Here is a 57,671-nt window from a genome sequence, read left to right on the forward strand (position 1 = left end):
TTCGTTCACAACGCTCGCGTACGCGGCAAAGGGCTGCTACCTGCTCTCCTGGGAACGTTGGTGGCGTAACTGTCCGGAATGCAGATTGAGCCTTCCTGATCTGACGATGCTCAGCGTGCCCTGGTCGACGCGAAAGCTCTCCGGGCGCGGATCGTCTTTGGCCCGGTGCATGTTGGCTTCGACCCAATCGAAACGATCGAAACGCTGATCGAGCGTCAAAGTCCGATACACGATGGGGTACAGACGCCGAAGCTCACCATCCTGCGTGATCCCGGCGCAACAAACGGTTTCCTGGTACTTTGTGCTCGCCTGCGGATAGGCTTTAACCAGAATGCAAACCTGCTCTTTGCGAATCTCCATGATCCTTTCGCACCCGAAGATGTTGCGGCTGGCATCCAGCCCGCTGTCCAATTTCACGCGCAACCACCTGCCGGTGACAGTGAGTCACGTCGCGTTCATAGCAGAGCAAGACCACGCTGTCGCTCAGTGTCGCCGCAAGGTCGTCCAGCAGGTCTGTCTGCCGCGACAGGTGCTCCTCGAACTCGAGGAGAAAACTCCCCATGTCTCCGGTTTCTCGTAAACGGTTCCGGACATCCCGAGGAGAGCCAAGCCGGCGCTCGTGCTGGTAGGCGATACCCACGGTGCTCAGCGCCTCGGCGAGCACGGACTTACTGAATCCCTTTCGGCGAGAGACCGGCAATTCTCGAACATCAAGTAACGTCGTGACGCCAACTTCTTGAAGCGTCATGAGAAAATCGTCGATATTGGCTCCCTCGTAGCCAATGGTGAATAGCCTAGTCACTGCGTTGCCCTCTACTGACTGCCTGAGCGCGTTGATGGTAACCGGAAACGTCGTCGTAATACTGCCGGATACGCTGCTCAGATTTGTCGTCTCCAGTTGAATCGCTCAAGGGGGCACACTCGTCGTAACCCCTCGCCTCGCGGATGTGCCTCAGGCCAGCGGCTTCAGTCGTCGCTCCAACACATCGCCGGACGCCTCGTCCTGTAGCCAGTTCAGCTGCTTGGTCATCAGACGCAGGTTCTCGCGGATGATCCGCAGGCCCTTGGTTTCGACCAAGCTGCAGCCGTCGAGATCCCGCGAAAAGGGGACCGCGAAAAGGGGACGGACATATTTTCCACAATGCTGCCTCGAGGGGCATGGAATGCATTCCATGCCCGCTCCATGCAACCACCTCACCGACACACCGCCTCACACGGCACCCCATCCCCGTCCCGATCCAGCCTGCTCAGTCCACAATCCGTCAGATAATGCCGAGCCTCCGTACAGCTCGTCATCTCACCGCAGGTTCGCTTGCTGCTGCAGGCTGAACTCGGTTCCCGATTCCGCCCAGCAGCATTGCCCAAGGCGCGCGGCGAAATCCCCGGCAGCAGTGACGGGATCAAGCCCGCGTAGAGGTTGGAGTGAGCAACAGCGGACGTCCTTGCCTTTCGGTATTATTGTATATACATTAATGCGATGAACATCACCTTCGATCCCGCCAAGGACCGCTTGAACATCGCCAACCACGGGGTGTCCTTGGCGCTGGCCGCGAGGCTGGAGTGGGATCTGATGGTGTGCCGCGAAGATGATCGGGAGGACTATGGCGAGCTGCGTCTGCAATGCTTTGCCCCGATCGCGGACCAGCTCTATTGCGTGATCTGCATCGAAGATGATGACGACTACCGAATCATCAGTCTGCGAGAGGCCACACCCAGAGAGGTCAGGAACTATGCACGTGATAGACAAGATTGGTAGACGATACCGCATCGCCACAGAGGAGGAGGAGGCCCGCATCCGCGAAGGCATCGCGAAGGACCCCGACACCCATGAGCTGACCGACGAGGAGATGGCCGAGCTGCGCCCGCTGACGGAAATGAAGCGATCCTCGGGCCGCCCGAAAGCCGACTCCACCAAGCAACCGGTCTCCATTCGCCTCTCGCCCGAGGTGGTCGAATACTTCAAGGCCGAAGGCCCTGGATGGCAGACGCGTATCGACGCGGTGCTGTGCGAGCACGTCAAGACGCATCAGTGATGCCGGCCAGGGGGTGCGAAAGGGTCACGCCATCCCCTGCCGCCCCAAGCGCTCCACCGCGATCCCCAGCGCCCGGTCATCGAACAGCCGCCCCTTCCGCTCGGCCGCCTCGGGACCGCCCGGCCAGCGCTGCAAGCCTGCGCGTAGGGCGGGCACGGAGGGTGCGACGCCTTCCCTGGTCACCAGCCAATCCACGGTCGCCAGCAGTTCCATGCCGAGCGGCGATTCGAAGCCGTCGATGAGGGCGGAGGTGAGCTCCAGGGCCTCGGCATACGCCTTGGCCTCGCTCTTGAGGTAGGCGCTCACGCGCTCCTTGCGGGCGTCGAGGGTGCTCAGGTAGTCGGCCGCCGCCCTTGGATTCTCGCGCGCCTGGGCGGCGCTGAGGCCGACCACGGGGTGCAGACGCAGCGGCAGAACGGGTGATAGGTCGGCAGCGGGGCCAGCGCCTTGGGATAGCGCCCCGGCCTCAGACCGTAGCGGTCGGCGCGGGCGAAGAGGTCGCGGATGTCGGGCGCATGTCCCGGGCTGGGCCGGATCTCGTTCATTGATCCACCTGGAGTGGATCCCGGGCGAGGCGAAAGCCGATATCGGCGTAGCGGTAGCCCGGCCGGTTGCTGCCTCGGAGGGCGGAGCGCACCAGATCGGGTTCGGCGTTGAACCAGGAGCTGCCTCGGAGCGACCGGCGGCCGGCGTCGGTTGCGTCGGCACAGCGGTTCTCGGCTCCGCCATAGCGCTTGTCGTAGACCGAGCAGGTCCACTCCCAGACATTCCCGAGCATGTCCGCCAGTCCCCAGTCGTTGGTGCGGAAACGGCCGACCGGGGCGGACCATTCGAAACCGTCGTCGCAGGGGAAGCCCAGCCGCCAGCCGTGCGCCTGGTCGGGGAGGTTGGCGTATCGGCATGCCTTGGCGTCCACGGCATCGCCCCAATAGCGCGCGCCCCGGGTCCCGGCGCGGGCGGCATATTCCCATTCCGCCTCGGTCGGCAGCCGGTAGCCTCCCGCTCCCTGGGCGTTGAGCCAGGCGATGTAGGCCTGGGCGTCGTACCAGCTCACGCAGGCCACCGGATGCCGATTTCGGTCGTATGGGTAGGGGCTCGCATTGCGCCAGTTGGCGTCCGTGCTGGCGCGCCACGAGGTCCAGCGTTTCTCGCGGTCGTAGTCGGCCAGGCAGCCCTGGAGATCGTCCGCGTTGCGCTCCGCGTCCGTCAGGTATCCGGTCGCCTCGACGAATCGCCCGAACTCGCCGGTTGTGACCTCGTATCGGCCCAGGAGGAAGTCCTGGACGCAGATGGGATGCCGGTGCTCGTCCTCGAGACGTCCGGTCTCGTCCGGCGCGCTCCCCATCTGGAAGCATCCGCCCGTGATCTCGAGCATCTCGGGGGCCGGGACCAGGTTCGCGCGTATCCTGAGCCGCTCGCCAGGCGCCAGGTCCACCTGGGTCTCGTAGTCGAAGAAGCCCGGTTTCTCGATTCGGATCCGGCGTCTTCCCGCCTCGGCCGCATGGGGTTCGGGACTCGTGGGGCCGATGAGCCGTCCGTCCAGATACCAGGTGTCTTCGTCGACGTTGGAGCGAACGACGAGCTCGGCCTGGGGTTCGGCCGGCGGCTCGGGATCTGGCAGAGGGCTGAGCGGTTCCTCGTCGGACGCTGGGAAGAAGGCGGCCCACAGAGACCAGCCGCCTGCGACGATGGCTACCGCCAGGATCAGTGCAAGCGGTCCCTTCTTGCGTCTCCGAGTCTCGTGCCGCGGGCGTTCGGCTTCGTCATCCAGGTCGGAACTCGCGGGGCGCCCTCGGGTGGAGCCTTCGCGCTCCTCGAGGGCGCGCAGCGCGGCGTCCAGGAGCGATGGGGACTCCTGTTCGTCCTGGGGCGATTCGGTCCTAGGGATGGAGGCCGGCTGAGGTGGCGGGGGAGGCGGCATTCGGGTCAGCGCCGCCAGTCTGGCCTGCAGGTCCGTCGCATCCCTGGGGCGCTGGTCGGCCTCCAGGCGCAGGCAGTCCATGAGGACGCCGGCCACCCCGGGATCCAGGTCCGGGACCCGTGAGCGCAGATCGGCGAGCGGGGCGCCCGAGCGGCGTGCCTCGGCGGGCGGCGGTGCGAGAGCGCTCAAGGCCGTGTAGAGCGTCGCGCCCAGGGTGTAGCAGTCCGCCGCGGCTGTGACCGGATGCTGGCGCCGGGGGTCGGCCTGCTCCGGGGGCATGAAATGCGGATGGCCGACCCCGGCACCCATGGTGGCGCTGCCGGCGGTGCGGGCCCCTTTGCGTGCAAGGCCGAAATCGAGCAGCTTGACGCGTCCCGGATCGGGCGACTTGGAGATCGGATCCCGTTGCAGAAAGAGGTTGTTGGGCGTGAGGTCCAGGTGCAGGACGGGTCCCTCGGGCTCGGGTCGGCGATGCAGATAGGCCAATCCGTCCAGGGCCGAGAGCAGCAGCGGAAGCGCCTGCTCGGCGGGCAGCCGGCGCTCCAGCACCAGTCCCCCACTGGTCTGCCGGAGCCCGCCCAGGAAATCACCCAAGGTCTGTCCCGCCAGGCGTTCCATCACCAGATAGGCGGTTCGGTTCTCCTCCAGCACGTCATGGGCCTGGACGATGCCTGGGTGGTCGAGGCGCGCCAGCAGCTGGGCCTCTTCCAGGAAGCGCTCTTTCCAGCGGGCGAAGGCATCCGGGTCGAGCGGGAACACGGACAGGCTGTCATGCCCGTCGCGTCTGGCCAGTGGATTGAAGGTGGAGGGAAAGAACTCCTTGATGGCGACCGGCTTGCCGATTCGGGTCTGCCAGCCGGCATAGACCACGCCGAAACCGCCCGGCCGGCCGAGGACGCGGCCGACCCGGTAGAGCCTCTCATCGAGTCCGGTGAAGGGTGCGAGCAGGCTGGCGTCGTGCACGTAGGTGCGCGTGTCGAATCCGCAATGGTTGCAGACCGGGTTCGGGGCAGGGGACTGGAAGCAGTTGGGGCAGTGGCTGGTGCGGTCCATCGAGCCGCTCGCGATGGGTTCGTGGGCCTTCCGGGATGGCATGGACGCCTGGTGGCGATCTTCAGGGTCGATAGGCTGCATCGGTGTCGGCAGACAGGTGGTTCACCCTGTCTGCCGAGACGCGGGCGATCGGATCGATCTCAGGCGGGTTCGGCCTCCAGCTCGACGGAGTCGTCGACCTTGGCGACGCTCGGTTCGGACGCGGACCTTTGCCGGTTCGTTTCGCGCAGACCCTTGGGGTTGGTGAAGCGCTCGTTCAGGGTCTGGATGTAGCTCTCGCAGTCCTGGAAGACCTCGTCGATCGCGGAGCGCGATGTGGCGTTCCAGCCGAATGCGCGACCGAGCAGCAGGGTGGGACGCCAGAAGCGGGTGTTGCTCTCGAAGGCGGCGATCGGATTGCCGGGCGGATCGTGCCGCTCGGCCTGCTTGCGCAGCCAGGGCATGACGCTGAGCGCGGCAAGGCGGCGCACTCCCAAGTGGACCAGGAGCACGAGCATCGCCAGTGCCCCCTCGAGGCCCTGGATGCCCCAGGAGAGGCCCTTCAGCATTTCCAGCCACTGGGCCTCGTAGGCGAATCCATGCCAATGCCCCTGGGTGAGGCTCCAGGCCATGAATCCCGCTCCGGCGGCCAGGAGCAGCACGGCATCGGCCACCAGGGTCCGGCCGCGCCATTTGCGCATGGCCGTGTTGAGCAGCCCGACGGTGTCGCGGCTGAACTCGGTCGCGGTCTTGCGCAGCGAGGCGATGATGCGATAGGCACGCTCGACCTCGACCTGCTCCATGCGCTGATAGATCTCGGCCAGGTCCTCGTCGCGCTTCTTCTCGAAACGCTTGCGCCGGTTCTCGTCGGCGATCAGGGTGTCGGCGTCCGGGCAGTAGATGGTGTAGAAGCGCCCGGCGGTGAGACCCGCCTCGCCCATGGCGCGCAGCCAGGCCGCGACCACGTCCTCCGGATTGTCCTCGCTCGCGGTCGAGTCGAGCTGGTTGAGGATGTAGAGGAACTTGCCCGAGTCGGAGCGGCTGATGGTGTCGCCGACCAGATGCTTGAGGGTGTCGCGCATGGCGCCCGGTTCCGGGTGCCGGGCGTCGAAGAAGACCAGGACCAGATCCGAGAGATCGATCATGTGATTGGTGATGCGCAGCACCGCCGTGCGCTGGGCGTCGGCGTCGAATCCGGGCGAGTCGATCAGGATCTTGCCGCGCAGCCGCTCGTTGGGGCAGGTCTTGAGCTGGAGATAGGCGTCGATCCGGCTGCCCTCGCCGTCGGCCACCTCCTCGATGGACTCGGACATGCGGAAGAAGGGGAAGCGCGGATCCGAATCGAGCGAGACGCCGGGCAGGGTGCGGCTGATCTCCTCGGGGCTGTAGACGATGACGGTGAAGCGGTCGTCGACCGCCTGGTTGCCGGTGCGCTGCAGCTTGTGACCGAGATAGTGGTTGACGAAGGTCGACTTGCCGGCCGAGAAGGTGCCGAGGATGGAGATCAGCGGCCACCAGGGGATGAGGTTGGCGAACGACTGGTTCGACTCCAGAAGGCCCATGCGATATGCGACCCGGTCGATCGCCCTGAAGCTCTGCACGGCATTGAGCAGGACCGGATTTTCCTGCTGCAGATGGGATTCCAGGTCTTGCAGCCTTTTCTGGAGGGCGTCGGACGTGGACGTCATGGATGGGCTCCTCAAGTGTCTAGGGTCGATCCGGCATCGAGCCTGGGGAAGGGCGCGGCGGATGAACCTGGGATGCGGTCAAGATCGCGGGGTTGCGCTCGGCTCGTCGGCGGTGGGGCGGGATGTTACACCGATCACGGCCGGGGACGGTAGTCGAGCGTCCAGCGGCGGAATTTTCGTGACGAAATAGAGTCATGCAAACGGCGAGCGAGGTGGCCTTGGCTTGAATGTGGTCATGCGCTGAATGCATACTGCGCAACTGCGCCGCGGGGCTCGGGCCTGAGCCGTGGAATCTGGCGGCCTGAGATACCTCGAGCGGCGCCAGGCCCGTCTGGTCCATTCGCTCCCGGCCGGCCTCTCTTTGCGCCGTCTGCGATGCCGGCTCGATGTCCTCGTCTTTTCGGTCCGACCGCGATAGGCCTGTCGGGCGTTCGATTCAATAATAAGTAGCGTCTTATTTGGTGTGCGATCCGATGGGAACAAAGATGAATAACGCACCTGCTGCGTACGTGCTCGCCCTCGCCCTGGCGATTGTCCCGAGCCTGGTGCTCGGCGAGGTCGGCGAGACGTTCGTCGTCCAGCAGGCCCAGGGAGCGCCGACGGTGTCCGTGGGCGGAACGGTCGTGCCCTACAAGGAGGTCACGCTGGCGGCCCAGCTGCCCGGACGCGTGACCTATATCGCCGGCCGCGAGGGGGACGATTTCGAGGAGGGCAAGCTGCTGGTCGCCATCGACGACGAGGAACTGCTCGCCAACCGTCGGGCGCTGCTGGCCCAGATGTCGAGCGCCGACGCCCAGCTGCGCAACGCGGGCGTTCAGTACACGCGCGAGATGTACTCTCCCCAGTCGCGGACCTCCACGGGCGGCATGGGGCTGCCCAATCTGTTCGATCAGATGTTCACCCGGCCGATGGAGAATTTCGTCGGCGATCGCGACCGCACCACCGAGCGTTCGGCGGACCTCTTCGCCTCCGGCATCCAGATCCAGGAGGCGCAGAGCGCCATGATGCGCCTGCAGGCCGACCTGCAGGCGCTCGACTCCAAGATCCGCGATGCCCGCAGCATCTCGCCCTTCGCCGGGGTCATCGTCAAGAAGTTCGTCGAGGTGGGCGACACGGTTCAGCCGGGTCAGCCGCTGATCAATTTCGCCGACATCCAATACCTCCAGGTCGAGGTCGACGTCCCGGCGCGTCTGCGTCCCGGTCTGCGCGAGGGCGAGATGATCCAGGCCGAGATCGATCCGGGCGACCGCCGCGTGCCGGTCCGGGTGGCCCAGATCTATCCCATGGCCGATCCTCAGCGCCACACGGTGAAGATCAAGTTCGACCTGCCTCAGGGCCTCTCCGAGCCGGGCATGTACGCCAAGGTGCTGGTTCCGGATTTCAACGCCCCGGTCAAGTCCAATCCGGTGATCCCGAAGAATGCCGTGCGCTACAACGGCAGCCTTCCCGGCGTCTACGTGCTCGACGAGGGCGGTCGGCCGCAGCTGCGTCTGATCCGGGTCGGCGAGGAGCTGAACAACGGCCTCATCACCGTCCTGAGCGGTCTGCGCGCGGGCGAGCGGGTGCTGCTCGATCCGGCTCCGGGTGTGACGGCGGGCTGGTCCAAGGGCGGATCCGCCGACCATTGAGGTCGATGTCGTCGACCAGGCTCTTCAGCAGGTGCCGCCGCGTTGCGATGCTGGCCACGGACAATCTGGATTGGATATGAGTCAAGATCTTAGCGCACAGTCTCCGCAGGACAAGCCGCTGCCGGCGAGGACCGAGCAGTTGGGTATCGCTGGCCGCACGGCCAAGCTCTTCATCCGTTCTCCGCTCTCACCGCTGTTCTACGTCGCCATGCTCATGATGGGGCTGCTGGGACTCCTCCTGACCCCGCGTCAGGAAGATCCCCAGATCTCGGTCCCCATGATCGACATCATGGTCCAGTATCCCGGGGCCTCGGCGCAGCAGGTGGCCAATCTCGCGGTCCAGCCGCTCGAGCGGATCATGAGCGAGATCCCCGGGATCAAGCACGTCTATTCGGTGGCGCAGCGCGGCCACGGTCTGGTGACGGTCGAGTTCGACGTCGGCGAGGAGATGGGGCCCTCGCTGGTCAAGGTGAACGACAAGCTCGACTCCAACATGGACAAGATCCCGCCCGGGGTCATGCCGCCGTTGGTCAAGAGCAAGGGGATCGACGACGTCCCCATCGTCACCCTGACGCTCTGGTCGAAGGATCTGGACCGCGACGGCGCGGCCGACGTCGACGACGCCCAGCTGCGTCTGCTCGCCCAGGACGTGCTCCAGGCGCTGAAGCAGGTCCCGGACACGGGCAACGCCTTCGTCGTCGGCGGCCGCCGCGAGCAGGTCACCATCAATGTTTCGCCCGAACGTCTATCGGGCTATCGCATCAGTCTCGATCAGGTCGCCCAGACCATCGAGAGCGCCAATGCCGAGACCACGGCCGGCGGCGTCGAGGTGAGCGGTTCGCGCTTCTCGGTGACCACGGGCGCCTTCCTGACCGGGGTCGAGGACATCGCGCGTCTGGTGATCGGGACCTACAACGACGTGCCCGTCTATCTCCACGACGTCGCCGACATCCAGCTCGGGCCCGAGCAGGACGCCTCGCAGCTGGTGAGCTATTACACGGGCCCCTCGGCCGAGGCCGAGGGGCGCGCCGACGGCCGCCCGGCGGTGACCATCGCCGTCGCCAAGAAGGAGCTGACCAACGGAGTTACGGTGGCCCAGGCCATCATCGACAAGGTCGAGGAGCTCAAGGGCTCGCGCATCCCGGACAACGTCGCGGTGAGCGTCACCCGCAACTATGGCGAGACGGCCAACGACAAGGTCAACGAACTCATCTTCAAGCTGATCGTCGCCACCGGCTTCGTCTTCGTGCTCGTGCTGGTGGCCTTCCGCGCCCTGCGTCCGGCGATCGTCGTCATGCTGGTCATCCCGGTCGTGCTCTTCATGACGGTCTTCGTCGCCTGGATCTGGGGCATGACCATCGACCGGGTGAGCCTCTTCGCGCTCATCTTCTCGATCGGCATCCTGGTCGACGACGCCATAGTGGTGATCGAGAACATCTATCGGCGCTGGCTGGAGGAGGGACGCACCGACGACGAGACGGCGGTCGACGCCGTGCGCGAGGTCGGCAACCCGACCATCCTGGCCACCTTCACCGTCATCGCGGCCCTGCTGCCGATGGGCTTCGTCAGCGGCATGATGGGCCCCTACATGGCGCCCATCCCCAAGCTCGGGTCGGTGGCCATGTTCATCTCGCTGTTCGCGGCCTTCGTCTTCACGCCCTATCTGGCGATCTCGAAGCTGCTGCGTCCCTCGATGCGCTATCTGAGCGCAGCCGAGAAGCGCGAACACAAGGATGCCGAGCATCTGGAACGCTTCTTCCGGCGCATCCTGACGCCGCTGATGGAGGACGGGCGCAAGCGCAGGATCTTCCGTTTGGCGCTTTGGGGCACCTTCCTCTTCACCTGCTCCTTCTTCTATTTCCATTGGGTGGCGGTCAAGATGATGCCGCTCGACAACAAGCCCGAGTTCTCGGTGGTCGTCGACATGCCGGAGGGGACGGCGCTTCCGGTGACCGCCAACCTGTCCCATCGCATGGCCGAGCGGATCAAGGACATCGACGAGGTCACCGCGATCCAGCTCTACGTGGGCACGGCGCGGCCCTTCGATTTCAACGGCATGGTCCGTCACTACTATCTGCGCTCCGATCCCTGGCAGGCCGAGCTCCAGGTCCAGTTGCGCGACAAGCACGCGCGCAAGCGCAGCAGTCACGAGATCGCGATCGAGGCGCGGCGGATGCTCCAGCCGATCATCGCCGGCACGGGGGCACGGATCGCGGTGGTCGAGATGCCGCCCGGACCGCCGGTCCTGCAGTCGGTGGTGGCCGAGATCTACGGTCCCAGCCCCGAGCTGCGCCGCGCCTTCGCGCGCGACGTGACCGAATTCTTCGCCCAGGCCGAGAGCGCACGCGACGTCGACAACTATATGCGCGATCCCTTCGATTACTGGCGCTTCAACGTCGACACCGAGAAGGCGGTGCGCCGCGGCATCTCGGTCGACACCATCAACCGCAATCTGTCGATGGCGCTCGGCGGCTCGCCGCTGGGCGACATCAAGCAGCAGGCCGGACGCCAGAGCGGCCACGAGCCGATCCAGATCGTGCTGCAGGTGCCGCTGGCCGAGCGCTCCGAGATCCAGCGTCTCGGCGATCTGCCGATCCAGTCGAGCCAGGGCTTCACCGTGCCGCTGAGCGAGCTGGGATCCTTCCAGCGTGCGCGCGAGGAGGCGCTCATCTATCACAAGGATCTGCGCCCGGTCGAGTTCGTGGTCGCCGACGTGGGCGGCCGTCTGGCGGCGCCCGTCTATGCCATGTTCCAGGTCCAGGATCTGATGGCGGAGAAGGACTACGTGGCGCCCGACGGCACCCGGCCCGCGGCCGGGGGCGGTTTCGGCGACGCCTTCTACTGGCTCGGCCCACCGCCCGACAACAGCCGTCTGTCCTGGGAATGGGGCGGCGAATGGACCGTGACCTACGAGACCTTCCGCGACATGGGCGCGGCCTTCGCCGTGGCCCTGGTGCTCATCTACATCCTGGTGGTCTGGGAGTTCGGCAACTTCCGCATCCCGCTGGTCATCATGGCGCCCATCCCCCTGACCCTGCTCGGCATCATCCCCGCCCATGCGGTGATGTTCGCGATGGGGATCGGCGGCGAATTCACCGCGACCTCCATGATCGGCTGGATCGCGCTGGCCGGCATCATCGTGCGCAACTCCATCCTGCTGGTCGACTTCGCGATCCACGAGATCCAGAAGGGTGTCCCGGTGGCCGAGGCCATGATCCGCTCCTGCAAGATCCGGACGCGGCCCATCCTCATCACCGCCCTGGCCCTGGTGGCCGGATCCAGCGTCATCATCACCGATCCCATCTTCCAGGGCATGGCCATCTCGCTGCTGTCCGGCGTGCTGGTCTCGACCATGCTGACCCTGATCGTCATCCCGCTCGGGTGCGTGGCGGCCAAGGAGGATATGTGCATGATCGCGAACGCGGACATGCCGCCCGGGATCGAGATGCCATGCCGGATCGAGGCCAAGGCCGCCCAGGCCGCCAAGGCGGTGAAGACGGGTCGGCTGCCTCGTCTTCTGGGCATGCTGGTCGAGTTCTTCGTGCTCTTCCTCTATGCCGTCCGCGGGATCTTCCTGCTGCTGTTCGAGGCGCTCAAGGGACTGTTGAAGTCCAAGCCCAAATCCAGGCCCGTGCGGATCGATCCCTATGCGCGTCAGCCGGCCTCCGAACCCGGCCCCGAGCCGGAGGCCGCCGCGGAGCCGGCCGCCTCCGAGCGGCCGCCGTCGGTTCCCCTGAGCTCGACCGAGCCCGCGCCGACTGCGGCCGAGACGGGCAGGAAGACGGCGACGACCAAGAAGGCGGCCTCCAGGAAGTCCACGGCCAAGAAGACCGCGACGAAAAAGGCCGCCACCAAGAAGACCGCGTCCGGTTCTTCGGACTCGGCCAAGGCGTCGACGACCACGACGCAGAAGAAGTCCCCGCGCCGTGGTATCCGGCTCAAGGTCGATACGGACACGGATCCCGATCGGGGCTGATGTGGAGACCCGGGGAGCGGCTTCATTGATTCCGAGGACCGCTTGTCAGCGGCGCTTCGGCCTCTTGGCGGGCGGAATCTGTCTCTGGGTCTGGACCCTGGGATGTCTCGCCCAGAGCATCCCGGGCCGGGACGGGTACGGAGACCATGGGGCGACCGCTGATGGATACGGATTCGGTGGCTCCGACTCCGGCTGGTATCCCGCCCCGAGATCCGATGATGCGTCTTCGGCCGGGCCCTATCGGTTTCGTCCCGGGGCGGCGGGGCAGGGGGGCTGGTCGAGTCTTCCCTGGGATTACGATACATCCGGCTCGGGCCCCGTCCAGTCGTTCCCTGGCGGGGCCGGGCGAGCTCAGGGCTATCGCTTTCGCGAGGATCCGGCGTTCGAGGCGCCCGCGCGACTCGGCGATGAAGCCGGTGCCTATCGTTTTCGGCCTCTCACCGAGGGCGAGCGCAGGCGGGCCGACCAGGATCCGGTCTGGCGACCGCTCGAATCCGGTGGACAGGGTAGGCGGCCTGCCGATCTCTTTGAGTCGATGCAGTCCCCGACCCGGAATCCTTATGACCGACCCTACGGCCGACGCCGCTGATCGGGGCGTCGACCTGGCCATGGATGCGGACCGTCCCCGAGTCGAGACTGGCCGATGCTTATGGATTGAGTGGAACCGATCGCAACGATCATGAAAGCATAACCAGGGGAGCGAGGCATCATGAAACTCAACAGATACGTTCAGCTTGCGGCCTTGGTGTCGTCGGTGTTCGCCGCCACCGCCAGCGCTCAGATGGCCGGCACGCAATTCTCGGCCGAGATGGTCAGTCGCGGACCGGACGGTCAGGCCTCGACGGGCAGGATGTACGTGGGCGACGGCCGCATGCGCATGGAGACGAATCAGCAGGGCCGCGAGGTGGTGCGGATCACGGATCAGAATCGTGGTGTCGAGCTGCTGCTCTTTCCCGACCGGAAGGGCTACATGGAGCGCAGCATTCCTTCCGGTCAGTCGTCCTCCCGGCCGTCTTCGGGCACCAGCCCCTGTGAGGGGCTTCAGGACGTGAGCTGCCGCAAGGTCGGCGAGGAGGATGTCGGCGGACGCGCGGCGGTGAAATGGGAGATGTCGATCGAGCGCGAGGGCCGGACCCTGACCGGAACGCAATGGGTCGATGCCGAGCGCGGTCTGCCGCTCAAGTACCAGATGCCCAACGGACAGTCCATGGAGCTCAGGATGCTCGGCGAGGAGACCGTCGACGGCCGTGCCGTCGAGAAATGGGAGATGACGAGCGCCATGCCCAATCAGCAGCCGGTGAAGACCTTCCAGTGGTACGATCCCGAGCTGAAGCTCTCGGTGCGCGAGGAATTCCCGGGCGGCTATGTGCGCGAGCTGGATCATATCCAGGTCGGCCCACAACCGGACGCGCTCTTCGCGATTCCGGACGGCTACAGCCGCATGGAGTCGCCGCCGGCGCAGCGCTGATCCCATCCGGTCGGCTCACAGGACGACAGGTCCCTCCTCGGAAGAATGACATGATCACCATCGTCGGAAGTCTGAAAGGCGGTTCGGGAAAGAGCACGGTCACCTTCAACCTCGCCGTGTGGCTGGCCATGGCGGAGGTCGATGTGATGCTCATCGACGCCGATCCTCAGGCGACCCTCACCGACGTGGCCGAGGTGCGCAAGGAGGAGGGGTTCTCGCCGCAGCTCTCCGTCAGGGACGCCAAGGCCCTGACGGAGGAGACGCTGGGCTCGGCGGACGAGGTCCTGATCGACGTGGGTGCCGCGGACATGGACAGCATGCGTCTGGCGCTGTCGCTGTGCGATCGGGTCGTGATCCCGGTGCCCCCGTCTCAGGCCGATATCTGGTCCACGCAGCGCTACATCCAGTTCGTCTCGGGCATCGAGCGCAGGTCCGGGATCGAGCTCCTGGGCTTCATCAATCGCGGCGACACGCACCATGCCGTGCAGGAGACCAACGAGGCCGCGGCGGCCCTGGTTTCGCTCCCGGGCATCCGCTTCATCAAGCCGCGCCTGGCCCAGCGGACCGTCTTCCGGCGCTCGTTCAGCGAGGGGCTGGCCGTGTTCGAGCTCGAATCGCGCGGCAAGGCGGCCCGGGAGTTCCTGGGGCTGGCGGCCGCGCTCTATCCGCATCTCGTGGGCGATACCGCCTGATTCAGGGCGGGCCTCGGCCCGCGACGGCTGGCAGCGCTTTTTGCGACTGGATGCAATTCTGTTAAGCTCCTAGAACGATTGGATTTATCGGTCGTCGCGGCGCCCAGGCATCGCGGCCATGACAACGCATAGCAGTAAGTTAGGACGCGATTTCCAACATGCCGGACAACGAGCAACCCGCCTCTTCCGCATCGAGCCGGACAGCCGATCCCGGCTCCGCGATCATCGACGCACCCGATGAGAAGATCAACGCCTTCGCGATCGATCGGCTGTCGCAGGCGTTCGAGACCAGCGCCAAGCGCTGGGAACTGATCGTCTATCCATCCCTGTTCGCCTTCATCATTCTGGCGGCATACGGCTTCTATCTGGTCTTCAGTCTGGCGAAGGACGTGCACTACCTGGCGATCAGCGTCGATACCAACATGACGGTCATGGCCAGCAACATGCAGTCGATATCGGACCGCATGTCGCAGATGAGCTCGGATGTCCGCACCATGACGGTCAGCGTCGATTCCATGGCGCGCGACGTGAACGCCCTGGAACCCATGCTGGTCAGCATGCAGGACATGGATCGGGCGATTCAGAACATGACGGTCTCGACCTCATCGATGCGGCAGGACATGGCGGTCATGAACCAGAGCATCAGCCGGCCCATGAATTTCATGAACTGGTTCATGCCCTGGTAGGGCGCATGGCGGGTTCTCCTCATCCGCGACTCGGAGCCCGCTGATGGCGGCAGACATCGAGACCCTCGAGGCCGTGCGTCTGATCGTCGCCATCTCGTCTCGCGCCCTGTTCGATCTGAGCGAATCGCACCGGGTGTTCGAGACCCAGGGGGTCGACGCCTACCGCGAATATCAGGTCGCCCACGAGTCCGACATCCTCTCGCCCGGCGTCGCCTTTCCCCTGGTCAAGAAGCTGATGAGCCTCAACGAGGCGCTGGAGCGGCGCGGCCGCGTCGAGGTCATCCTGCTCTCGCGCAACAGCTCGGATACCGGTCTGCGGGTCCTGACGTCCGCTCACCATCATGGGCTCGACATCAGCCGCGCGGCCTTCACCGGCGGGGCGAGCCCCTATCGCTACGTCTCGGCGTTCGGCGCCCATCTGTTCCTCTCGGCGGATCCGATGGACGTGCGTCTGGCCCTGGACGCCGGCTGCGCGGCCGCGACCGTCCTGCCCTCCTCGGCGCCCTCGGCCGAGGAGGACGACGGTCAGGTACGGATCGCCTTCGACGGCGACGCGGTGCTCTTCTCGGACGAGGCCGAGCGTCTCTTTCGCCAGCAGGGGCTCGACGTCTTCAACGCCAGCGAGTTCGCCGCGGCCCACGAGCCGCTTCCGGGCGGACCCTTCAAGGGCTTCCTGGTGGCCGTGCATCGGCTGCAGGCGCTGTTCCCGCACGTGTCCTCTCCAATCCGTACGGCCCTGGTGACCTCGCGCGGGGCGCCGTCGCACGAGCGGGTGATCCGCACCCTGCGTGCCTGGGGCATCCGGATCGACGAGGCGCTGTTTCTCGGCGGGCTGCGCAAGGCCGAGTTCCTGCGCGCCTTCGACGCGGACATCTTCTTCGACGATCAGGCGGCGCACTGCGAGGCGGCCAGCCTGCATGTGGCAACCGGCCACGTTCCGCACGGGGTCGCTAACGGCTAGGGTTTCGGTCTCCCTTCCGGATGGGTCGGGATCCGGGAAGTGGAAAAACGGATACGGCGATGGTGTAATTCGCCCCATACTGTGACTCCGTCCGTACTTGGATTCGGACGATGCAGCCACCCCACTCTGGAATTCAGGAATCGAGGTTCATCGAGATGCCATTGCCGAAAAGACGGAGTGTTCTGCCATCCTGGATGCATGGATTGACATTGGCGGTCCTGGTGTCCTTCATGGCCTCGGTCGCGGTTCCGGCCCTCGCGGAGCGGGCCGTGCCCGAGGGGTATCGGCTGCAGGCCGGTGATATCGTCGCCGTCTCCGTGTGGCAGGAACCCGGGCTCGAGCAGCTGGTTCTGGTGCGTCCCGACGGCGGTATCTCCTTCCCGCTGGCCGGCGATCTGGAGGCGGCGGGGCTGACCATCGGCGAGCTGACCCAGGCCCTCAAGGACAAGCTCAAGAAATACATCTCGGATCCGGTGGTGACGGTCACCCTGCAGGAGATCCCGGGGAACCGGATCTATATCCTCGGCCGCGTCAACAAGCCGGGCGACTTCCCCTTGGTGACGCGCGATGTCACCGTCATGCAGGCATTGGCCATGGCCGGCGGTCTGACGCCCTTCGCCGACGAGAAGCATATCAAGGTGCTGCGCACGGAGAACGGCACGCAGCGTTCCATCCCCTTCAACTACAAGGATATCCGGCGCGGCAGATCATTGGAGCAGAACATCGCGCTAGAGGCCGGCGACGTCATCGTGGTCCCTTGAGTCAGTGCCTTCGCCACGGACTTCCATGCATTGACGCAGGAGACTCGCCCCCATGGTCTTCATGGATTCTTTGAACGACCGCACGTGCAGCCTCTCTCTCCTGTGTCTGTCACTCGCTCTCGGTAGCTCCCTGGCGCATGCCGAGCAATGGTACGTCGAGCCGCGCGCCATCCTGCAGACCTTTTATGACGACAACGTCCGTCTGACCACGCGAGGCGAGCGGGAGACGGCGGGCGCGACCATCCAGGCGAACGTGAAATCGGGGCGGCGGACCGAGATCAGCGATATCCAGCTCGGGGGGCGGTTGACCTCCAGACGCTATTTCGAGGCATCCGATCTGGATGAGACCGACGCATCCATGAACGCGCTGGCCTCCTATCGTCTCGGTCGCAGCAGCTTCGAGGTCCAGGGCGCCCTGGATTACGACTCGACGCTCACCAGCGAGGTCTCCACCTCCGGATACGTCCAGGCGAACAAGCGCCGCATCCGTCTCTTCGCTCAGCCGACCTGGACCTATATGCTGACGCCGCGCGCGACTCTCGAGCTGAGCGCCAGCTATCAGGACGTGAGCTATGAGGATGTGGATGTCATCCCCCTCTATGACTACGACTACACCACCGCCGGGCTGACCTTCATCTATGCCCTGAGCGAGCGGGCGCAGGCATCCCTGCGGGCGACCTTCGATCGCTACGATGCCAGCGAGACCGATCTCGAGTCCGAGACCAGGGGCATGCTGCTGGGGATGAGCTACCAGCTCTCGGAGACCCTGTCGCTGTCCGCCTTCACGGGCGTCCGAAATTCCACGTCCAGATATGGGACCTGGCTCGGTGTGATCGAGACCGACAGCAGCGGGCCCTTGTTCGAGGTCGAGTTGAAGAAGAGGTTCGAGGTCGGGAGTCTGAGTCTCTCGGCCCAGCGCTCGATGCTGCCGAGCGGCGATGGCCAGTTGCTGGACACGACCTCCTTGTCCCTGTCCTACGACTATCCGCTCGGTCCCAGATGGACCCTGGGTCTGAATGCCGATGCCTATCGGAACCGAAACTCGGACGATGATTCCTCGAGTTCGGATCGCGATTATTTCTCCATCTCGCCGAGACTGGGTCTCAAGCTGACGGAAGAGTTGAATCTCGCGCTCAGCTATCGTTACCGATTGCAGAAATACGACTTCCGCGATGAGGAAGCGGTGTCCAATTCGATCTATCTAAATCTGACCTATGTCTTTCCCCGGCAACTGATCGGGAAGTAGCGAACCTTCCCGGTCTGATTCGGGAGCAATGGGCCGTGGATCAGGCGCCTTCTCGATCAGATCGATCTCGATCCTGCGATTGACCCAGGGTCCGCGCGTCCTCTCCTGTCCGGGATCGACCAGAAGCTGGTCCTCGCCCTTCCCGGCGTGCCGCACCCGATCCGGGTCGAGTCCGGCGGCGATCAGAACGTCCGCGACCTTGGCGGCGCGCAGCTCGGACAGCGACTGATTGATCGTACGGCTTCCCAGGCTGTCGGTATGAGCCGTCACCAGGACCTCCAGGTCATTCCGGTCCTTGGCGAGCGCGGCGAAATCCCGCAGCAGGGATTTCGCTCGCTCGTCGAGTTCCGCGCTGCCGGATCCGAACTGGATGCGGTCGGCGAAATTGGATCGAATGCGGTCGGGTGCGAGGGTCTCCACGTTCAATCCCATGGCGGAGATCGCCTCGGCGATCTCGCTCATGCCGTCTTGATGCGGTTCAGGTTCCGGCTCAGGCTCAGGCTCTGCGACTGCGGTTCGGACGTCGGATAGCGGCCGGGACGCGGCCGCTTCGGTCGTCTCCTGAATCGATGAAGCCGCTTCCGTCGAGCGTTCGGCAGGGAGCTGCGGCGCTGGTGGCCGGGATGGCTCCTCGTTCGTGGTTACGCGGATCGCCTCCGGCTGCTCGGATCGATTCCGCGACGGATTTTCCGCAAGCGGTGCCTGGGCAGGGTCGGGGCGAGCCGGCTCCTCCCTCTGGACCGGTGGCGATGGGGGCTTGGTCGTATCGCCAGGTCCCTCTGATTCGATTGCGGACGAATCCAGATGCTGTGGGGGCGGCTCCTGGTATCCCCTCAGCGCGGACCAGAGGACGAGTGCGAATCCCAGGCAGAGACCGGCGGTGATGGCGACGAGTTCCTTGGTCCGTTTGCGCTTCGGGAGGTGGCCGTATCGGATCAGCTCATCGCGCGTGGAGGCGGACTCCTGCGTGAGATCCATGGGGGGGATCGCGGCCTCGTCTGCGCGGTTCGCGACGCTATGAAAGGAGCGTTCCGGCTTGGCGTTGATGTCGGCGAATCCGCTTGCATCGGGTCGTCTGGGCGGTTGGGGTTCCTCGCTTCGAGGTGGTTCGATCCGGGGCGAGTCGGCCGCGCTCGGGTCTCGGTGCCTGTCGATCCTTGGGGCCGGCGCTTGGCGCTCGCCTTCAGGTTCCTGGTCCGCTGTCGGATCCGGCTCGTTGGCCTTCTGGTCCTGTGGGCCGGCCGTCTCTGCGGCGATGACCCCGACGGATCGGATGAATTCCTGGATGGCCTCTTCGGTCAGTGGGACGCGATCCTCGGCATCGACGGCGAACAGGAGGTTGGATGCGTCCGACTTGATCAGATTGTCGATGGCCTGGCCGGTGACGAGATGCTCGCCGGCGCCGTATGAGAAGACGAGGGCGGTCTCGCAGATCAGATTGATGATGCGCGGGATGCCCTTGCTGTAATGAAAGGCCGCGTGACAGGCATCCGCCGTGAAGATCTCCTTGCTGCCGCCGGCGGTCTCGAGACGGTGCCTGATGTAGCGGTAGGTCTCCTCGGACGTGAGCCGGCCGAGATGATAGGATGCCGAGACGCGCTGAACGAACTGCTCCAGCTCGGGGCGTCTCAGTTGCTGTCTGAGCTGTGGCTGCCCCAGGAGCAGCAGCTGAAGCACCAGATCCTTGTCGGCGTTGATGTTGGATAGAAGGCGGATCTCCTCGAGTCGTTCCAGACCCAGATTCTGCGCCTCGTCGATGATGAGCAGCGTCTTCTTCCCTTTGGCGTACTGGCTCAGAAGGAAATCGACGAACGCCTGATGCTGCTCGAGCTTGCTTCCGGGCGGGACGTTCAGCTCGAAGGCGGCGCAGACCCAGTCCATGATCTGGCCGAGAGATTCGTGCGTATTGGAGATGAGGCCGATGGTCAGATCGTCCTCGAGTCTGTGGAGCAGATAGCGCATCAGGGTCGTCTTGCCGGATCCGACCTCGCCAGTCAGAACGGTGAATCCGGACTGGCTGTAGAGACCGTATTCGACGAGCGTCAGGGCCTCTCGATGGATCTTGCTGAGGTAGAAAAAGCTTGGGTCCGGAAGGAGCGAGAAGGGCTTTTCGTTGAGTCCGAAGAAGGATTCGTACATCTTCCGTTTCCCAGGCGATGATGGGCGTCCATCGTAGAGTTGGTGATGCGAGGTGGCGTCCAGCAGGCGTGCGCGGCAGTGTATCAAACTCCCTTGACTCGGTTGAGCCTCTTTGTCCTCGCCGGGCGTTTCGGGATCGTGAGTCACATGCAGGGGGCGAGATGAAATCAGGCTTCATCCACTCTATACCAGTCTTATCTCCGCTGATTCCGGCGGATGACCATGCTCGCCGCAGAAGGCGTCGGTCGTTCAGGGCCGCTGGTGTGCTGAGAGTGGTCCTTTCGGTCTCCGTGATCGCGCACATATCTCTCTGTCGGGCGGCGGACGTCGAGACCCCTGGCGCGCCGCTCGAGCCCTCTCCGGAGGCGCGGGCCGTATCCGGCAAGACGTCTCCCGAACCCCTGGAGTCGATTCGGGTGGAGGATGCCGCCGCGTCTGCCGCTCGCCCTCTGCCCGAGCCGCCGCAGGGACCGGTACCCTCTCGAACCGCCATTCGGTCGGCCATCGATCGCTATGCCGTTCTGTTTCGGCTGGATCGCAACTTGCTGCATGCGATCGTGAGCGTCGAATCCGCCTACGATCCGCTCGCGGTTTCGTCGAAGGGTGCGGTCGGATTGATGCAGCTGATGCCGGAGACCGCGGCCGATTACGGCGTGACCTCGGTGGACCGTCTGTTCGATGTGCACACCAATCTGGAGGCCGGCGCTCGCCATCTGAAACGTCTGATCGAGAAATACGGCAGCATCGGCAAGGCGGTGATGGCCTATAACGCGGGAGAGGGAGCCGTCGAACGGAGCGAGGGTGTCCTCGACTATCCCGAAACCCAGCTCTATACCTATCAGGTGTTGAGCCGATTTCTGCGGATGAAGGGAATTCCGCTCTATTCCGAGCGTGCGGAGCAGGTTCTGGGGATGAGGATGATGCCGGTCGCGGCCACCGCCGGAGTGGCCGGAATCGGTGGCGCCGCTCGGTCTCCGGTCTCCTTTGCGCCGGCTGCGACGAGCGCGGCCTGGCCCGAGGATGCACCCTGGAGCGAGCCTGCTCGCGAGGCGGCGCGCAAGGACATGCCAACGCGCCTGAAGAGTCGTCTGAGCGCTCCGGGCAACTCGCTGCTCGGCAGTCATCTCCAGGAACTCGCCGAACGCCGCAAGCGTTTCTCCCGTCAGGCCGAACAGCGCTCCAAGGCGCAGAACCCTCGGACACAGACGTTCGCTGATCCCGACCGCGCGCGGTGAGCCCGGGGTCTCTCGGCGCCGTCAGGCTTGAACCTCCAGGCTCGGAGAGGGGCGCTGCAGGAAGTTGCCTTGGACATAGTCCACGCCGGCCGTCCAGAGCACCGTCAAGGCACGCGCATCCTCGACCCCGGTGACGATGCTCTTGACGTTGAATTCCTTGGCCAGGGTCGCGAGTTGCAGCAGGCGCTGCTGCTTCTGGGCATCGTCGGCCAGACTCTGGGCGAAGCTGGGTTTCAGCAGCACGTAATCGAGAGACAGTCCCTGCAGGATCAGCTCCGGGCGCTCGCTGACGCCGAATCGGTTGATGGCGACCCGGCACTTGATCTTCTTGAGGGTATCGACCAGCTTGCCGATGCTGGCCAGGTTCCCGACCACCAGCTCTTCCTGGAACTGGAAGGTCAGCCAGTTGCCCCTGACGTCGAATTCGCGCAGACAGTCGCAGATCCAGAGAACGATGCTCGGATTCCTGAAGGTGTCTTCCGAGAGGTTGAGGAAGAGACTGAGATTGTGTCCCGCCTTGCGCTGCTCGCCGATGGTCCGTATCGCCGAGCGGATCGCCCATTTGTCCACCTCCTCGATCAGTCCGCCACGGATGGCGGGGCCGATGAAGTCCTTGGCCTCGAGCAGGTTCTCCTCCTCGTCGAGCAGGCGGATCAGGACGCTGTAGTTCTCCTGGCTGTCGCCCATCAGGCTGATGATGGGCTGATAGACCAGCTTGAGCTGGTCGTTGCGCAGGGCATACTCGATCTTGCGCGCGATGGTGACGTCGCCGTCCTCGTCCTCCTGCTTGACGCGGGCGGCCAGCGAGGTGGGCGGCTGCTGCCCCGGGACATGATCGCGATCGGTGAAGTCGTGTCCGATGCAGAGACGATGCGCGGCGTTGACGATGTCCTCGGCGGCGGCCGCCCGGTCGCTCACCAGGAAGTAGCCGATCTCGCAATCCGCGGTGGCGTCCCCGTTCTGACGGCGCTGGTTGGGCAGACGCGCGTTCGAGGTGATCTTCTCGGCCAATGCCTTGGCCTCGAACTCGCCCAGCCCGTCGACGAGGAGACCGAAGCCATCGTCGCCGAGCCGCGCGAGGAAGCCCTTGTCCGCGACCAGGGCGTCGAGCGTTTTGGCGAATTCCTCGAAGAGTTCCAGTGCATGGGTCAGTCCCAGGTCGCGCAGCAGATCGACGCTCTTCTTGATGCGGATATAGAAAATGGCGAACGGGCGCTCGACGTTGCGGTCCTGGCCGATGTGGGTCTCGATCTCGGCGAGGAAGCTGATGAGACCGAGCTCGTTTCCGGTGGCGTGAGCGGCATTGGATCCGGTCTGCGCAATCGGTTGCGGGACGTTTGCCTTCAGGATCAGACGCAGGCATGGCTCGTCTTCGTACTCCGCCGGGGCGGCGAGCAGGTGGGCCTCGAACAGGCTCCCGTCCGTTCGCTTGCATGTCAGATCCAACTCGGCGGGGGACGTCGAGGAGGCGTCGCTCGGGCGCAGGATGTCGCGAACCCGTTTCTGCGAGCCGGCATCGATGAGATCGAGGAAGGGCGTCGCCAGCACCTCTTCCTGGGACTCGAAGCCGAAGAGGCGCGGATAGGCCGGGTTGGTTTCGATGTGGAGACCGTCCTGGATGAAGGCGACGCCGGCGCTGGTGACCTCGATGATCTCGAGCGATCGCTGCTCGCAGTCCTTCAATCGGTCGTTGAGAGCCTGCGCCTCCCGGCGTTTGACGAGATCGGAGAATTCGCGCCGGACTGCGAGCTTGAGGCGCTCGCTGTCGCCCCGTTCGACGAGATCGCGGGCCCCGCTGCGACGGGCCTTGGCCGTGAGACCGGCGTGGTTCTCGCCGTCGGTGACCAGGATGAGGGGGATGTCCGCAGTCGATTTGCGGTAGGCCGTGAGCACCTCGTCCAGATTCAGGTCGCGTTCGTCGCTGAAGCAAATGATGATGTCGCAGCCACGCTGCGTGATCGTTTCGCCGAGCCGCTCGGCGTTCGGGATGCTGACGCTCTTGGACGCCAATCCGTCTTCGCGCAGGGTGGCGACGAGCCTCTCGGCTTCGCTGGATTGCGTCGTGATCAGGAGCAGGGTTGCTGTTTTGCTGTGCACTGGCATGCTGGATTTTGGGCGAGACGACTGGAAGTCTTGAGTCGCATTATCCGCGTTAGGATGCGACGAGTGAATGCGAAAGGCAATGCGTTTGCGCGTTTCCCGAGCCGGTGCGAATCGTAGGTTGGAGTCCTCTGCTACGGCTCCCCGTTGCAATCGATGGGCGTCTTGGAGTCCCCGCCGGGGATTTCTCGAACGAGACGCGGCACCAGATATCCTGGTATCCGAGCCCTTAGTCCGTTCAGGATCCGGCGGGCATCTCCATCGCTCACGCCGAAATGCGCCGCACCCTGCACGCGATCCAGCTGATGGATGTAATAGGGTAGGACATTCTGCTCGAAGAGTCGCTCGCTGAGATTCTGCAAGACCTCCGGATCGTCGTTGACTCCCTTCAGGAGCACGCTCTGATTCAGCAGCGTGACGTCCTCGCGATGCAGGCGCTGCAATGCCCCGCAGGTCTCTGTCCCCAGTTCGCGCGGATGGTTGGCATGGATCACCAGCACGGGCCGCATTCGCATCGAGGTTAGTATCCGCACCAGTCGCTCCTCGATCCGCTCCGGCAGCACGACCGGAAGGCGTGTATGAATGCGCAGCCGTTGCAGGTGTGGAATGGCGTCCAGTTGCCTCACGAGCCGCTCGAGCCGGCGATCGTCGAGCATGAGTGGATCGCCTCCGCTGAGAATCGCCTCGGTGAGCGAGGGATCGGCACGGATTCTCGCGATGGCGGCCTCATGACGGGATTCCCGTCCCGCGAGGGATGAATATGGGTAATGGCGCCTGAAACAATAGCGGCAATGGACGGCGCAAGCCCCGGTCGCCATCAGCAGCGCGCGTCCGGCATATTTCTGCAGCAGTCCGTCGCCCAGGTTTGCGGCACCGTCTCCCACCGGGTCCGTCACGAAGCCATCGACCGCGTCGTGCTCGGCCCGGCGCGGCAGGACCTGATGCAGCAGCGGGTCGTTGGGGTCGCCGTGTCGCATGAGTGCGGCGAAGCCACGAGGGACCAGGAGTCTGAATCGGTTCGGTTCGGGATCCAGCTCGGGGATGTCCTCGGGGCTCAGGCCGAGACTGTCCAGGAGTGCCCGAACATCGGTGAATGAAGCCGCGAGCGCGGACTGCCAGGGCGAGTTCTGACAAGTCTCCAAGGTTTGGGATAACATTGCTCGGTTTAGCTTCACAGACAATGAGGATGACATGGCTACCTATAGCACCAATGAATTCAAGGGCGGACTCAAGATCATGCTGGACGGGGATCCGTACACCATCGTCGAGAACGAGTTCGTCAAGCCCGGCAAGGGCCAGGCCTTCAACCGGGTGCGCGTGCGCAATCTCAAGAGCGGACGCGTGGTCGAGAAGACCTTCAAATCGGGAGATACCGTCGAGGCGGCGGACGTCCATGATACGGACATGCAGTATCTCTACAACGACGGCGAAGAATGGCACTTCATGCACCAGGAGACCTTCGAGCAGATGATCGCCAACGCGCCCGCCGTCGGCGAGGCCGCCAAGTGGATCAAGGAGAACGACGTCTGCAAGGTGACGCTCTGGAACGGTTCGCCCCTGTCGGTCGAGCCGCCGAACTTCGTGGTGCTCGAGATCACCGAGACGGATCCGGGCCTCAAGGGCGACACCTCGGGCGGCGGCGGCAAGCCGGCGACCCTGGAGACCGGCGCCGTGGTTCGCGTACCGCTCTTCGTCCAGACCGGCGAACTCATCAAGGTCGACACCCGCACCGGCGAATACGTGTCGCGCGCCAAGGAAGCATGAGGCGCGTCTCCAGCGGGGGCGTTCGTCCGACACCGATTTCCGATCCTCCCAGCCGGTCGCGCGATCTGGCATCCCTGGTAGAGGATTGGCGGCCGGCCGCATCGCTGGAGAGGATCCGGGCCCGGGCCGATCTGCTCGGCCGGGTCCGCGACTTCTTCGCGGCCGCGGGCGTGATGGAGGTGGAGACGCCGATCCTCTCCCGGGCCGCGGTTACGGACCCGGCGCTCGCCAGTCTGAGGACCTCGATCGAGGGGCCCGGCGGCGGGCGCCATCTCTATCTGCACACCTCGCCCGAGTTTCCGATGAAGCGGCTCGTCGCCGCGGGTTCCGGACCCATCTATCAGATCTGCAAGGTCTTTCGGGGCGGCGAGCGCGGACGGCGTCACCATCCCGAGTTCAGTCTGCTGGAATGGTACCGGCCAGGTTGGGACCATTGGCGTCTCATGGACGAGGTCGCGGATCTGGTGCGGACGATCCTGCAGCGTCCCCATATGTCCGAGGAGCGGATCGGCTACCGCGAGCTCTTCATGCGCGAGCTGGATCTGGATCCCTGGTGCGCGGATACCGAGACGCTGCGCCGAGCGGCGCTCGACGTCGGGCTGGCGGATGCCGGGCATCTGGATCTCGATCGGGACGGCTGGCTGGATCTGCTGCTCACCCATCGGCTCGAATCCGGGCTGGGACGTGGCGGCATGACCTTTCTCCACGACTATCCGCCCTCGCAGGCCGCGCTGGCGCGCATCCGTCCGGGAGAGCATCCGGCCGGGGAGCGTTTCGAGCTCTATATCGAGGGCATCGAACTGGCCAATGGCTTCCATGAACTGACCGATGCCGAGGAACAGCGACGGCGATTCATGGCGGATCTCGAGGTGCGGCGTGAACTGGGATTGCCGGAGCCGCCGATCGACGACGCCTTTCTGGCCGCGCTGGCCTCCGGTATGCCGGATTGTGCCGGCGTGGCGCTGGGTCTGGACCGGCTGCTGATGATCGCGGTCGGGGGGGATCACATCGACCAGGTTCTGACCTTTCCCGTGGAGCGTGCCTGAGTTCGGAGGCCGTGAATAGGACTCTGCATGCTTGATGACGGCATCCATGCCGTCGACCCCCGCGTTACGCGGGGAGCTGAAGCCAGGGGATGTACGCGTCCCTGATCAGAATCGGACCTGGGCCTTCCAGGTCAGCGTCGTGCTGCCGTCCGCTGGAATCTGGACCTTCCAGGAGGCCAGGTTGGCGGCCTCCTTGGTATGGGGCTGATTTTCTTCCAGAATCTCCCATTCTCCGGGCAGCGTCTCGACCACCTTGACCTCGACGGGCGTCGGCTTGGCGTTCTTCAGCTCCATCTCGAACTCGGCCTCGTAGGCATAGTCGTAGGCCGAGGAGCCAGAGAGCTTGCGGAATGACGTCTGTTTGCGGCGCGCGGTGACGTCGAAGCTTTCGCCCAGCTTGAGCGAGACGGCCTCGTTCTTCGGCGTGTGATCGATTCCGTCCTCGCCGATGAATTGGGCGTTGCCCCGGCTGTCCTTCGAATAGACCCGGATCACCCCTTTGGGCAGCGGGATCCCCAGCGAGCCGTCGCGGTTGACGAAGGCGAGTCTGGAATCCACCGCGAGCTTGCTCCAGCCGTCACCGCTCCTGGACTGATAGGCGTAGGCCTGGCCCTGGACGATCAGCTCCTTGGTCACCGGAACCCGATTGGCGCTCAGCAGTGCGACCTGCTTGGTCTGCTGGTTGAGGATGTCGGTCTGGCGCGGCAATGTGTATAGATGGTATTCGGCCAGCGACTCCTCCTCGGGCATGGGGGCCGCCGCGGCCATCGCCATGCGGTTTTTCATCAGCGGCACGGGTTGCTCGTCGCGGACCTGATTGATCTCGCCGGCCACCAGTTGGACCTGGGCATGACGAAAGGCGATACCGCTGGCGTTCTCGAGCGTCACCCATCCGCTCAGGTCCATGACATGCCCGTCCTCGCTCAGGTCGGCGACATAGTCCGCCTTCCAGGAGAGGCCGGAGGTCAGATAGGAGAGCTGCAGGGACTGCTCGCCCGCCCTGTCGGTCATCAGGTGTAGGACCAGGGTCGGTTCGTCGCGCAGATCCGCCGGAACCTCGGGAAAGGCGAGATGGCCCACGACCTGGGTCTCGATACGGTCGTCGTAGCGCAGTACGGCGCCGTCGTTGACGGCGAGCAGTGTGGCCGATTCGGTGGTGCGCTCTCCGGCATCGTTGGTGCGCACCACCTCGACGCGTTTGCCGACGAATTTCTTCAGCAGGCTCTGGGGCGTGAGCAGATCGTAGTCGAAGTTCTGCTCCAGCAGGGTCAGACCGACATCGCCGGACACGGGTGTGAGCAGTGCGGTTTCGGGCCGGATCCGTGCCGAGACCTGGCGCCAGGCGAGCCGGTTCTCGCCTTTCTCGAGATCGACGTGCCGCTGGTCCTTGATCAGGGCCAGATCCTGATTGTAGATGGTGACGGCCAGCGCCTGCTGGTCCGACTCCTGGATACGGCGTTCCTGATCCATGGCGATCCCCGTGGAGCTGATGAGGCCGAGGGCCAAGGCCGCGAGCGATATGGCTGCGTGCAATCCAGTGCGGGGCTGGACGGAAGAGACGGGTGGGCGTTCGGTATGCATCATGTCCTCATTGGTCTGTGGAGAGGTCTGTCATGCGAAAGATCTTCGATGCGCATTTCCATATCGTCGACCTGGGTTTTCCGCTCTGGTCCAACGCGGGATTTCTGCCAGAGCCTTTCGGGGTCGGCGACTATCTGGATCGAGTCGCGTCCCTGGGCGTTGCAGGGGGTGCCCTCGTGTCCGGTTCCTTTCAAGGGTTCGACCAGGGCTATCTCCTGGCGGCGCTGGAGCGGCTCGGTCCGGGATTCGTCGGCGTCACCCAGCTTCCGGCGAGCGTCTCCGATCGGGCGATCCAGCGCCTGGATGCCCGGAATGTCCGGGGCTTGCGTTTCAATCTCCGGCGCGGCGGGTCCATGTCCCTGCGGGAGGTCGAGTCGCTGGCGCGCCGTGTCCAGGATCTGGTCGGATGGCATAGCGAAGTCTATGCGGATACGGGCGATCTGTCCGGCCTGGAGCCGCTTTTGCGGCGTCTTCCCGCCGTGAGCATCGATCACCTTGGGCTCTCGAGGCGAGGGCTACCGCGTCTTCTGCGTCTCGTCGAGCATGGCGCGCGGGTCAAGGCGAGCGGTTTCGGCCGGGTCGATTTCGATGTCGGAGAGGCGCTGCAGGCGATCCATCGGGCCGATCCGGGTGCGCTCATGTTCGGGACCGATCTTCCTTCGACGCGGGCGCCCCGTCCCTTCTCGGACGTAGACGTCGGTCTGGTGATCGACGCGCTGGGCGAGGAGGGGGCGGAATTGGCTCTGTGGGAGAATGCCCGCGCCTTCTATCGTCTCGCGTAGCGGGTCCAGTTCGCCATCCATGGCGATCCAGCGAACGGGGGGCGGGTCTGTCAGGCGACCATGCGCCGATAGCTGTGCCAGGTGGCATAGCCGAGCAGGGGGAAGAGCAGGATCATGCCGATGAATCCGGTCAGGATGCCGATTCCGCTGAGGGCGACGATGGACGCGGCCCAGAGCAGCATGCCCGGCCAGTTGAGTGCGAATGTGCGCAGACTGGTGTTGATGGCGGTAATGGGATCGACATCCCGGTCCAGGATCATGGGGATGGCGACGGCACTGGTGGCGAAGACGGTGAACGCCAGCAGCAGACCGATGCCGACGAAGAAGGCCGCGACCACCGGATCGAAGCTCGACGAGAAGAGATTCAGATAGCTCTCGACGCTGGGCGACATGAGGTCGAACTGGATGGCGAACAGCAGGGCCGAAAGTCGGACCCAGGCGGCGGCGATGAGCCCGAGAAAGAGGGCGAAGAGACCGAGGCTGGTGCGTCTTCTCCAGATCAGCCCCAGGCTTTCGCGGATGCTGACCGACTGTCCGGATTCCTGCTGACGGGCCGCCACGTAGAGCCCGGCGGCGAGGAAGGGGCCGAGCAGCATGAGTCCGGTGAGAAAGGCGAGGGCGAACCAGGGCAGGGACCAGATGAGGGCGATGGTGGCCCAGCAGGCCAGGGAGAAGAGGGCGCCATAGAGAAGGCTGTGTCCAGGGGCGCGGACGAATGTCTGGATGGCCTGCCTGAGCCAGTCGAGCGGCTCGGCGATCTCTATCCGCCGCACCGAGGGCGCGGCGTCGACCAGATTCCGGGAGGGGCGGATCGCATGCGTTCTCATAGCCGGATAGCCTCATCTTCGGTGTTTACAGGGATTGGATCCGGTGTCCGAGCCTGGCTCGGTGTCGGTCCATGCGTCCAGCCGACGCTGTCGACCGTGCGCGCTGCAGTGCCGATACGACAGGCGATGCATATGGCATATGGGATATGTCGGATTTGGGGAAGTTCAACCCCTGTGGTGGATTCTCCGGGATCGACCCCCAGTTTCGCCGTGAAACCATCTCGGCTGTCAGCCGCCGGCACGCGCAAAACCGCTGGCGGTTGGTGGCCTTCCAACATGAGGACGAGAGCATGAGCGACGACAAGTGCGTGGATTTTCGGGGAGATGAGATCGAGGTGACCTGGGACGGGCGTCTCTGCATCCATGTGGCCGAGTGCGGCAAGGCGAAGGGCGATCTCTTCGTCGCCGGCCGCGAGCCCTGGTGCAAGCCGGATGCCGCGACCAAGGCGGAGGTGCGCGAGGTGGTCGAGCGATGTCCCAGCGGTGCCCTGACCTACCGTGACAGGTCGGGGGAGCCGGAGGCCGCGCCCGCCGAGAACCGCCTCGTGGTCGCCAGCGACGGTCCCTATTACCTGACCGGGGACCTCGAGATCGAGGGCGCGCCCGACGACATGCCGGGTGTCCGCACTCGGGCCGCGCTCTGTCGCTGCGGTGCCTCCAGGAACAAGCCCTTCTGCGACGGCAGTCACGAGGCGGCGGGATTTCGGGATACGGGCGCGGTCGGCGAGCAGGGGCGTGGGTTCAGGACGGCTGGCGGTCCATTGGCCGTTCGGCCCATCAAGGACGGACCCGTGCAGGCCGAGGGTAAGCTGACCATCCTGGCCGGAACCGGTCGCGTGGCCTGGCAGGGCGATAACGTCTTTTTGTGCCGCTGCGGGGCCTCCAAGAACAAGCCCTTCTGCGACGGCAGTCATAGCGCGGCCGGGTTCAAGAGCGACGACTGATCGGTATCTCTAGCGGTCTGGGCTCCCGATCCATCAGCGTGAGGCGTGCGCAGGGTGTACCATTTCAGCGTCCACCCGCCTTCTGCATCTGGAGAGCCTCATGTATGTGACCGCTTTTCTCTTCGGCCTGGCGTGCTACGTCATCTACAAGGTCTTCATTCGCGCCTTCTATACCGTCAAGCCCGACGAACGCGCCATCATCACCTCGTTCGGGCGCGCCCAGCGCCTCGGCAAGGTTCTGATCGAGGACGATTCGCTGAACGCCGAGGAGCAGGCGCGCTACCACTTTCCTCAACTGCGCACCATCGGCCCCGGCGGGCCCTATTTCAAATGGCCTTGGCAGGAGGTGCACAAGGTGCGGGTGGTCACTCAGGCGATCGATCTGACCTGGGATCCGACCAAGACCCAGACGACCGTCGAGGCCGTGACCAAGGACAATCTCACCACGGGGGTGGGCGGCCAGATCCGCTTCCGGGTCTCCGAGAAGAACCTCTACGCCTATTTCTTCGGCGTCGACAGCCCGCTCGAGCACGTCATGGGGTATTTCATCTCGGTGCTGCGCGAGCGCATCGCCAACTTCGTCGATCCCAAGGGGGCGAGCCTGGTCGCGGATACCGAGACAGCCGACGGCGGCAATGCGCCCGAGCTCTCCGAGGGCGTCTCCATCAACGACCTGCGCAAGAACCTGCCCCTGCTGAACGACTACATGGAGCAGCAGTGCCGCTCGACCTGGGCCCGCTACGGGATCGAGCTGGACGCCGCGCTCATCACCCAGATCGATCCGCCGCCCGAGGTGGACCGCGCGCTCTCGGCCATCAACACCACGCGCAACCAGGTCGCCGCCGACATCAGCACGGCGCGCGCGGATGCCGAGCAGCAGATCACCATGAGCAAGCGCGCGGTGGACATCGCCCGCAACAACGCCCAGGCCGAGGTGGCGCCGCTGAAGGAGTTGGCCGAGACATTGGTGCGAATCAAGTCGAGCGGCGGACCGGACGCCTTGCGCGCCTATGTGCGCAACCTCCGGGTACCCCTGCTGGGCAAGGCCGCGCGCATCATCCAGACCACCTCGGCGTTCCGCTGATCCGACTTCATTCGGGAGGTTGCCATGTTTTTCGATCTGGACAGCTCGGCCGGCTTCGCCGTCGCCTTCGCGATCGGCCTCATCTACATCCCCTTGCTGCTCGTCATCGCCCGGATCCTGGGGCTCTATGCGGTCGTCGCCGAGCGCGAGGCACAGGTCTTCACACTCTTCGGCAAGGTCATCGGCACATTGGACGAGCCCGGGCTGCGGTTTCCGCTCGCCCATTTCGGGCTCAAGGCCCTGCTGGTGCCCTTCTTCGGCAAGCTGTACCGGGTGCCGACCACGCTGAGACAGCATTATCTGCGCGATCAGATGGTCAACTCGGAGGAGGGCACGCCCATGGGCGTGGGCATCTGGTACGAGATGCAGGTGAGCGACCCGGTCTCCTATCTCTTCCGCAACGCCAACCCGGAGTCCTCGCTGCAGGCCAACGTGGCCAGCTCGACCATCTCGACGCTGAGCAACCTGGAGATGGACAAGATGCTCGAGGACCGCCATCAGCTCAGCCGCCGGGTGCGGGCGACGGTCTCGCCGCTCTCGGAGCAGTGGGGCTATCAGCTCGGTTCGGTCTATATCCGCAAGGTTGCCTTCACCGACCGCCAGATGGTCGACAACATCACCGAGAAGGTGGTCAAGCGCCTGGTCCAGGTGACCAGCGCCATGAAGCAGGACGGCGAGAACCGGGTCGGCCTCATCAAGAGCCAGACCGCCTTCAAGGTCTCGCAGAAGATGGCCGAGGCCGCCGCCGCGCGCCCGGCGATCGTCGGCGACGCCCTGAATGCGATCGCCCAGCGGGATCCGGAGGTGCTCGACGCCGTGATGGAGGTGATGGAGACCGAGCAGCTGATCCAGTCCGGGGCCGAGGTCGAGGTGCTGCCGACCGGGTCCGAGATCATGGTGCAGGTCGGTTCCTCTTAGTCGCTTCCTGGTCTCTCGCGGGAGGGCACGGGCTGCGCGCCGCCCCTGTCCTCCGTTCTTCGATCGATCCACTTGTTGAGTTGTCTCGTCTTGCGTCAGATCTGCTTCGATTTCGATGGAACCCTGGTCTACAGCTTCGATGCCGCCTTCAATGCCATGCGGGAGGTGGGGCCGGATTTCGGCCTCGCCGAGCTGACCCGCGAGCAGCTATACGCGCTGCGGGGCCTGCATCTGCGCGAGGTGCTGCGCACGCTGGATATTCCGCTCTATCGCGTGCCTCAGCTCGCCCGGCGCATCCGTCAGGCCATGCGCGCCGAGCTGATGGAGACCCCTCCGGTCGAGGGAATTCCCGAGCTGCTCGCCGAGCTGGCGCGTTGCGGCTATCGGCTCGGTCTGCTCTCGTCCAACGCCCAGTCCAGCCTCGACGACTATGTGGCACGGTACGGTATGCGTGAATTCGCCTTCGTCGTCGGCGGTACGGGTCTGTTCGGCAAGTCCCGGGCCCTGCGGGGCATGATGCGGCGTCAGCGGATCCGGGCGAAGGACCTGATCTATGTCGGCGACGAGCTGCGCGACCTGGAGGCCGCGCGCGATGTGGGGGCCGGATTCGCCGCCGTCTCATGGGGCTACACCTCGCCCGAGGGCCTTGCGGCGGCCGGACCGGACTGTCTGCTGAGGCATCCGGGCGATCTCCTGGCGCAGCTCGAAGTCTGCTGGTCGGACCCCGAGGATTCGGCCCAACCCCAGGATTAACAAGATTTAAGGGAAACCGGCCGCCGAATCTGGAACTGTATCCCCCGAGCCATGGACGAAGGCATCGAACTCGATATAGAGAGCGGCCAGCTCCCAGCCGCCAGCGACTAGCCGATCGAAGGCTGGCGGCTGAATGCTGGAGGCTGGCCGCTCGCCAGACACTGGAGATCGACTTGAACCCGGACGAGACACAGACATCCCAATCCCGCCCCTCGATCGAAAAGGGCTCGGGCGCGGCGCATCTGGCCGAGACCTTCACCGCCCTGCGCGATCAGGTCGGGCAGAGCATCCTGGGCCAGCGCGATCTCATCGACCGGCTACTGATCGCGCTGCTGGCCGACGGCCATCTGCTGGTGGAGGGGGCGCCGGGTCTGGCCAAGACGACCGCCATCAAGCAGCTGGCGCTGGGGCTGGAGGGCGACTTCCACCGCATCCAATTCACCCCGGATCTGCTGCCGGCCGACCTGACCGGGACCGAGATCTATCGGCCCAACGACGGCAGCTTCCGCTTCGATCGCGGCCCCATCTTCCACAATCTGCTGCTGGCCGACGAGGTCAATCGGGCGCCGGCCAAGGTGCAGTCCGCCCTGCTGGAGGCGATGGGCGAACGCCAGGTTACCGTGGGGCGCGAGACCTATGGATTGCCGCCCCTGTTCCTGGTGATGGCGACCCAGAACCCGATCGAGCAGGAGGGCACCTATCCGCTGCCCGAGGCGCAGCTCGACCGCTTCCTGATGCACGTGCGGGTCGAGTATCCGGATCTGGCGACCGAGCGGGCGATCCTGCGTCTGAACCGCGAGGAGGCGCGCCGCGACCGCGCCGAGCCGCCCCGGGTCGAGGTCTCCCAGGCCGACGTCTTCGCCGCGCGCGAGGCGGTGCTGGGGCTCTACATGGCCCCCGAGGTCGAGGACTATCTGGTCCATCTGGTGATGGCGACCCGTACCCCGGGCGCCTATGCCCAGGACCTCGACGGCTGGCTGCGATTCGGCGCCAGTCCGCGCGCCACCATCGCGCTCGACCGCTGCGCGCGCGCCCTGGCCTGGCTCGACGGGCGCGACTATGTGTCGCCCGAGGACGTCCAGCGCCTCGCGCCGGACGTGCTGCGTCACCGCGTGCTCCTCTCCTACGAGGCCGAGGCGGGCGGTCGGACCCCGGACGATTTCATCGCCGCGCTTCTCGCGCGCGTCCCCGCGCCCTGACCGATCGCCACCCATGAGCGCGTTCGGCAGTCATGCACAGGGCGGTTCCGGGGCACCGCAGGGGGTCCGGGTCGGCATCCAGGATCTGATCGCCCTGCGCGGTCAGGCGCGGCGTCTGGATCTGTCTCCGCGCGGGCGGGTGCTCGCCACCCGTAGCGGCGGTCATCTCTCGCGCTTCCGCGGCCGCGGGATGGAGTTCGACGAGTCGCGCCAGTATCAGCCCGGGGACGATCCGCGCAACATGGACTGGCGGGTGACGGCGCGGGCCGGCGTGCCCCATGTGAAGCTGTTCCGCGAGGAGCGCGAGCGGCCAGTGTGGCTCCTGGTCGATCAGGGGCCCGGCATGCGTTTCGGCACCCGCGTCGCCTTCAAGTCGGTGATCGCCGCCCAGGCCGCCGCGCTGCTCGGCTGGGCCGCCTCCGATCGCGGCGATCGGGTGGGCGGTCTGGTGTTCGACGAATCGAGTCGTCTGGAGCGCCGTCCGGCCGCGCGCGGCACCGGGCTCCTGCCCTTGCTCGACCGGCTCGCGGCGGACGCGGACGCCGAGGCGATGGCTTCACCTGGTGGCCATGCCTCGCTCGCGGAGGCCGCCGGACATCTGGTCAGGCTGGTGCGTCCGGGCAGCTTGGTGGTCGTCATCAGCGACTTCGCCGATCTGGACGAGGAAGGCACCCGCTGGGCGACCCAGATCACCGCCGGCAGCGAGCTCATCCTGGTCCATGTCCAGGACGTCATCGAGTCGAGCGTGCCGCCTCCCGGGCGCTATCCGGTGTGGACCGAGCGCGAGCGCGGCGTCCTGGATCTGACCAGTGCCGCCGTGCGGCGCGCCTACGAGGCCCATTTCAACCGGCATCATGAGCTGATGGAGGGGCTCGCGCGGCGCGAGCGGGCACATCTGATCCGGCTCACGACCCCGGATCCGGTCGGTCCGACCCTGGCGCTGGCCCTGGGAACCGGGCGTGCGTCCGCGGCCGGGAGGGGACGGGGATGAATGCCGATCCATTGGCCGGTCTGAGCGACTGGCATCTGCCCGATCCGGTCGGCTGGTGGCCCCTGGCGCCAGGCTGGTGGGCGTTGCTGCTCCTGGTCGTGGCAGCGCTGGCGACGCTTCTGTTCTGGCTGCGGCGTCGGCGCGGGCGTCGCGCGGCACCGCGCGCGGCACTGGCGCGACTGGCCGAGCTGCGGGAGGACCTGACGCGGGATGGCGACACGCGGCGTTTCGTCGCCGAGGTGTCGCGTCTGCTCCGGCGCATGGCCCTGGCGCGTTTCCCGCGCGAGCGGGTCGCCGGGCTCAGCGGTCGGGATTGGCTGCGCTTTCTCGACGCCACCGGCGGCGAGGGCGCCTTCGGCGAGGGTCCCGGGCGCGCCCTGGTCGAGGTGTCCTTCAGCGGTCGCGTCTCGGAGGGTGCCGATCCGGATGCGCTGGTTCGGGCCGCCGAGCGCTGGGTGCGTTTCAACTCGGAGAGGACCTCATGATCCAGCTCGACTGGCCCTGGGTGCTCGCCGCCCTGCCGCTGCCGCTGCTAGCGCGGTTTCTGCCGCGCGCGCCTCAGGATTCGGGTGCCGCCTTGCGCTTGCCCTTCTACCGCCGGCTCGCTCTGGAGACGGCGCAGCGTCCCGGGCGCCCGTCGCCCTGGACGATCGGGATCGCTGCGCTCGCCTGGGCCCTGCTGGTGCTGGCCGCGGCGCGGCCGCAGTGGGTCGGCGAGCCGATCGGGCTGCCGATCGCGGGACGCGATCTGATGCTGGCGGTCGACATCTCGGGCAGCATGGAGCAGGACGACTACGAGGTGAACGGCCGGGCCGTGTCGCGCCTGGCGGCGGTCCAGGCGGTGGCCGCGCGCTTCATCGAGCGCCGGGCCGAGGATCGGCTCGGGCTCATCCTCTTCGGCTCCCAGGCCTATCTGCAGACGCCCATGACCTTCGACGCCGAAACGGTCGCCACCATGCTGCGCGAGGCCGTGGTGGGTCTGGCCGGACGCGAGACGGCGATCGGCGACGCCATCGCCCTGGCGGTCAAGCGCCTGCGCGACCAGCCCGAGGGCAACCGGGTGCTCGTCCTGCTGACCGACGGCGAGAACACGGCCGGCGTGCTCGATCCGGTCGCGGCGGCCAAGCTGGCCGCCCAGGCCGGCGTGCGCATCTATACCATCGGTATCGGCGGCGGCGACATCGGCATCCGCACGCCCTTCGGCATGCGTCTGGTGCGCCAGGGATCGGACTTCGATCCGGCCACGCTCAAGGAGGTCGCCAAGATCGGCGGCGGCCGCTTCTTCGCCGCGACCAATCGCGAGCAGCTCGAATCCATCTATGCCGAGCTCGACCGGCTCGAGCCCAACCAGCGCGACGAGCGGACCTACCGGCCCCAGCGCGCGCTCTTCGTCTGGCCGGCGGCCCTGGCCCTGATGCTGGCGGCGGGGCTCGCCATGAACGCGGTCGTCCGTCGCGCCTGATACCGAGGGAGGTCCTGGTTTTCCGATGTCCGAGTTCCATCTGCTGCGGCCGCTCTGGCTCCTGGCCCTGGTTCCGATCCTGCTCCTCGCCGTTATGGCCTGGCGCCGCCGCATGGGCGAGTCCGTCTGGAAGGGCCTGGTCGACGCCCATCTGCTGCCGCATCTGCTCGTCGGCGGCGCCTCGGGGGAGCGCCGGCGTCTGCCGATCCTGGCCTTCGCCCTGGTCGGGTGCCTGGTGACGCTCGCCCTGGCCGGTCCGGTCTGGGAGCGTCTGCCGCAGCCGGTCTTCACCACCTCGGCCCAGCGGATCGTCCTGCTCGACCTCTCGCCCTCGATGAACGCGGCCGACGTGCCGCCGTCGCGTCTGGCCCGCGCACGCTTCGAGATCCAGGATCTGCTCAAGGCGAGCCGGGAGGGGCAGGTGGGTCTGATCGCCTTCGGTCCGGAGCCCTTCGTGGTGTCTCCGCTGACCGGCGATGCGCGCACCATCGCCGCCCAGGTGCCCCAGCTGAGCTCGGACCTGATCCCGGTGCCCGGGCCGCGTCGGACCGATCTGGCGCTGAAGCTGGCGGGCGAGATGCTCGACCGCGCCAAGTCGGGCGCCGGGGATCTCATCCTGGTGACGGACGGCGTGGGCGCCATGGCCGGATCCCTGGAGCAGGCGCGCGATCTGGCGGCCAAGGGGCGACATCTGTCGGTGCTCGCGGTCGGGACCGCCAAGGGCGCCCCGGTGCCGGATCCGCAGGGCGGCTTCGTCAAGGACGCCGACGGCCGGATTCGCATGGCGGCGCTCGACACCAAGCAGCTGAGCGCGCTGGCGCGTGCCGGCGGGGGGCGTTTCCTGACGGCCAAGGTCGGCGAGGGCGATACGAAGGCGCTCCTCGCGGCTGCGTCTTCATTGACGGAGACGGTCGAGAAGAGCGACCTGGTCGCCGACCGCTGGCGCGAAGAGGGGCCCTGGCTGCTGCTGCTCGTCCTGCCGCTGGCGGCGCTGGCCTTTCGGCGCGGATGGTTGCTGCCGGTGCTTGTTCTTGCCTGCGTTCTGCCGCCGTCGCCCAGTTATGCCTTCGGCTGGTCGGATCTCTGGTCGAGGACCGACCAGCAGGCGGCCCGGCAGCTGGAGGCGGGCGATGCCGCAGGGGCGGCCGAGCGTTTCGCCGATCCCGCCTGGCGCGCCGCGGCGAGCTACAGGGCCGGCCGTTACGATCAGGCCCTGGAGTCGCTGGAAGGTCAGCAAGGTCCCGAGGCGGATTACAATCGGGGCAATGCGCTGGCTCGGCTGGGCCGGCTCGAAGAGGCGGCGGACGCCTATGAAGACACGCTGAAGCAGGTTCCGGATCATGCCGACGCCAAGCACAATCTCGAACTGGTCAGGAATCTGCTGAATCAGCAGGAGGAATCCAAACAGGATTCCGAATCCTCCGAGAACCAGGACTCCGAGTCGTCGGACGTTCAGTCGCAACAGGATCGATCGCAGCAAGGTCAATCCGGTCAAGATTCCCCCGATCGGGATCAGGGAGCGGAGCAGGGGCAGCAAGATAATGCCGGTCAATCCGAGAACCAGGATCCTTCCGGGAAGCGATCCGGATCTCAGGGGCAGGGTTCGGAGACCCAGGGTGAGGGACAGGCGTCCGGCGAACGGCCGCAAGGGTCGGAGGCCGACGGATCCTCCGGCGACGCCGATTCGAGCGAGGAACAGGCGGCCTCCGAAGCGGGCCAGGCGAAACCGCAGGAAGCGGGTGCCGAGCCGGGGGCCGAGGATTTTTCCCAGAAGGCGCTTGGCTCGGCCTCGGGGCAGCCGGATGATGCGGGCCAGCCATCTGATGAGGAGGGCAGGGTCCCGCGTCGGCTGCAGGCCGCCCGATCGGATTCCGAGGCCGAGCGGGATGCGCCGCAGGTCGAGGGCGGTTCGGAGGATCTGACGCCCGAGGAGCGCGAGCGCCAGCAGGCGATGGAGGCCCAGCTGCGCAGCGTCCCGGACGATCCGGCCGGACTGCTGCGTCAGCGTTTCTTGTTACAACATCTTCGTCGAGAGGGGCGTTTACCCTGATGCCGAGAACACCACTCTTACGCGCGGCCCTGGTCGTGCTGCTGGTCTCGATCGGATGCGCCGTTCAGGCCGCCGGTCTGAAGGCGCAGGTCGATCGCACGCGGGTCAGTGTCGGCGACGTCGTGACCTTGCGGCTGGTGGCCGAGGGCGATACCCGAGGCGATCCCGATTTCGGCCCCCTGAACGCCGATTTCGACATCCTGCGCCGGGGGCAGAGCAAGACCACCAGTATCGTCAACGGAAGCATCTCGAGCACGCGCGAGTGGACGCTGGAACTCGCGCCCAAGCAGGTCGGCCTGCTCCGGATCCCGCCGATCGCCCTGGGGGCGGATCAGAGCCAGCCGATCACGGTCGAGGTCGTCTCCGGATCCACGGGTAGCGCGGTCGCCGGGGGCGACAGGCCATTGTTCCTCAAGGCCGAGGCGAGCGAACGGACACCCTATGTCCAGCAGGGCTTCGGCTACCGGGTCAAGGTCTATTACCGTCAGCCGCCGCAGCGGGCGGTGCTGTCCGATCCGACCGCTGACGGGGCCGGCATCCAGCGGGTCGGCGACGACCGCAGCTACGACGAATACGTCGACGGCGTGCTCTATCGGGTGATCGAGCGGCGCTATCTGGTGACGCCGCTGAAGAGCGGTACCCTGACCATCAACTCGCCCCGGCTGGAGGCCATGGTTCCGGACACCAGTGGCGGCGGGCGCCGCGATCCCTTCGCCGATCTGGACGATGCCTTCGGCGGGACCCTGTTCCAGGGCTTCCCCGACATCGCCGGATTCGGTCAGCCGATGCGCCGCGTGGTGGAGCGTGCGGAGAACCTCGAGATCCAGGTGCGTCCCCAGCCCGACGAGGCGGGCTCCACCTGGCTGCCGGCGACCTCGGTTCAGATCGCCGACGAGTGGACGCCGACTCCCCCGGTCTTCAAGGTCGGCGAGCCGGTCACGCGGACCCTGACCCTGACGGTCGAGGGCGCGACCTCGGCCCAGCTGCCCAATCTCGATATGGGTGCACTGGATGGCGCCCAGGTCTATCCGGACCGGCCCAAGGCCGAGGATCTGGCGGGGACCTCCGCGCCGACCGCCGTCAAGAGCTTCAAGGTCGCCATCGTGCCGAGCCGTGCGGGCGAGCTGACCCTGCCCGAGATCCGTCTGCCCTGGTGGGACACCAAGGCCGATCTGCCGCGGGTGGTCGTGGTGCCGGCGCGGACCTTCGAGGTGGCTGGGGGGGAAGCCTCCAGCCTCCAGCCTCCAGCTGCCAGCCCTCAGCCTCCAGCCTCTAGTCAGCAGCCCCAGGGTACCGGCTCGGTTCAGGGGCAGGATGCGGCGACTGAAGCGCCGTCCGTTCCGGCGGGATCGCCGGCCGCTCCGATGGAGTCGTCCGACCGGCCGGATGGGGCTTCCTCGTCGGGCGGATCCGGAATCTGGCCCTGGCTGGCTGGGGGATTCGGTCTCGCCTGGATCGCCACATTGATCTGGTGGCTGCGGGAGCGGCGTGCCGGACGCGCCGGGACCAGATCCGTCGGGGAGTCGGCCAGGCGGAGTCCGGGCTTCGGCGGGATGCGCGGCGTCGATCTCTCGGCCGCGCGGCGCCAGGTCGAGAAATCCTGTCTCGACGGCGACCCCCGGGCCGCACGCCAGGCGCTCATCCATTGGGGGCAGGTCATGTGGGGCGAGGAGGCGCCCAAGGGGATGAACGCGCTCGCCGCACGGATCGGCGACGAGGCGGCCCTGGAGATCCTGACCGAGATCGATCGCGCCATCTATGCGCCGCCCGGGTCGAGCTGGGATGGCGCCTCCGTCTGGCAGCGGCTCGGTCCGCTGCTCGCGGGTGTCGATGGCGTCAGGGGCGATCCGGACGAGGATCCATTGCCCGAGCTCTATCCCCGGGACTGATTCTGCCCAGTATCTGGCGGTGGAGGATCTCGCCGGTCAGTGCGTCGACACGGCGCCCGCGCAGGGGGTGGTGCGTCTCGGGTGCGATCTCGATCAGCGGTGTCAGCATGAAGTCCCTGGCCGTCAGGCCCGGATGCGGGATGCTGAGGTCAGGGTCCTCGATCACCCGGTCGCCGAATAGGAGGATGTCCAGGTCGATCGTTCTCGGGCCGTTGCGCAGATGGCGGACGCGGCCCAGACGCGCCTCGATGCGCTGAGTCTCGATCAGCAGTTCCCTCGGGCCCAGGCCGGTCGAGAGGCCGACCACCAGATTGATGAAGTCCGCCTGCTCCTCGATCCCCCATGCCTTGGTCGAATACCATGACGAGCAAACACGGACTCGGGTTGCTGGTATGGTGTTCAGGAGCGCGAGCGACTGCTGGATGTTGCGCTCCGGTGCGATGTTCGAGCCGATCGCGAGGAATACCTGGGTCTGGTCTGTCATGGAGTCCGTCTGGGGCCGAGTCGGGTGGGGGATGGAGATGGTCTGTTTTTCGATCGGCCGCCGATGGCCTCTCGTGGACCGCAAGCCTATCAGTATTTCCGCCAATAGCCTCTTGCGATAGCATGCTCTCCGCCATGGGGGTTGCGCCGAGAGGTCAGTGAATGACAGATGTACAGACCGTTTTCATCGTGGACGACGACCAGGGGATGCGCGATTCCCTGACGCTGATTCTCGAACTCGCCGGGCATCCCGTCCGCAGCTTCGCGTCTCCAGCCGATTTTCTCGATGCCATCTCGCCCCAGGACCGGGGCTGTCTGCTGCTCGATCTGCGCATGCCCGGAATGACCGGGCTCGAGCTGCAGCGCGCCCTCCTGGAGCGCGGCAGCCTGCTTCCCATCATCTTCCTGTCAGCCTTCGGCGACGTGCCGACGACGGTTCAGGCCATCCAGGGCGGCGCCATCGATTTTCTCGAAAAGCCGGCCAGTCCCGAGATCCTGCTGCAGCGGGTCGCGGCGGGTTTCGCCGAGAACAGTAAGCGTCATCAGGTCGCCGCCTCCGAGCAGGGGATCCTGGAGCGTTTTCGTCAGTTGACCCCGCGCGAGCACGAGGTGCTGATCCTGACCACCCAGGGCATGACCAACAAGGACATCGCGCGTCATCTGGGCATCAGTCCGCGAACGGTCGAGAACCATCGCGCGCGCATGATGGAGAAGATGCAGGCATCGAATCTGGCCGAGCTCTGCCGCATGTCCGCCGTGTGTCAGGTCTTGCCTCCCACGAGGTAAGACGCCTCGGCGGCGGCTCTCGTCCGCGCGATTCGATCCGGACGCACACAGGCCGGTCTCCCACTTTCGCTATTCCAGCCCTTCCCCGAGGTGTCGGCTTCTCCAGTGTCGGCATCTTGGCTCTCCCTGCCTCTTGCCGTTTCGACGTCCGATCGAGAACCGAGGGCGTCCTTTCACGCTGGGCCAATGCACTGAATTGAGTGGTCGTACGGATATGTTGAATGCCGTTCGTCGGCTAGTATGCCGCACAGTTTGAAGGGAATTGCTGGTTTGTGAACCGGTTAGCTGACGGATTCGCCCATTCGGCAGCGCTTTCCGGCTCGCTTCCCGCTTGGGGCTTAGGCGCCGGCAACCCTTGCACAAGGTATCAACGAGAAGAAGACGAGGAGGAGCATCGGACGATCCGTTCGCCGACGCTATTTAATATAAACCGCACGCCGTGGTCGCGTGTCAGTCTCGATGCCGGATGGCCATCGAGAGTGCGCGAAGGTCGCGGGTGGATTTCGGTCCAATACTAGAGTGCGGTAACACTCGAATTTCCCCGACGCTTCGTCAACGACTCCGACGAAGATGCCGGGGTTTTTTTTGCCTGTACGCCGCTGGTATCGCTGGACATCGGCCGTTTCGGAATCCGGCATCGTCGACCGATGCGGCGCCTCTCGTATCCATGAAAACCGGGAGACTTCTTAGAATTGACGCGGTTGGACAAAATGGGTTAACTTCGCGGGCTTATGTCGGAATCCCTCCCCGAGCATCTCGATCCCTGGCGCGCGGCCAAGAGCGGTCTTTCGTTCTCCGGTCGTCTCGCCCTCGACAGACTTCCCCGCGTATCCGGGGCGGCTGTGGGATCCATAGAGGATCCGAAGCCCCAGGTCTCTTATCGTCTCGATTTCGGGCGCGACGAATCAGGTCTCGTCCTGGTTTCGGGGAAGGTCCGGGCCCGGATCGGGCTGGTCTGTCAGCGGTGTCTCGGGAGTCTCGCGGTCGATGTCCGGGCGGAGCTTCGTGTGGCCTTGGTTCGAACGGAGCGCGCCGCGAGCGAACTCGTCGGCGAGTACGAGGTTCTGGTGGTCGAGGACGATTCGATGCGCCCGCTCGATCTGATCGAGGACGAGTTGCTGCTCGCCATTCCGATCGTGCCTCGGCATGCTCCGGGCGCCTGTCTGCCTCCCGAGACCACCGTCGAGGATGGCGGGCTCGCCGCGCCCGCCGACGGGGTGCCGGAGACCGAGACGGGGGCTAGACATCCCTTTGCCGTGCTCGCGGCGCTCAGACGCGAGTCGGATACATTGAACTGAGGTTCGCCCCATTCAGGTGCCGGTGCTTCCGGTCATGGTGTGACTTCGATCTTGAACTCAAGTGATCGGGTGAAGCGGCAGGCAGCCGCGTGTTATTCGCCCTGTGGAGAGAACGATGGCCGTCCAACAGAATCGCAAGACCCCTTCCAAGCGCGGCATGCGTCGCTCGCACGACGCACTGACCAAGCCCACCCTCTCGGTCGATCCCACCAGCGGCGAGACCCATCTTCGCCATCATGTCACCCCGGACGGCTTCTATCGCGGCCGTAAGGTCTTGGACAAGTCCGAGTGACGGCGGGCAGCCGCCCCAGCCTCCTTCCTATCGCCGATTCGCCTCGTAAAGCTAGGGTCATGAAGCAGAGATGTACCATTGCGCTTGACGCCATGGGTGGCGATCACGGCCCTGGTGTCGTGGTCCCCGCCGCCATCGAGTTCGCCAAGGCGAACCCGCATGTCGATCTGATCCTGGTCGGCGACGAGGGGCGAGTCGAGGCGCTGCTCGGCAAGGCGAAGCAGGTGCCGAGGGACCGTATCCGCATCCGTCCGACCACCCAGGAGGTGGGTATGGACGAGTCGCCGTCCAGGGCGCTGCGGGGCAAGAAGGATTCCTCGATGCGCGTGGCCATCGATCTGGTCAAGGCTGGGGAGGCGGGTGCCTGCGTGAGCGCCGGCAACACGGGCGCCCTGATGGCGACGGCGCGGTTCGTATTGAAGACCCTGCCGAGCGTCGACCGTCCGGCGATCATCACCACGGTGCCGTCCCTGCACGGGCACACCCACATGCTGGACCTGGGGGCGAACGTCGACTGCACGGCGGAGCATCTGTTCCAGTTCGCCGTCATGGGCAGCGAACTGGTGTCGGCCGTCGAGGGGCGCGAGCGGCCCCGCGTCGCCCTGCTCAACATCGGCCAGGAAGAGATCAAGGGCAACGAGCAGGTCAAGCAGGCCCACGAGCTCCTGGTGAATTCCAGTCTCAACTACATCGGCTACGTCGAGGGCGACGGCATCTATCTCGAGGATCTCGACCTCGTCGTCACCGATGGCTTCGTCGGCAACGTCGCGCTCAAGACCAGCGAGGGTGTCGCCAAATTCATCAGCAGCTCATTGAGCGCCCAGTTCAAGCGCAATTGGTTCTCCAAGCTCTCCGGGCTGGCCGCGCTGCCGATCCTCAGACGGTTCAAGCGGACCGTCGACCCCCGCCGCTACAACGGAGCCAGCCTGCTCGGACTGCGCGGCATCGTCATCAAGAGCCATGGCGGCGCCGACGAAATCGCGTTCGAGAATGCCATCTACATCGCCGAGAAGGAGATTCGCGCGAACATTCCGCAGCGTATCGGCGAGCAGGTCGGGCGGCATCTGGATCCCACTCAGTACAGGGAAACGGCCTGATGACATATTCCCGCATTCTCGGAACCGGCAGCTATCTGCCGGAGCGTGTGCTGACGAACGCCGATCTGGAAAAGATCGTCGATACGACGGCCACCTGGATTCAGGAGCGTACCGGGATCGAGAAGCGGCATCTGGTGTCCGAGGGGGAGTCCTGCTGCGATCTGGCCGAGATCGCCTCCCGCCGGGCGCTGGAGGCGGCGGGCATCCAGGCATCCGACCTGGATCTCATCCTGGTCGCGACCACGACGCCGGACCAGATCTTCCCCAGCACCGCCTGTCTGCTGCAGCAGCGCCTGGGCGTCCGCGGCTGCGCGGCCTTCGATCTGCAGGCCGTCTGCGCCGGCTTCGTCTATGCGATGAGCGTGGCCGACAAGTTCATCCGCACCGGCTCGGCCAGGCGTGCCCTGGTGGTCGGCGCCGAGACCATCTCGCGCCTTCTCGACTGGAACGACCGCACCACCTGCGTGCTGTTCGGCGACGGTGCCGGCGCGGTCGTGCTGGAGGCGTCGGACGAGCCCGGCATCGTCTCGACCCATATCCATGCCGACGGCGCCTATACGGAGCTGCTGCAAGTACCCGCAGGCGTCGGCAACGGTCAGACCGGCTCGCCCTATCTCGAAATGCGGGGGAACGAGGTATTCCGTTTCGCCGTGACCACGCTGGGCCGGATCGTCGACGAGACGCTCGAGGCCAACGGCATGAGCAAGTCCGACATCGACTGGCTGATTCCGCATCAGGCGAACATCCGCATCATCCAGGCCACCGCGCGCAAGCTGGACATCCCCATGGATCAGGTGGTGGTGACGGTCGGCGAGCACGGCAACACCTCCTCGGCCTCGATCCCGCTCGCATTCGATCAGGCCGTCCGCGACGGGCGCATCCAGCGCGGCGAAACCCTGCTGATGGAGGCCTTCGGCGGCGGCTTCACCTGGGGATCGGTTCTGGTCCGCTACTGAGCCGAGATCGAGACCGGCCCCCGAATCGCGCTCAATCCATACCGAACAGATCCTGAACCCTCCCTTCCCATGGCAAAGACACTCGCTGTTTTCTTCCCCGGCCAGGGCTCGCAGTCCGTCGGCATGCTCGACGCGCTCGCCGAATCCCATGCCGGCGTTCGACACACCTTCGAAGAGGCATCCGACGCCCTCGGCAAGGATCTCTGGCAGCTCGTCAGCCAGGGCCCGAAGGACGACCTCGATCGTACCGAGAACACCCAGCCGGCGATGCTGACCGCCGGGATCGCCGTCTGGCGCACCTGGCTCCAGGCCGGCGGCCGACCCGCGACCCTGATGGCCGGTCACAGCCTCGGCGAATACGCGGCCCTGGTGGCGGCCGATGCCCTGAGCTTCGCCGACGGCGTGCGTCTCGCGGCGGATCGCGCCCGCTTCATGCAGGAGGCGGTTCCGGCTGGGCAGGGCGCCATGGCGGCCGTGCTCGGTCTCGACGACGACAAGGTCGTTGCGCTCTGCGACGAGCAGGCCCAGGGCGGGGTGCTTTCCGCGGTGAACTTCAATTCGCCCGGTCAGGTCGTGATCGCCGGCAACAGCGCGGCGGTGGCGCGCGCCATCGATGCCGCCAAGGCGGCCGGCGCCAAGCGTGCCCTGCAGTTGCCCGTCAGCGTTCCCTCCCATTGCGCCCTGATGCAGCCGGCCGCGGATCGTCTGGCCGAGCGTCTGGCCGATGTGGCGCTGGCGCTGCCCTCGGTGCCGGTTCTGCACAACGTCAGCGTGACCCCGGCCGATTCGGTCGAGTCATTGCGCGATCTCCTGGTGCGACAGCTCTTCAGCCCGGTACGCTGGGTCGAGACCGTTCGGACGGTCGCCGAGCAGGGTACCGGCATGGCGCTCGAATGCGGTCCGGGCAAGGTCCTGGCCGGTCTCTGCAAGCGCATCGACGACAACATGAAGACGCTGCCGGTCTTCGATCCCAAGACACTCGAAGCGGCGCTGGAGGCAACAGCTCATGCTTAATGGTGAAATCGCGCTCGTCACCGGCGCCTCGCGCGGCATCGGCCGCGCCATCGCAATGGCCCTCGCCGAGCAGGGCGCCACGGTCGTCGGGACGGCTACGACCGAGTCCGGCGCGGCTGGAATCACCCAGGCCCTGGCCGATGCCGGATTCCAGGGGATGGGGTTGGTGCTGAACGTGTCCGATCAGGCGTCCGTCGACGCGACCCTGGGGCAGATGACCGAACAGTTCGGCGCCCCCAGCATCCTGGTCAACAACGCCGGAATCACCCGCGACAATCTGCTGATGCGGATGAAGGAAGACGAGTGGGATGCGGTGATCGACACCAACCTGACCTCGCTCTACCGGCTGTCCAAGGCCTGTCTGCGGGCCATGACCAAGGCGCGCAAGGGCCGCATCGTCAATATCGCCTCGGTCGTCGGCGCCATGGGCAATGCCGGGCAGACCAACTACGCGGCGGCCAAGGCGGGCATGATGGGCTTCACCAAGTCGCTGGCCCGCGAGGTGGGCGCACGCGGCGTCACCGTCAATTGCGTGGCGCCCGGCTTCATCGACACGGATATGACCCGCTCATTGCCCGACGCCCATCGCGAGACGCTCCTGAGCGCGATCCCCTTGGCTCGACTGGGCCGGCCGGAAGAGATCGCCAGCGCGGTGCTGTTCCTGGCGTCCCCGGGCGGCGCCTACATCACGGGTGAGACATTGCACGTCAATGGCGGCATGCACATGGCGTGACGCGGGGGTGTTCGTATTAAATACTCCTTGCAAATCAATTTTTTGAATGATGATCGTCGGGGCCGATATTGGCTTTCATCGATCATCGATTGTCACTAGAATACGCCCTGGCCCAGCGAGGGCCATTTTATTCATCCGGAGGAATCATTCCTATGAGCAGCGTTGAAGATCGAGTTCGCAAAATCGTTGTCGAGCAATTGGGCGTCAAGGAAGAGGAAGTGACCGCCGAGGCGTCCTTTGTCGACGATCTGGGTGCGGACTCCCTCGACACCGTGGAATTGGTCATGGCCCTCGAAGAAGAGTTCGAGACCGAAATTCCGGACGAAGACGCGGAGAAGATTACGACGGTCCAGCAGGCCATCGATTACATCAACGCGCATCAGGCCTGAGCCTGATTCGGAACAGTACGTATCGCCACGCGCCGCAGATGGACCCGGGCGCGGCTGAGGCTCGTCGAATGTGGCGTTCTGAACGATAGAGGTAAGTAATGGCAGGCAGAAGGGTAGTCGTCACCGGATTAGGGCTCGTTGCCCCCGTTGGTCTGGATGTCAAGTCCTCGTGGGACAACATCCTGGCCGGCAAGAGCGGGATCAAACCCATCACCCATTTCGACATCGAACCGTTCAGTACCCGCTTCGGCGGACCTATCTATGGCTTCGATCCGAGCGAATACATCTCGGAGAAGGACGCCAAGAAGATGGACAAGTTCATCCACTACGGCGTGGTCGCCGGCTCTCAGGCCATCGCCGACGCCGGGCTGGAGATCACCGAGTCCAACTGTCGGCGGATCGGTGTGGCCGTGGGTTCCGGCATCGGCGGCATCACGGGTATCGAGAACAACTACCAGGCCTACAAGGACAAGGGGCCGCGTCGGATCTCGCCCTTCTTCGTTCCCGCCAACATCGTCAACATGGTGGCCGGCAACATCTCGATCAAGTATGGCCTCAAGGGCCCCAACTACTCGATCGTCTCGGCCTGTGCCACGGGGACGCACAACATCGGCGAGGCGGCCATCATGATCCGCCACGGCTATGTGGACGTCATGATCGCGGGCGGTGCCGAGATGGCGACCTCCCCGGTCGGTCTGGGCGGTTTCGCCGCCGCGCGTGCGCTCTCGACCCGCAACGACGACCCCGAGGGCGCCAGCCGCCCCTTCGACAAGGAACGCGACGGCTTCGTCCTGAGCGACGGTGCCGGCGTCGTGGTGTTGGAGGAGTACGAGCACGCCAAGGCCCGTGGAGCGACCATCTATGCCGAGCTGGTCGGTGTCGGCATGAACTCCGACGCCTATCACATGACGGCACCGTCCGAGGACGGCGAGGGCGCTGCCAACTGCATGCTGATGGCGCTCGAGGACGCGGCCTTGAACCTGGAGCAGGTGAGCCACATCAATGCTCACGGAACCTCGACCGTGGCCGGCGACGCGGCGGAGACCCGCGCCGTCAAGCGTGCCTTCGGCGAGCACGCCTACAAGCTCGCGGTCAGCTCGACCAAATCCATGACCGGTCACATGCTGGGCGCGGCCGGCGGCGCCGAGGCCATCTTCACCATCCTGGCGCTCCGCGACCAGGTCGCTCCGCCGACCATTAACTACAAGACTCCGGATCCGGACTGCGATCTCGACTACGTGCCCAACACGGCGCGCGAGATGCCGATGGAGGTGGCGATCTCGAACTCCTTCGGGTTCGGTGGGACCAACGGGACGCTCGTTTTCCGCCGCATCTGATCGGTGGTCGGCCGAATCCCGGCAACGGACCGGATGCAATTCGGACGTGTCCGATGACATCCTGAAACCAGTGGGGGCGCTTTCAGCGCCCTCTTTGGTTTCGATCGACGGCCGTTCGGCCGACCTCGTCGAGGTCACGGACCGTGGGCTTCACTATGGCGACGGTCTCTTCGAAACGGTCCTGATCCAGGACGGACGCCCATGTCAGTGGTCCAGGCACCGCGACCGGCTCCATCTCGGCGCCCGGAATCTCGGGGTTCCGCTTCGGTCTCCGGACGATCTCGGCGATCAGGTCCTGGCCCTGGCCAAGGGCGTGGAGGCCGGGGTGCTCAAGATCCTGGTGACGCGCGGCAGCGGCGGCCGGGGTTATCGTCCGTCGGCCGATCCGTGTCCGCGCCGCGTGCTTCTGCTGTATCCGCTGGCCGAAGACTTCTCTCGCTTCAGGGAGCAGGGGATCCGGGTGCGCTATTGTCGAACCCCGTCCTCGCTCAACCCGGCACTTGCCGGAATGAAGCACCTCAATCGGCTCGACTCCGTCCTGGCGCGTCGCGAATGGGACGATCCCTCGATCGCCGAGGGGTTGATGCTGGATCCGTCGGGTTTACTGATCGGCGGGACCATGACGAATCTGTTCCTCTGGGACGGAGGATGCCTGCGGACACCTCCGGTCGATCGCGCCGGAATCGCCGGAACCCGTCGCGGCCTGGCGCTCGAACTGGCCGGCGCCTTCGGTCTTCGGACCCGCGTCGAGCCGATCGAGCCGCGGGAACTGGAGGCCGCCCGGGGGATCTTTCTGACCAATGCCGTGGCCGGCGTCTGGCCGGTCCATGCGCTCGACGGCCTGACCTATCCGCCGGATGGTCTGCCTTGGGATTTTCTGCGGGAGCTGTGGCGGCTGGGCCGAAGACCCGGCTGAGGAGGCTGCTTATTCATGTTCTGGCGTGTCCTGTTCATCGTCCTCTCGCTGGCGATCCTCTCGTTCGCCAGCGGCCTGACGCTCGATTATTATCGTTTCCTGAAGACGCCGGTTTCCATCTCCGGGCCCACTGCGACGCTCGATATCCCGCGCGGGACCTCGCTGCGTGCGTTATCCCTGGATCTGGGACGGCGTGGCATCCTGGACCGGCCCTATTATTTCGTGGCCCTGGCCTATCTCGATGGGCAGGAAGGTGCGATCAAGGCCGGTGAATACGCCCTGACTCCGGACATGACTCCGCAGGCGCTGCTGGAGCGCATCACCTCGGGCAAGGTGATCGAATACAGCCTGACGATCGTCGAGGGCTGGACCTTCCGCCAGGCGCTCGAGGCGCTGGACGCCCAGGGCACTCTGGACGGCGCGCCCCTGTCCGGCCTGCCGGAGGCGGATCTGATGGAACGGCTGGGCCGCCCGGGCCAGCATCCCGAGGGACGCTTCTTTCCCGACACCTACCGTTTTCCGCGTCATGCCGAGCGTCTGGATCTGCTGCAGCGCTCGCTGAACCGCATGGATCGCATCCTCGAGGAGGAGTGGCGGAAACGCCAGGACGACCTGCCGATCTCGACGCCCTACGAGGCGCTCATTCTGGCCTCCATCATCGAGAAGGAGACGGCCGTTGCCGCCGAGCGCCCCCGGATCGGAGGGGTCTTCGTGCGTCGGCTGCGCAAGGGGATGCGTCTGCAGACCGATCCGACCGTCATCTATGGTCTGGGCGAGCGTTTCGACGGCAACCTGACGCGCTCCCATCTGCGCGAGTCGACCCCTTACAATACCTATGTGATCTCGGGACTGCCGCCGACCCCGATCGCATTGCCCGGACGCGAGGCGATCCGCGCGGCCTTGCAGCCGGAGTCCGGCGAGAGTCTCTATTTCGTGGCCAAGGGCGATGGAACCCACGTCTTTTCGCGCACGCTCGGCGAGCACAATCGGGCGGTTCGCCGCTATATCCTCGAGCAGCCATGACCTCCATGTCCAACGAACGCGGTCGCTTCATCACCCTGGAAGGCATCGAAGGGGCTGGCAAATCGACCCAGGTCTCGATCATCGCCGATCGGCTGCGCGCGCGTGGACGCTCGGTCGTCACCACCCGCGAGCCGGGCGGGTCGCCCATCGCCGAGCGCATGCGCGCCCTTCTGCTCGATCCCCTGAATCGGGGCATGAGCGATACGGCCGAGCTGCTGCTGATGTTCGCCGCGCGCGCCGAGCATCTGGAGAAGACCATCCGTCCGGCCCTGGAGGCGGGGACCTGGGTGATCTGCGATCGCTTCACCGACGCGACCTATGCCTATCAGGGCGGAGGCCGCGGGCTCGATCCCGAACGCATCGCGGTCTTGGAGCGGCTGGTCCAGGGCGATCTGAGACCGGATCTGACCCTGCTGCTCGATCTGCCCCCCGAGGCTGGGCTTGCGCGTGCCCGTGTCCGCAGCGGCGCAGCGGCCGATCGTTTCGAGGCCGAGGCGGTGGGGTTCTTCTCGGCGGCGCGCGCCGTCTATCTGGCGCGCGCCGAGGCGGCATCCGAGCGCTATCGCCTCATCGATGCCGGTGCCCCGCTGGAACGGGTTCGCGATCAGGTGGTCGCAGCGCTCGACGCCTTCCTGGCCGAGCCCCATCCGGAGGACTGAGGCCCCATGTCTCAGCATTCGGAACTCGACGCCTCTCCGCTGCCGCCCTGGCTGGGCGGGATCTGGTCGCGTCTGCAGGGCGCGCGCGAACTCGATCGGTTGGCGCATGCGCTGCTCATTTGCGGCCCGGCCGGCATCGGGAAACGCCGGTTGGCCGATGCGCTCGCACGCTCGCTTCTGTGCCGCTCGCGCGATGCCGCCGGATATGCCTGCGGACGCTGTCCGGACTGTCGGCTGCTCGAGGCCGGCAATCATCCGGATCTGGTGCGCATCGGCCCGGATCCGGACAGCAAGTCGCGTGAGATCTCGGTCGGAGCGGTGCGCGCCTTTTCGGAGCATGGCTCGCTGACGCCCAGCCGGTCCGACTGGAAGGTCACCCTGATCGATCCGGCCGACCGTCTCAACCCGTCGGCCGCCAATGCGCTGCTCAAGACGCTCGAGGAACCCTCGGGCCAGTCGCTCATGTGCCTGGTCGCCGAGCGGCTCGGTCAGCTGCCGGCAACCATTCGCAGCCGCTGTCTGCAGATTGCGGTGCCGGTTCCGGCCGAAGACGAGGCCCTGGCCTGGCTGCGCGATCGCCTGCCCGATCCGGGTACCGATCCGCTGCTCCCGCTGCGTCTGGCTCAAGGCGCGCCTTTTCGCGCCCTGGACGAGCTCGACCAGGAGCTCTTCGAGCAGCGTCGGCAGCGTGTGGCCGGATTCCTCGCCATCGCCTCCGGGCGGCGCGATCCGGTCGCCGAGGCCGCCCTCTGGAACGGTCAGGGCGCCGTTCGCATGCTCGACTGGATGAGCGGCTGGATCTGTGATCTCCTGAGGTTGATGGCTGGAGGCGATGCGGTCAGACTGACGAATCCGGATCAACGCGAGGTCTTCATGACGCTCGTCCAGCGGCTCGATCCGGCGGCCGGCCATCGCTTTCTCGGGCGCCTGCTCGAATGCCGGGCGCTCGCCGACACCAACGTGAATCATCTCTTGATGCTGGAGTCGATCGCCATCGAATGGTTCCGGGTCACCCGGGGCGGCGGTCCAGGGAGAGACTGAATCGGGAGTCACTGAATCGTGAGCACACCCATGAACCCACTCGGCGGCTTGGGGGGGCAGCAGCGCATCCTCAGCTTCGCCATCAAGGACAAGAGCGCGCTCTATGCGTCCTTCATGCCCTTCATCAAGAACGGCGGGCTCTTCATCCCGACCACCAAGAAATACCAGCTCGGGGACGAGATCTTCCTGCTGCTCCAGCTGATGGAGGAGGCCGACCGCATCCCGGTGGCGGGCAAGGTGGTCTGGATCACCCCGGCCGGGGCCGAGGGCAACCGCTCGATCGGGGTCGGGGTGCAGTTCAGCGATCAGGACAAGGGGGCGGCCCGGCGCAAGATCGAGGACTATCTGGCCGGAATGCAGTCCTCGGACCGCCCGACCCACACCATGTGACCCCCACACCATGCGACCTCCGAAATCATGCGACTCCGGAGATCGGATGACCGACAACGCAAGACCTCGGGATACTCGATGCTCATCGACTCGCACTGCCACCTGGACCGTGTCGAACTCAAGCCCTACGGCGGCGATTTCGATGCCATGATGCAAGCCACCCGCGGGGAGGGCAGCGTCGGCCGCATGCTCTGCGTCGGGATCGATCTCGAAAGCTATCCCGAGATGCGCCGTCTCATCGACCCCTATCCGGAGGTGGATGTCTCCGTGGGCGTCCATCCCAATCACACCGAGGGCGCGGAGGCGACCTTCGACCGCCTGATCGAGCTGGCGGACGATCCGCGCAACGTGGCCATCGGCGAGACCGGTCTGGACTACTTCCGCAGCGAGGGCGACCTCGTCTGGCAGCACGAGCGCTTCCGGGTCCATATCGCCGCCGCGCGGGCCTGCGGCAAGCCGCTGATCATCCATACGCGCGATGCGCGCGAGGATACGATCCGCATCCTGCGCGAGGAGGGTGCCGACGCGGTCGGCGGCGTGCTGCACTGCTTCACCGAGTCCTGGGAGATGGCCGAACAGGGGTTGGACCTGGGCTTCCATGTGTCCTTCTCGGGGATCGTCACCTTCCGCTCGGCCGCCGACCTGCGCGAGGTGGCGCGCCGGATCCCGGCGGACCGGCTGCTGATCGAGACCGATTCGCCCTATCTGGCCCCGGTGCCGCATCGCGGACGCTCCAACGAGCCGCGTTATGTCGGCCATGTCGCCGACTGCATCGCCGAGTTGCGTGGCATGGATGCCGAAGCGATCGGCGCCCTGACTGCCGCGAACTATCTGAGACTCTTCAAGCCGGAAGGGGCGTCGGCCTGAATCCATTCATCGAGGCTTCTCCTTCTTTCTGCCTTGCGCCTGTCGAACCTCCTGCTCGAGTTCGAACCATGTGTGGACGTTTCGCCCTATTCAGCCACCCCGAGGCACTCGCGTTCGATCTCGAAGCCGAAGGCGGCTTCGACTTTCCTCCGCCACGCTTCAACATCGCGCCGGGGAGTCCCATTCTGGCCCTGCGGTCCGCTCCCGACGGCCGGCGGTCCTTCGCCAATCTGCATTGGGGGCTGATCCCGAGTTGGGCCAAGGACCGCCGCTTCGGCTATCGGACCATCAATGCGCGGGCCGAGACCCTGGCCGAGAAGCCGTCCTTCCGCGATGCCTTCATGAAACGGCGCTGTCTCATCCCGGCCGACGGATTCTACGAGTGGGAGACCACCGACAGCGGAAAGCAGCCCTATTTCATCCGGCGGGCCGAGGCTGGTCTGCTGGCCTTCGCCGGACTCTGGGGGCGATGGACGGATCGCGAGACGGGCGAGGTCGTCGAGAGCGCCACCATCGTCGTCACCCGGGCCAACGATCTCGTCGGGCGGATCCACGACCGCATGCCGGTCATCCTGGATCCGGATGATTTCGGCATCTGGCTCGATCCGCGTTCGGCCCCTGGTCCGACCCTAAAGGGATTGCTTCGGCCGATGGCCTCGGAATCGCTCGACATGCACCCCGTCGATCCGCGAGTGGGTCGGTCGACCCATGACGATCCGGGGCTCATTCAGCCGATCGAGGGTCGGTGACCGATTTTCGTTCAGATCGTGATCGTCGAAAGCTGCATGGGCGTGCGTGTCCCATCGATGACGACGATGCCGCTTTCGGTCACATGGTAGTGCTTCCTGTCTTCCTCGTGATCGAAGCCAATGACCGCGTTCTCCGGAATACGGACGTTCTTCTCCAGGATGCAGCGGCGTAGCTTCGCGTTCTGTCCAATGTCGCAGTTGTCGAAGATGACGCAGGACTCGATCTCGCAGCCGGCATGAACGAAGACGTGCCGGCCGAGAACGGAGTCCCGGATGAATCCCCCGGAGATGATGCTGCCGCCCGAAACGACCGAGTCGATCGCCTGTCCCCGGCGGTTCTCCTCGTCGAACGCGAATTTGGATGGCGGATCGGGATAGCTGGCGGTACGTAGCGGCCATTCGCGGTTGAATAGATTGAGCTCGGGAGAGATGGCGCGTATGTCCATGTTCGCCTCGTAAAAGGCATCCAGGGTACCCACGTCGCGCCAGTAGGGAGGCTTGTCGGGATCCTCGCCGGGGATATTGTTCGTGTTGAAGTCGTAGGCGAACATCTCGGCCCGGTCGATGGCCTTGGGCAGGATGTCCCTCCCGAAATCATGAGAGCTCTGGGAATCCTCCTGGTCTTCCTCGATCATCCTCAGGAGCATGTCGGTGCTGAAGACATAGTTGCCCATGGAGGCGTAGACGCGTTGCGAATCGCCCGGCATGGTGGGGGCATCGGCCCTCTTCTCGTGGAATCCGATGATGCGCCCGCCGCTGTCCGCCTCGATGACGCCGAAGTCCTTGGCGTAACGCTTGTCCGTGGGCAAGGCGGCGATGGTGACATCGGCATGCCGTTGCTGGTGATACTCGATCATCTCCCGAATGTTCATCCGGTAGATGTGATCCGCGCCGAACACGACGACGACATCCGGGGCGGATTGCTCGATGAGGTTGAGGTTCTGGTGGATGGCGTCGGCGGTTCCTCGATACCACTCCTTGCCCTTGGTCCGCATCTGGGCCGGGACCGGGATCAGGAACTCGTTCTTGAGAATGCCCCCGAACTGCCAGCCGTCGCTCAGGTGCTGAAGCAGTGACTGGCTGCGGAACTGGATGAGCACGTAGATGGAATAGATCCCGGAATTGACCAGATTGCTGAGCACGAAGTCGACGATTCGGTACTTGCCGCCGAACGGGACCGCTGGCTTGGCGCGCTCACGGGTCAATGGATAGAGCCGCGTTCCCTCGCCTCCGGCCAGAACGAATGCAAGAACCTTGAGTTGCATATCTGCTCCTATGCGTTGATGTCGGGTGTCGGAGACCCGGTCATGACGTGTCGCGCGAGCATCCGGGGGATCCTCGAGGTGAAGGTCGGTCGATGGACGGACAGGCCCGGGAGCGCGTCGTCGAGGTGTTGATGAGCACGAGGTGCTCAAGGTCGTTATGCGATCAAGGATAGCAACCAGGTCTGAGATCCGCCTGTCAGGCGGCCGTTTCTATCCGAGTATTCAGGTTGGTTCCGGTTTGGGGTCCTGGCATGGGCCCCGTGGAAAAGAACAGACCCCTTTGGTCCTTCCGGGTCGCTGGCCATTGCCCGTCCGCCATGCTGCTGGTGCTCGCCACCGGTGGCGAGCACCAGCAGCCTCGGCGACGCCATTTCATCGCCCCTCGAACGGCGCCTTGGTTCATTTGAACCAAGCTGGTGCGCCGCCCCTCGATTCCGAGCCCGGTCTTTGGCGCCTTGATCCCGGCGGTTCCATGTCCGTCCGTAGGAATTGGTCCACGGCCGAGGACGGAGAGGGCAGCTCTGGTGAATATGAACCAGATCCCCGGTGAAGACGGTCCTTCTTGCCGTAAATTCATTGTTTATCAATGTCTTGAATTTATGGCAGATCTCTTGCTGAAGAGCGGGTGACGACACGGAGCGATCGAGCCGCCGGATCTGGCGGCCCGATCTCCGAGTCGAGAACAGCATGCCGGGGGAGGAGGATGCAGTACGCACAGCGCAGCGATGAATATGGCCGGATCGATCTGCGACTCGTGGTCCTGGGCCTTATGGTCGGCACCATCGCGGGCGGCGGCGCCATCCTCTTTCGGGCCATGATCGGTCTGATCCACAACCTGGCGTTCCTCGGGACCCTGGCGGTCGGTTACGACGCCAACCGGCACACGCCTGAGAGTCCGTTCGGGCTCTACATCCTGCTCGTCCCGGTCGCGGGGGCGCTGCTGGTCGCCTGGCTGGTCAAGACCTTCGCGCCCGAGGCCAAGGGCCACGGGGTGCCGGAGGTCATCGGGGCCATCTACTACGGGCACGGACGCATCCGTCCCGCGGTCGCCCTGGTCAAGTCCCTGGCCTCGGCGGTGTCCATCGGGACGGGCGGCTCGGTCGGTCGCGAAGGACCCATCATCCAGATCGGCGCGGCCTTCGGGTCGACCCTGGCGCAGTGGACCCGGCTGCCGGAGTGGCAGCGGATCGCCTTGATCGCCTGCGGTGCGGGCGGTGGTATCGCGGCCACCTTCAATACGCCCCTCGGGGGCATCCTCTTCGCCGCCGAGCTGATCATGACCGAGATCAGCGCGAGGACGCTGGCCCCGGTGATCCTCTCCGTGGCGGCGGCGACCGCCGTCGGCCGGCTCTATTTCGGCGACAGCCCCTCGTTCGTCATCCCCTCGCTCGAACTCGGGATGCATCAGAGCTTCGCCCCCGAGGTGCTGGCCGCCTACCTCCTGCTGGGGGTGATCCAGGGGGTGGGGGCGGTCCTGCTCATCCGCGGCATCTACGGATTCGAGGACCTGTTCGACCGCC

Annotated in this window: 55 protein-coding genes (1 of these 55 running past the window's edge); 41 read left to right on the forward strand and 14 right to left on the reverse strand. The window is 65.6% G+C overall.

The annotated features are described in order from the left end of the window. Positions 1-36 precede the first annotated feature (36 nt). The 4 genes from D779_RS22190 to D779_RS23130 form a co-directional block, all read right to left on the reverse strand. A complete protein-coding gene (locus D779_RS22190; RefSeq protein WP_198295698.1) occupies positions 37-417 on the reverse strand; it encodes a hypothetical protein in 381 nt (126 codons plus the stop codon). Next, the gene (locus tag D779_RS23275) at positions 323-748 is read right to left on the reverse strand and encodes a DUF488 domain-containing protein (RefSeq protein ID WP_081763437.1); all 426 of its coding nucleotides are present in this window, start codon (positions 746-748) and stop codon (positions 323-325) included. Before D779_RS23275 ends, D779_RS22190 begins: the two co-directional genes overlap by 95 nt. Before the next feature lie 204 nt (positions 749-952). Next, entirely contained in the window at positions 953-1,078 is a 126-nt protein-coding gene (locus D779_RS23125; RefSeq protein WP_269747378.1) for a hypothetical protein, read from the reverse strand. Positions 1,079-1,194: 116 nt separating this feature from the next. Then, positions 1,195-1,404: an excalibur calcium-binding domain-containing protein gene (locus D779_RS23130; RefSeq protein ID WP_332307752.1), complete on the reverse strand. Its 210-nt coding sequence runs from the start codon at positions 1,402-1,404 to the stop codon at positions 1,195-1,197. Positions 1,405-1,477: 73 nt separating this feature from the next. Between D779_RS23130 and D779_RS09075 the strand changes: the two genes are divergently transcribed. Both D779_RS09075 and D779_RS09080 read left to right on the forward strand, forming a co-directional pair. Continuing rightward, on the forward strand, positions 1,478-1,756 hold the full coding sequence (locus tag D779_RS09075) for a BrnT family toxin (protein ID WP_043752911.1): 279 nt from the start codon (positions 1,478-1,480) through the stop codon (positions 1,754-1,756). Next, entirely contained in the window at positions 1,737-2,033 is a 297-nt protein-coding gene (locus D779_RS09080) for a BrnA antitoxin family protein (RefSeq protein ID WP_232424138.1), read from the forward strand. Before D779_RS09075 ends, D779_RS09080 begins: the two co-directional genes overlap by 20 nt. A gap of 24 nt (positions 2,034-2,057) precedes the next feature. Here the strand turns inward: D779_RS09080 and D779_RS09085 are convergent, their stop codons facing one another. The 3 genes from D779_RS09085 to D779_RS09095 form a co-directional block, all read right to left on the reverse strand. Then, the gene (locus D779_RS09085; RefSeq protein ID WP_043752913.1) at positions 2,058-2,426 is read right to left on the reverse strand and encodes a hypothetical protein; all 369 of its coding nucleotides are present in this window, start codon (positions 2,424-2,426) and stop codon (positions 2,058-2,060) included. A gap of 148 nt (positions 2,427-2,574) precedes the next feature. Beyond that, positions 2,575-5,049, reverse strand: coding sequence for an SUMF1/EgtB/PvdO family nonheme iron enzyme (locus D779_RS09090; RefSeq protein WP_043752915.1), 2,475 nt, complete (start codon positions 5,047-5,049; stop codon positions 2,575-2,577). 98 nt (positions 5,050-5,147) lie between these two features. After that, complete coding sequence (locus tag D779_RS09095; protein ID WP_043752918.1) at positions 5,148-6,674, reverse strand: dynamin family protein; 1,527 nt, start codon at positions 6,672-6,674, stop codon at positions 5,148-5,150. Between the two features lie 485 nt (positions 6,675-7,159). Between D779_RS09095 and D779_RS09100 the strand changes: the two genes are divergently transcribed. From D779_RS09100 to D779_RS09135, 8 genes are all read left to right on the forward strand, one after another. Continuing rightward, positions 7,160-8,302: an efflux RND transporter periplasmic adaptor subunit gene (locus D779_RS09100; protein WP_232424139.1), complete on the forward strand. Its 1,143-nt coding sequence runs from the start codon at positions 7,160-7,162 to the stop codon at positions 8,300-8,302. A gap of 76 nt (positions 8,303-8,378) precedes the next feature. Further along, positions 8,379-12,278 carry an efflux RND transporter permease subunit gene (locus tag D779_RS09105; protein ID WP_043752923.1) on the forward strand — a complete coding sequence of 1,300 codons (3,900 nt, stop codon included), beginning with the start codon at positions 8,379-8,381 and terminating at the stop codon, positions 12,276-12,278. Positions 12,279-12,987: 709 nt separating this feature from the next. Continuing rightward, on the forward strand, positions 12,988-13,746 hold the full coding sequence (locus D779_RS09110; protein WP_043752927.1) for a hypothetical protein: 759 nt from the start codon (positions 12,988-12,990) through the stop codon (positions 13,744-13,746). Between the two features lie 50 nt (positions 13,747-13,796). Continuing rightward, positions 13,797-14,438, forward strand: a complete 642-nt coding sequence (locus D779_RS09115) for a nucleotide-binding protein (RefSeq protein ID WP_043752930.1) — start codon at positions 13,797-13,799, stop codon at positions 14,436-14,438. A gap of 158 nt (positions 14,439-14,596) precedes the next feature. Beyond that, positions 14,597-15,124, forward strand: a complete 528-nt coding sequence (locus D779_RS09120) for a hypothetical protein (protein ID WP_043752933.1) — start codon at positions 14,597-14,599, stop codon at positions 15,122-15,124. Positions 15,125-15,167: 43 nt separating this feature from the next. After that, a complete protein-coding gene (locus D779_RS09125; protein ID WP_043752936.1) occupies positions 15,168-16,085 on the forward strand; it encodes a 5'-nucleotidase in 918 nt (305 codons plus the stop codon). Positions 16,086-16,279: 194 nt separating this feature from the next. Continuing rightward, a complete protein-coding gene (locus D779_RS09130; protein ID WP_232424142.1) occupies positions 16,280-16,846 on the forward strand; it encodes a polysaccharide biosynthesis/export family protein in 567 nt (188 codons plus the stop codon). Positions 16,847-16,916: 70 nt separating this feature from the next. Beyond that, a complete protein-coding gene (locus D779_RS09135) occupies positions 16,917-18,092 on the forward strand; it encodes a porin family protein (protein ID WP_157726362.1) in 1,176 nt (391 codons plus the stop codon). Here D779_RS09135 and D779_RS21070 read toward each other — a convergent pair. Beyond that, positions 18,048-20,231, reverse strand: coding sequence for an AAA family ATPase (locus D779_RS21070; RefSeq protein WP_052347999.1), 2,184 nt, complete (start codon positions 20,229-20,231; stop codon positions 18,048-18,050). The two genes, D779_RS09135 and D779_RS21070, sit on opposite strands and share 45 nt — an antisense overlap. Positions 20,232-20,521: 290 nt before the next feature. Between D779_RS21070 and D779_RS21075 the strand changes: the two genes are divergently transcribed. Beyond that, positions 20,522-21,466, forward strand: coding sequence for a lytic transglycosylase domain-containing protein (locus tag D779_RS21075; protein WP_157726363.1), 945 nt, complete (start codon positions 20,522-20,524; stop codon positions 21,464-21,466). Between the two features lie 21 nt (positions 21,467-21,487). Here the strand turns inward: D779_RS21075 and D779_RS09150 are convergent, their stop codons facing one another. Both D779_RS09150 and epmB read right to left on the reverse strand, forming a co-directional pair. Next, positions 21,488-23,569 (reverse strand): EAL domain-containing response regulator, encoded by a 2,082-nt coding sequence (locus D779_RS09150; protein ID WP_043752946.1) that lies wholly within the window; start codon positions 23,567-23,569, stop codon positions 21,488-21,490. 131 nt (positions 23,570-23,700) lie between these two features. Next, a complete protein-coding gene (epmB, locus tag D779_RS09155) occupies positions 23,701-24,708 on the reverse strand; it encodes an EF-P beta-lysylation protein EpmB (protein ID WP_332307753.1) in 1,008 nt (335 codons plus the stop codon). A 49-nt stretch (positions 24,709-24,757) separates the two neighbouring features. Between epmB and efp the strand changes: the two genes are divergently transcribed. Beyond that, complete coding sequence (efp, locus tag D779_RS09160) at positions 24,758-25,330, forward strand: elongation factor P (protein WP_043752952.1); 573 nt, start codon at positions 24,758-24,760, stop codon at positions 25,328-25,330. Beyond that, entirely contained in the window at positions 25,327-26,376 is a 1,050-nt protein-coding gene (gene epmA, locus D779_RS09165; protein WP_081763429.1) for an EF-P lysine aminoacylase EpmA, read from the forward strand. The genes efp and epmA overlap by 4 nt, the downstream gene beginning before the upstream one ends. A gap of 105 nt (positions 26,377-26,481) precedes the next feature. Here epmA and D779_RS09170 read toward each other — a convergent pair whose 3' ends face one another. After that, the gene (locus D779_RS09170) at positions 26,482-27,909 is read right to left on the reverse strand and encodes a DUF4139 domain-containing protein (RefSeq protein WP_232424140.1); all 1,428 of its coding nucleotides are present in this window, start codon (positions 27,907-27,909) and stop codon (positions 26,482-26,484) included. 80 nt (positions 27,910-27,989) lie between these two features. On the opposite strand from D779_RS09170, the gene D779_RS09175 reads away from it, so the two are divergent. Further along, positions 27,990-28,739 carry an amidohydrolase family protein gene (locus tag D779_RS09175; protein WP_043752954.1) on the forward strand — a complete coding sequence of 250 codons (750 nt, stop codon included), beginning with the start codon at positions 27,990-27,992 and terminating at the stop codon, positions 28,737-28,739. A gap of 50 nt (positions 28,740-28,789) precedes the next feature. Here the strand turns inward: D779_RS09175 and D779_RS09180 are convergent, their stop codons facing one another. Further along, positions 28,790-29,566 (reverse strand): DUF2189 domain-containing protein, encoded by a 777-nt coding sequence (locus D779_RS09180; RefSeq protein WP_043752958.1) that lies wholly within the window; start codon positions 29,564-29,566, stop codon positions 28,790-28,792. 290 nt (positions 29,567-29,856) lie between these two features. Here D779_RS09180 and D779_RS09185 point away from each other — a divergent pair, with 290 nt between their 5' ends. The 10 genes from D779_RS09185 (at position 29,857) to D779_RS09230 (ending at position 40,856) form a co-directional block, all read left to right on the forward strand. Then, entirely contained in the window at positions 29,857-30,510 is a 654-nt protein-coding gene (locus D779_RS09185) for a CDGSH iron-sulfur domain-containing protein (protein ID WP_043753065.1), read from the forward strand. A 100-nt stretch (positions 30,511-30,610) separates the two neighbouring features. Beyond that, positions 30,611-31,594, forward strand: a complete 984-nt coding sequence (locus D779_RS09190) for an SPFH domain-containing protein (RefSeq protein ID WP_043752960.1) — start codon at positions 30,611-30,613, stop codon at positions 31,592-31,594. Positions 31,595-31,618: 24 nt separating this feature from the next. Then, entirely contained in the window at positions 31,619-32,512 is an 894-nt protein-coding gene (locus D779_RS09195; protein WP_052348001.1) for an SPFH domain-containing protein, read from the forward strand. Positions 32,513-32,584: 72 nt separating this feature from the next. Beyond that, positions 32,585-33,265 carry an HAD hydrolase-like protein gene (locus D779_RS09200; RefSeq protein WP_232424141.1) on the forward strand — a complete coding sequence of 227 codons (681 nt, stop codon included), beginning with the start codon at positions 32,585-32,587 and terminating at the stop codon, positions 33,263-33,265. 215 nt (positions 33,266-33,480) lie between these two features. After that, positions 33,481-34,464: an AAA family ATPase gene (locus D779_RS09205; protein ID WP_232424143.1), complete on the forward strand. Its 984-nt coding sequence runs from the start codon at positions 33,481-33,483 to the stop codon at positions 34,462-34,464. A gap of 13 nt (positions 34,465-34,477) precedes the next feature. Next, entirely contained in the window at positions 34,478-35,455 is a 978-nt protein-coding gene (locus tag D779_RS09210) for a DUF58 domain-containing protein (RefSeq protein ID WP_043752962.1), read from the forward strand. Further along, the gene (locus D779_RS09215) at positions 35,452-35,940 is read left to right on the forward strand and encodes a DUF4381 domain-containing protein (protein WP_043752963.1); all 489 of its coding nucleotides are present in this window, start codon (positions 35,452-35,454) and stop codon (positions 35,938-35,940) included. The genes D779_RS09210 and D779_RS09215 overlap by 4 nt, the downstream gene beginning before the upstream one ends. After that, positions 35,937-36,917, forward strand: coding sequence for a VWA domain-containing protein (locus D779_RS09220; RefSeq protein ID WP_043752966.1), 981 nt, complete (start codon positions 35,937-35,939; stop codon positions 36,915-36,917). The genes D779_RS09215 and D779_RS09220 overlap by 4 nt, the downstream gene beginning before the upstream one ends. Before the next feature lie 25 nt (positions 36,918-36,942). Then, complete coding sequence (locus D779_RS09225) at positions 36,943-38,967, forward strand: VWA domain-containing protein (protein ID WP_043752969.1); 2,025 nt, start codon at positions 36,943-36,945, stop codon at positions 38,965-38,967. Continuing rightward, positions 38,967-40,856 carry a BatD family protein gene (locus D779_RS09230; protein ID WP_043752971.1) on the forward strand — a complete coding sequence of 630 codons (1,890 nt, stop codon included), beginning with the start codon at positions 38,967-38,969 and terminating at the stop codon, positions 40,854-40,856. The genes D779_RS09225 and D779_RS09230 overlap by 1 nt, the downstream gene beginning before the upstream one ends. Here the strand turns inward: D779_RS09230 and folK are convergent. Then, entirely contained in the window at positions 40,804-41,340 is a 537-nt protein-coding gene (folK, locus tag D779_RS09235) for a 2-amino-4-hydroxy-6-hydroxymethyldihydropteridine diphosphokinase (RefSeq protein ID WP_043752973.1), read from the reverse strand. The genes D779_RS09230 and folK overlap by 53 nt on opposite strands. A gap of 161 nt (positions 41,341-41,501) precedes the next feature. Here folK and D779_RS09240 point away from each other — a divergent pair, with 161 nt between their 5' ends. The 16 genes from D779_RS09240 to D779_RS09315 all read left to right on the forward strand — a co-directional run bounded on the left by D779_RS09240 (position 41,502) and on the right by D779_RS09315 (position 54,886). Further along, entirely contained in the window at positions 41,502-42,125 is a 624-nt protein-coding gene (locus D779_RS09240; RefSeq protein ID WP_043752976.1) for a response regulator transcription factor, read from the forward strand. A 731-nt stretch (positions 42,126-42,856) separates the two neighbouring features. After that, entirely contained in the window at positions 42,857-43,423 is a 567-nt protein-coding gene (locus D779_RS09245; protein WP_052348003.1) for a YceD family protein, read from the forward strand. Between the two features lie 115 nt (positions 43,424-43,538). Beyond that, positions 43,539-43,715, forward strand: coding sequence for a 50S ribosomal protein L32 (gene rpmF / locus D779_RS09250; RefSeq protein WP_043752978.1), 177 nt, complete (start codon positions 43,539-43,541; stop codon positions 43,713-43,715). Between the two features lie 59 nt (positions 43,716-43,774). Next, positions 43,775-44,812 carry a phosphate acyltransferase PlsX gene (plsX, locus tag D779_RS09255; protein WP_043752981.1) on the forward strand — a complete coding sequence of 346 codons (1,038 nt, stop codon included), beginning with the start codon at positions 43,775-43,777 and terminating at the stop codon, positions 44,810-44,812. After that, positions 44,812-45,768, forward strand: a complete 957-nt coding sequence (locus D779_RS09260) for a beta-ketoacyl-ACP synthase III (protein ID WP_043752983.1) — start codon at positions 44,812-44,814, stop codon at positions 45,766-45,768. Before plsX ends, D779_RS09260 begins: the two co-directional genes overlap by 1 nt. 69 nt (positions 45,769-45,837) lie before the next feature. After that, positions 45,838-46,782: an ACP S-malonyltransferase gene (gene fabD / locus D779_RS09265; RefSeq protein WP_043752985.1), complete on the forward strand. Its 945-nt coding sequence runs from the start codon at positions 45,838-45,840 to the stop codon at positions 46,780-46,782. Further along, the gene (gene fabG, locus D779_RS09270) at positions 46,775-47,515 is read left to right on the forward strand and encodes a 3-oxoacyl-ACP reductase FabG (protein ID WP_043752988.1); all 741 of its coding nucleotides are present in this window, start codon (positions 46,775-46,777) and stop codon (positions 47,513-47,515) included. The genes fabD and fabG overlap by 8 nt, the downstream gene beginning before the upstream one ends. Before the next feature lie 152 nt (positions 47,516-47,667). Further along, entirely contained in the window at positions 47,668-47,904 is a 237-nt protein-coding gene (gene acpP, locus D779_RS09275; protein ID WP_043752991.1) for an acyl carrier protein, read from the forward strand. Between the two features lie 98 nt (positions 47,905-48,002). After that, positions 48,003-49,241 (forward strand): beta-ketoacyl-ACP synthase II, encoded by a 1,239-nt coding sequence (gene fabF, locus D779_RS09280; RefSeq protein ID WP_043752994.1) that lies wholly within the window; start codon positions 48,003-48,005, stop codon positions 49,239-49,241. Positions 49,242-49,287: 46 nt separating this feature from the next. Next, positions 49,288-50,157, forward strand: coding sequence for an aminodeoxychorismate lyase (gene pabC, locus D779_RS09285; protein ID WP_052348004.1), 870 nt, complete (start codon positions 49,288-49,290; stop codon positions 50,155-50,157). Between the two features lie 15 nt (positions 50,158-50,172). Beyond that, a complete protein-coding gene (mltG, locus tag D779_RS09290; protein ID WP_043752999.1) occupies positions 50,173-51,180 on the forward strand; it encodes an endolytic transglycosylase MltG in 1,008 nt (335 codons plus the stop codon). Beyond that, positions 51,177-51,839, forward strand: coding sequence for a dTMP kinase (gene tmk / locus D779_RS09295; protein ID WP_043753002.1), 663 nt, complete (start codon positions 51,177-51,179; stop codon positions 51,837-51,839). Before mltG ends, tmk begins: the two co-directional genes overlap by 4 nt. A 6-nt stretch (positions 51,840-51,845) precedes the next feature. Further along, positions 51,846-52,880, forward strand: a complete 1,035-nt coding sequence (gene holB / locus D779_RS09300; protein WP_043753005.1) for a DNA polymerase III subunit delta' — start codon at positions 51,846-51,848, stop codon at positions 52,878-52,880. 30 nt (positions 52,881-52,910) lie between these two features. Next, positions 52,911-53,270 (forward strand): PilZ domain-containing protein, encoded by a 360-nt coding sequence (locus tag D779_RS09305; protein ID WP_043753008.1) that lies wholly within the window; start codon positions 52,911-52,913, stop codon positions 53,268-53,270. 78 nt (positions 53,271-53,348) lie between these two features. After that, the gene (locus tag D779_RS09310; RefSeq protein WP_043753011.1) at positions 53,349-54,137 is read left to right on the forward strand and encodes a TatD family hydrolase; all 789 of its coding nucleotides are present in this window, start codon (positions 53,349-53,351) and stop codon (positions 54,135-54,137) included. A gap of 68 nt (positions 54,138-54,205) precedes the next feature. Continuing rightward, positions 54,206-54,886 (forward strand): SOS response-associated peptidase, encoded by a 681-nt coding sequence (locus D779_RS09315; protein WP_043753014.1) that lies wholly within the window; start codon positions 54,206-54,208, stop codon positions 54,884-54,886. An 11-nt stretch (positions 54,887-54,897) separates the two neighbouring features. Here D779_RS09315 and glgC read toward each other — a convergent pair whose 3' ends face one another. After that, positions 54,898-56,301, reverse strand: a complete 1,404-nt coding sequence (gene glgC, locus D779_RS09320) for a glucose-1-phosphate adenylyltransferase (RefSeq protein WP_269747380.1) — start codon at positions 56,299-56,301, stop codon at positions 54,898-54,900. Positions 56,302-56,854: 553 nt separating this feature from the next. Between glgC and D779_RS09325 the strand changes: the two genes are divergently transcribed. Then, a protein-coding gene (locus D779_RS09325; RefSeq protein ID WP_043753018.1) for a chloride channel protein crosses the window boundary here: on the forward strand, positions 56,855-57,671 show its beginning. It continues 902 nt past the right edge of the window; only the first 817 of its 1,719 coding nucleotides appear in the window; it begins with the start codon at positions 56,855-56,857; its stop codon lies beyond the right edge, outside the window.

Origin of the sequence: Imhoffiella purpurea (assembly GCF_000585215.1) — a bacterium.
GTDB lineage: Bacteria > Pseudomonadota > Gammaproteobacteria > Chromatiales > Chromatiaceae > Imhoffiella > Imhoffiella purpurea.

Coding starts and splice junctions, on each gene's coding strand:
- D779_RS23275 (WP_081763437.1), bottom strand. CDS start 748: ATGACGCTTCAAGAAGTTGGCGTCACGACGTTACTTGATGTTCGAGAA.
- D779_RS09075 (WP_043752911.1), top strand. CDS start 1,478: ATGAACATCACCTTCGATCCCGCCAAGGACCGCTTGAACATCGCCAAC.
- D779_RS09090 (WP_043752915.1), bottom strand. CDS start 5,049: ATGCCATCCCGGAAGGCCCACGAACCCATCGCGAGCGGCTCGATGGAC.
- D779_RS09095 (WP_043752918.1), bottom strand. CDS start 6,674: ATGACGTCCACGTCCGACGCCCTCCAGAAAAGGCTGCAAGACCTGGAA.
- D779_RS09100 (WP_232424139.1), top strand. CDS start 7,160: ATGAATAACGCACCTGCTGCGTACGTGCTCGCCCTCGCCCTGGCGATT.
- D779_RS09105 (WP_043752923.1), top strand. CDS start 8,379: ATGAGTCAAGATCTTAGCGCACAGTCTCCGCAGGACAAGCCGCTGCCG.
- D779_RS09110 (WP_043752927.1), top strand. CDS start 12,988: ATGAAACTCAACAGATACGTTCAGCTTGCGGCCTTGGTGTCGTCGGTG.
- D779_RS09115 (WP_043752930.1), top strand. CDS start 13,797: ATGATCACCATCGTCGGAAGTCTGAAAGGCGGTTCGGGAAAGAGCACG.
- D779_RS09120 (WP_043752933.1), top strand. CDS start 14,597: ATGCCGGACAACGAGCAACCCGCCTCTTCCGCATCGAGCCGGACAGCC.
- D779_RS09125 (WP_043752936.1), top strand. CDS start 15,168: ATGGCGGCAGACATCGAGACCCTCGAGGCCGTGCGTCTGATCGTCGCC.
- D779_RS09130 (WP_232424142.1), top strand. CDS start 16,280: ATGCATGGATTGACATTGGCGGTCCTGGTGTCCTTCATGGCCTCGGTC.
- D779_RS21070 (WP_052347999.1), bottom strand. CDS start 20,231: ATGTACGAATCCTTCTTCGGACTCAACGAAAAGCCCTTCTCGCTCCTT.
- D779_RS09150 (WP_043752946.1), bottom strand. CDS start 23,569: ATGCCAGTGCACAGCAAAACAGCAACCCTGCTCCTGATCACGACGCAA.
- efp (WP_043752952.1), top strand. CDS start 24,758: ATGGCTACCTATAGCACCAATGAATTCAAGGGCGGACTCAAGATCATG.
- epmA (WP_081763429.1), top strand. CDS start 25,327: ATGAGGCGCGTCTCCAGCGGGGGCGTTCGTCCGACACCGATTTCCGAT.
- D779_RS09175 (WP_043752954.1), top strand. CDS start 27,990: ATGCGAAAGATCTTCGATGCGCATTTCCATATCGTCGACCTGGGTTTT.
- D779_RS09180 (WP_043752958.1), bottom strand. CDS start 29,566: ATGAGAACGCATGCGATCCGCCCCTCCCGGAATCTGGTCGACGCCGCG.
- D779_RS09185 (WP_043753065.1), top strand. CDS start 29,857: ATGAGCGACGACAAGTGCGTGGATTTTCGGGGAGATGAGATCGAGGTG.
- D779_RS09190 (WP_043752960.1), top strand. CDS start 30,611: ATGTATGTGACCGCTTTTCTCTTCGGCCTGGCGTGCTACGTCATCTAC.
- D779_RS09195 (WP_052348001.1), top strand. CDS start 31,619: ATGTTTTTCGATCTGGACAGCTCGGCCGGCTTCGCCGTCGCCTTCGCG.
- D779_RS09210 (WP_043752962.1), top strand. CDS start 34,478: ATGAGCGCGTTCGGCAGTCATGCACAGGGCGGTTCCGGGGCACCGCAG.
- D779_RS09215 (WP_043752963.1), top strand. CDS start 35,452: ATGAATGCCGATCCATTGGCCGGTCTGAGCGACTGGCATCTGCCCGAT.
- D779_RS09220 (WP_043752966.1), top strand. CDS start 35,937: ATGATCCAGCTCGACTGGCCCTGGGTGCTCGCCGCCCTGCCGCTGCCG.
- D779_RS09225 (WP_043752969.1), top strand. CDS start 36,943: ATGTCCGAGTTCCATCTGCTGCGGCCGCTCTGGCTCCTGGCCCTGGTT.
- D779_RS09230 (WP_043752971.1), top strand. CDS start 38,967: ATGCCGAGAACACCACTCTTACGCGCGGCCCTGGTCGTGCTGCTGGTC.
- folK (WP_043752973.1), bottom strand. CDS start 41,340: ATGACAGACCAGACCCAGGTATTCCTCGCGATCGGCTCGAACATCGCA.
- D779_RS09240 (WP_043752976.1), top strand. CDS start 41,502: ATGACAGATGTACAGACCGTTTTCATCGTGGACGACGACCAGGGGATG.
- D779_RS09245 (WP_052348003.1), top strand. CDS start 42,857: ATGTCGGAATCCCTCCCCGAGCATCTCGATCCCTGGCGCGCGGCCAAG.
- rpmF (WP_043752978.1), top strand. CDS start 43,539: ATGGCCGTCCAACAGAATCGCAAGACCCCTTCCAAGCGCGGCATGCGT.
- plsX (WP_043752981.1), top strand. CDS start 43,775: ATGAAGCAGAGATGTACCATTGCGCTTGACGCCATGGGTGGCGATCAC.
- D779_RS09260 (WP_043752983.1), top strand. CDS start 44,812: ATGACATATTCCCGCATTCTCGGAACCGGCAGCTATCTGCCGGAGCGT.
- fabD (WP_043752985.1), top strand. CDS start 45,838: ATGGCAAAGACACTCGCTGTTTTCTTCCCCGGCCAGGGCTCGCAGTCC.
- fabG (WP_043752988.1), top strand. CDS start 46,775: ATGCTTAATGGTGAAATCGCGCTCGTCACCGGCGCCTCGCGCGGCATC.
- acpP (WP_043752991.1), top strand. CDS start 47,668: ATGAGCAGCGTTGAAGATCGAGTTCGCAAAATCGTTGTCGAGCAATTG.
- fabF (WP_043752994.1), top strand. CDS start 48,003: ATGGCAGGCAGAAGGGTAGTCGTCACCGGATTAGGGCTCGTTGCCCCC.
- mltG (WP_043752999.1), top strand. CDS start 50,173: ATGTTCTGGCGTGTCCTGTTCATCGTCCTCTCGCTGGCGATCCTCTCG.
- tmk (WP_043753002.1), top strand. CDS start 51,177: ATGACCTCCATGTCCAACGAACGCGGTCGCTTCATCACCCTGGAAGGC.
- holB (WP_043753005.1), top strand. CDS start 51,846: ATGTCTCAGCATTCGGAACTCGACGCCTCTCCGCTGCCGCCCTGGCTG.
- D779_RS09305 (WP_043753008.1), top strand. CDS start 52,911: ATGAACCCACTCGGCGGCTTGGGGGGGCAGCAGCGCATCCTCAGCTTC.
- D779_RS09310 (WP_043753011.1), top strand. CDS start 53,349: ATGCTCATCGACTCGCACTGCCACCTGGACCGTGTCGAACTCAAGCCC.
- D779_RS09315 (WP_043753014.1), top strand. CDS start 54,206: ATGTGTGGACGTTTCGCCCTATTCAGCCACCCCGAGGCACTCGCGTTC.